57 protein-coding genes and 4 pseudogenes are annotated in these 57,671 nt (G+C 41.1%); 34 read left to right on the top strand and 27 right to left on the bottom strand.

Annotation, left to right across the window (positions count from 1 at the left end; translation table 11 throughout):
- Positions 1-915: 915 nt before the first annotated feature.
- Positions 916-1,605, bottom strand: coding sequence for a Crp/Fnr family transcriptional regulator (locus LC653_RS15815; RefSeq protein WP_229495369.1), 690 nt, complete (start codon positions 1,603-1,605; stop codon positions 916-918).
- A gap of 246 nt (positions 1,606-1,851) precedes the next feature.
- On the opposite strand from LC653_RS15815, the gene LC653_RS15810 reads away from it, so the two are divergent.
- Entirely contained in the window at positions 1,852-2,475 is a 624-nt protein-coding gene (locus LC653_RS15810) for a chemotaxis protein CheB (RefSeq protein ID WP_229495368.1), read from the top strand.
- 22 nt (positions 2,476-2,497) lie between these two features.
- Here the strand turns inward: LC653_RS15810 and LC653_RS48280 are convergent.
- Both LC653_RS48280 and LC653_RS15805 read right to left on the bottom strand, forming a co-directional pair.
- A pseudogene (locus LC653_RS48280) lies at positions 2,498-2,596 on the bottom strand (hypothetical protein); the annotation flags it as partial.
- Between the two features lie 95 nt (positions 2,597-2,691).
- Positions 2,692-2,853 carry a PIN domain-containing protein gene (locus LC653_RS15805; RefSeq protein ID WP_229495367.1) on the bottom strand — a complete coding sequence of 54 codons (162 nt, stop codon included), beginning with the start codon at positions 2,851-2,853 and terminating at the stop codon, positions 2,692-2,694.
- Between the two features lie 1,435 nt (positions 2,854-4,288).
- Here LC653_RS15805 and LC653_RS15800 point away from each other — a divergent pair.
- Both LC653_RS15800 and LC653_RS47330 read left to right on the top strand, forming a co-directional pair.
- Positions 4,289-5,533 (top strand): DUF262 domain-containing protein, encoded by a 1,245-nt coding sequence (locus LC653_RS15800; protein WP_229495366.1) that lies wholly within the window; start codon positions 4,289-4,291, stop codon positions 5,531-5,533.
- Positions 5,534-5,568: 35 nt separating this feature from the next.
- Positions 5,569-5,844, top strand: a complete 276-nt coding sequence (locus LC653_RS47330) for an HNH endonuclease (RefSeq protein ID WP_372478180.1) — start codon at positions 5,569-5,571, stop codon at positions 5,842-5,844.
- Between the two features lie 116 nt (positions 5,845-5,960).
- On the opposite strand, the pseudogene LC653_RS15795 reads toward LC653_RS47330, so the two are convergent.
- The 7 genes and pseudogenes from LC653_RS15795 to LC653_RS15765 form a co-directional block, all read right to left on the bottom strand.
- Positions 5,961-6,188: pseudogene (locus LC653_RS15795) on the bottom strand (hypothetical protein); the annotation flags it as partial.
- Position 6,189: 1 nt separating this feature from the next.
- Positions 6,190-6,585 carry a type II toxin-antitoxin system VapC family toxin gene (locus LC653_RS15790; RefSeq protein ID WP_229495365.1) on the bottom strand — a complete coding sequence of 132 codons (396 nt, stop codon included), beginning with the start codon at positions 6,583-6,585 and terminating at the stop codon, positions 6,190-6,192.
- Positions 6,582-6,782 (bottom strand): hypothetical protein, encoded by a 201-nt coding sequence (locus tag LC653_RS15785; protein ID WP_104905357.1) that lies wholly within the window; start codon positions 6,780-6,782, stop codon positions 6,582-6,584. Before LC653_RS15785 ends, LC653_RS15790 begins: the two co-directional genes overlap by 4 nt.
- Before the next feature lie 163 nt (positions 6,783-6,945).
- Positions 6,946-7,350: a HEPN domain-containing protein gene (locus tag LC653_RS15780; protein WP_229495364.1), complete on the bottom strand. Its 405-nt coding sequence runs from the start codon at positions 7,348-7,350 to the stop codon at positions 6,946-6,948.
- A gap of 20 nt (positions 7,351-7,370) precedes the next feature.
- Positions 7,371-7,718 carry a hypothetical protein gene (locus LC653_RS15775; RefSeq protein ID WP_229495363.1) on the bottom strand — a complete coding sequence of 116 codons (348 nt, stop codon included), beginning with the start codon at positions 7,716-7,718 and terminating at the stop codon, positions 7,371-7,373.
- A gap of 16 nt (positions 7,719-7,734) precedes the next feature.
- Positions 7,735-9,015 (bottom strand): vWA domain-containing protein, encoded by a 1,281-nt coding sequence (locus LC653_RS15770; protein WP_229495362.1) that lies wholly within the window; start codon positions 9,013-9,015, stop codon positions 7,735-7,737.
- A complete protein-coding gene (locus LC653_RS15765; protein ID WP_229495361.1) occupies positions 9,012-10,268 on the bottom strand; it encodes a vWA domain-containing protein in 1,257 nt (418 codons plus the stop codon). Before LC653_RS15765 ends, LC653_RS15770 begins: the two co-directional genes overlap by 4 nt.
- A 238-nt stretch (positions 10,269-10,506) precedes the next feature.
- Here LC653_RS15765 and LC653_RS15760 point away from each other — a divergent pair, with 238 nt between their 5' ends.
- The 3 genes from LC653_RS15760 to LC653_RS15750 all read left to right on the top strand — a co-directional run bounded on the left by LC653_RS15760 (position 10,507) and on the right by LC653_RS15750 (position 13,048).
- A complete protein-coding gene (locus tag LC653_RS15760; RefSeq protein WP_069072491.1) occupies positions 10,507-11,169 on the top strand; it encodes an ATP-dependent Clp protease proteolytic subunit in 663 nt (220 codons plus the stop codon).
- Positions 11,170-11,440: 271 nt separating this feature from the next.
- The gene (locus LC653_RS15755) at positions 11,441-12,052 is read left to right on the top strand and encodes an ATP-dependent Clp protease proteolytic subunit (RefSeq protein WP_229495360.1); all 612 of its coding nucleotides are present in this window, start codon (positions 11,441-11,443) and stop codon (positions 12,050-12,052) included.
- A gap of 372 nt (positions 12,053-12,424) precedes the next feature.
- Entirely contained in the window at positions 12,425-13,048 is a 624-nt protein-coding gene (locus LC653_RS15750) for a J domain-containing protein (RefSeq protein ID WP_229495359.1), read from the top strand.
- A 186-nt stretch (positions 13,049-13,234) separates the two neighbouring features.
- Here the strand turns inward: LC653_RS15750 and LC653_RS15745 are convergent, their stop codons facing one another.
- Complete coding sequence (locus LC653_RS15745) at positions 13,235-14,434, bottom strand: aminotransferase-like domain-containing protein (protein ID WP_229495358.1); 1,200 nt, start codon at positions 14,432-14,434, stop codon at positions 13,235-13,237.
- A gap of 264 nt (positions 14,435-14,698) precedes the next feature.
- On the opposite strand from LC653_RS15745, the gene LC653_RS15740 reads away from it, so the two are divergent.
- From LC653_RS15740 to LC653_RS15730, 3 genes are all read left to right on the top strand, one after another.
- Entirely contained in the window at positions 14,699-15,490 is a 792-nt protein-coding gene (locus LC653_RS15740; RefSeq protein WP_229495357.1) for a basic amino acid ABC transporter substrate-binding protein, read from the top strand.
- Between the two features lie 283 nt (positions 15,491-15,773).
- Positions 15,774-17,756 carry a serine/threonine phosphatase gene (locus tag LC653_RS15735; RefSeq protein ID WP_229495356.1) on the top strand — a complete coding sequence of 661 codons (1,983 nt, stop codon included), beginning with the start codon at positions 15,774-15,776 and terminating at the stop codon, positions 17,754-17,756.
- Positions 17,757-17,896: 140 nt separating this feature from the next.
- Complete coding sequence (locus LC653_RS15730; RefSeq protein WP_229495355.1) at positions 17,897-19,168, top strand: protein kinase domain-containing protein; 1,272 nt, start codon at positions 17,897-17,899, stop codon at positions 19,166-19,168.
- A 93-nt stretch (positions 19,169-19,261) separates the two neighbouring features.
- Here the strand turns inward: LC653_RS15730 and LC653_RS15725 are convergent, their stop codons facing one another.
- The gene (locus LC653_RS15725) at positions 19,262-19,480 is read right to left on the bottom strand and encodes a DUF4327 family protein (RefSeq protein ID WP_012407469.1); all 219 of its coding nucleotides are present in this window, start codon (positions 19,478-19,480) and stop codon (positions 19,262-19,264) included.
- Between the two features lie 887 nt (positions 19,481-20,367).
- Between LC653_RS15725 and LC653_RS15720 the strand changes: the two genes are divergently transcribed.
- The 6 genes from LC653_RS15720 (at position 20,368) to LC653_RS46835 (ending at position 29,051) form a co-directional block, all read left to right on the top strand.
- Positions 20,368-20,763 carry a tetratricopeptide repeat protein gene (locus tag LC653_RS15720; protein WP_229495354.1) on the top strand — a complete coding sequence of 132 codons (396 nt, stop codon included), beginning with the start codon at positions 20,368-20,370 and terminating at the stop codon, positions 20,761-20,763.
- A gap of 135 nt (positions 20,764-20,898) precedes the next feature.
- Positions 20,899-21,846 (top strand): methyltransferase domain-containing protein, encoded by a 948-nt coding sequence (locus LC653_RS15715; protein ID WP_229495353.1) that lies wholly within the window; start codon positions 20,899-20,901, stop codon positions 21,844-21,846.
- A 23-nt stretch (positions 21,847-21,869) separates the two neighbouring features.
- Positions 21,870-22,436, top strand: a complete 567-nt coding sequence (locus LC653_RS15710; RefSeq protein WP_229495352.1) for an acyltransferase — start codon at positions 21,870-21,872, stop codon at positions 22,434-22,436.
- Positions 22,411-23,559 (top strand): DegT/DnrJ/EryC1/StrS family aminotransferase, encoded by a 1,149-nt coding sequence (locus tag LC653_RS15705; protein ID WP_229495351.1) that lies wholly within the window; start codon positions 22,411-22,413, stop codon positions 23,557-23,559. Before LC653_RS15710 ends, LC653_RS15705 begins: the two co-directional genes overlap by 26 nt.
- 3 nt (positions 23,560-23,562) lie before the next feature.
- Positions 23,563-26,190, top strand: a complete 2,628-nt coding sequence (locus tag LC653_RS15700; protein WP_229495350.1) for a glycosyltransferase family 2 protein — start codon at positions 23,563-23,565, stop codon at positions 26,188-26,190.
- Between the two features lie 77 nt (positions 26,191-26,267).
- On the top strand, positions 26,268-29,051 hold the full coding sequence (locus LC653_RS46835) for a glycosyltransferase (protein ID WP_308189092.1): 2,784 nt from the start codon (positions 26,268-26,270) through the stop codon (positions 29,049-29,051).
- Between the two features lie 19 nt (positions 29,052-29,070).
- On the opposite strand, the gene LC653_RS15685 is transcribed toward LC653_RS46835, so the two are convergent.
- The 5 genes and pseudogenes from LC653_RS15685 to LC653_RS15665 form a co-directional block, all read right to left on the bottom strand.
- The gene (locus tag LC653_RS15685) at positions 29,071-29,406 is read right to left on the bottom strand and encodes a XisI protein (RefSeq protein WP_229495349.1); all 336 of its coding nucleotides are present in this window, start codon (positions 29,404-29,406) and stop codon (positions 29,071-29,073) included.
- Positions 29,394-29,812 (bottom strand): annotated as a pseudogene (locus LC653_RS15680) (XisH family protein). Before LC653_RS15680 ends, LC653_RS15685 begins: the two are co-directional and overlap by 13 nt.
- A 325-nt stretch (positions 29,813-30,137) precedes the next feature.
- A complete protein-coding gene (locus tag LC653_RS15675) occupies positions 30,138-32,348 on the bottom strand; it encodes an O-linked N-acetylglucosamine transferase, SPINDLY family protein (protein WP_229495348.1) in 2,211 nt (736 codons plus the stop codon).
- A gap of 114 nt (positions 32,349-32,462) precedes the next feature.
- On the bottom strand, positions 32,463-33,008 hold the full coding sequence (locus LC653_RS15670) for a type IV pilin-like G/H family protein (RefSeq protein WP_229495347.1): 546 nt from the start codon (positions 33,006-33,008) through the stop codon (positions 32,463-32,465).
- A 187-nt stretch (positions 33,009-33,195) separates the two neighbouring features.
- Positions 33,196-33,762, bottom strand: coding sequence for a Uma2 family endonuclease (locus LC653_RS15665; protein ID WP_229495346.1), 567 nt, complete (start codon positions 33,760-33,762; stop codon positions 33,196-33,198).
- 100 nt (positions 33,763-33,862) lie between these two features.
- On the opposite strand from LC653_RS15665, the gene LC653_RS15660 reads away from it, so the two are divergent.
- From LC653_RS15660 to trxB, 3 genes are all read left to right on the top strand, one after another.
- Positions 33,863-34,648, top strand: coding sequence for an Rpn family recombination-promoting nuclease/putative transposase (locus tag LC653_RS15660; protein ID WP_229495345.1), 786 nt, complete (start codon positions 33,863-33,865; stop codon positions 34,646-34,648).
- A gap of 61 nt (positions 34,649-34,709) precedes the next feature.
- Positions 34,710-34,883: a hypothetical protein gene (locus tag LC653_RS15655; RefSeq protein ID WP_229495344.1), complete on the top strand. Its 174-nt coding sequence runs from the start codon at positions 34,710-34,712 to the stop codon at positions 34,881-34,883.
- A gap of 132 nt (positions 34,884-35,015) precedes the next feature.
- The gene (gene trxB / locus LC653_RS15650) at positions 35,016-36,386 is read left to right on the top strand and encodes a thioredoxin-disulfide reductase (RefSeq protein ID WP_229495406.1); all 1,371 of its coding nucleotides are present in this window, start codon (positions 35,016-35,018) and stop codon (positions 36,384-36,386) included.
- Between the two features lie 63 nt (positions 36,387-36,449).
- Here trxB and LC653_RS15645 read toward each other — a convergent pair whose 3' ends face one another.
- Together LC653_RS15645 and LC653_RS15640 are read right to left on the bottom strand one after the other, a co-directional pair.
- Positions 36,450-36,863, bottom strand: a complete 414-nt coding sequence (locus LC653_RS15645) for a putative toxin-antitoxin system toxin component, PIN family (RefSeq protein ID WP_229495343.1) — start codon at positions 36,861-36,863, stop codon at positions 36,450-36,452.
- Positions 36,860-37,099, bottom strand: a complete 240-nt coding sequence (locus LC653_RS15640) for a hypothetical protein (RefSeq protein ID WP_229495342.1) — start codon at positions 37,097-37,099, stop codon at positions 36,860-36,862. Before LC653_RS15640 ends, LC653_RS15645 begins: the two co-directional genes overlap by 4 nt.
- A 227-nt stretch (positions 37,100-37,326) precedes the next feature.
- On the opposite strand from LC653_RS15640, the gene LC653_RS15635 reads away from it, so the two are divergent.
- From LC653_RS15635 to LC653_RS15620, 4 genes are all read left to right on the top strand, one after another.
- Entirely contained in the window at positions 37,327-38,223 is an 897-nt protein-coding gene (locus tag LC653_RS15635) for an ABC transporter permease (protein WP_100901440.1), read from the top strand.
- A 94-nt stretch (positions 38,224-38,317) separates the two neighbouring features.
- Positions 38,318-38,512 carry a hypothetical protein gene (locus LC653_RS15630; protein WP_229495341.1) on the top strand — a complete coding sequence of 65 codons (195 nt, stop codon included), beginning with the start codon at positions 38,318-38,320 and terminating at the stop codon, positions 38,510-38,512.
- A gap of 110 nt (positions 38,513-38,622) precedes the next feature.
- The gene (locus LC653_RS15625; protein WP_229495340.1) at positions 38,623-39,525 is read left to right on the top strand and encodes an ROK family protein; all 903 of its coding nucleotides are present in this window, start codon (positions 38,623-38,625) and stop codon (positions 39,523-39,525) included.
- Positions 39,526-40,164, top strand: a complete 639-nt coding sequence (locus LC653_RS15620) for a type I restriction endonuclease subunit R (protein WP_308189090.1) — start codon at positions 39,526-39,528, stop codon at positions 40,162-40,164.
- 51 nt (positions 40,165-40,215) lie between these two features.
- Here the strand turns inward: LC653_RS15620 and LC653_RS15615 are convergent, their stop codons facing one another.
- Complete coding sequence (locus LC653_RS15615; protein ID WP_118164385.1) at positions 40,216-40,638, bottom strand: hypothetical protein; 423 nt, start codon at positions 40,636-40,638, stop codon at positions 40,216-40,218.
- 94 nt (positions 40,639-40,732) lie between these two features.
- A complete protein-coding gene (pyrG, locus tag LC653_RS15610; RefSeq protein WP_229495339.1) occupies positions 40,733-42,370 on the bottom strand; it encodes a CTP synthase in 1,638 nt (545 codons plus the stop codon).
- An 86-nt stretch (positions 42,371-42,456) separates the two neighbouring features.
- Here pyrG and LC653_RS15605 point away from each other — a divergent pair, with 86 nt between their 5' ends.
- The 4 genes from LC653_RS15605 (at position 42,457) to LC653_RS15590 (ending at position 45,876) form a co-directional block, all read left to right on the top strand.
- On the top strand, positions 42,457-44,328 hold the full coding sequence (locus tag LC653_RS15605) for an N-acetylmuramoyl-L-alanine amidase (RefSeq protein WP_229495338.1): 1,872 nt from the start codon (positions 42,457-42,459) through the stop codon (positions 44,326-44,328).
- A gap of 175 nt (positions 44,329-44,503) precedes the next feature.
- The gene (locus tag LC653_RS15600) at positions 44,504-44,821 is read left to right on the top strand and encodes a helix-turn-helix domain-containing protein (protein WP_229495337.1); all 318 of its coding nucleotides are present in this window, start codon (positions 44,504-44,506) and stop codon (positions 44,819-44,821) included.
- 189 nt (positions 44,822-45,010) lie between these two features.
- Positions 45,011-45,421 carry a hypothetical protein gene (locus LC653_RS15595; RefSeq protein ID WP_229495336.1) on the top strand — a complete coding sequence of 137 codons (411 nt, stop codon included), beginning with the start codon at positions 45,011-45,013 and terminating at the stop codon, positions 45,419-45,421.
- Between the two features lie 11 nt (positions 45,422-45,432).
- Positions 45,433-45,876, top strand: a complete 444-nt coding sequence (locus tag LC653_RS15590; protein ID WP_229495335.1) for a type II toxin-antitoxin system VapC family toxin — start codon at positions 45,433-45,435, stop codon at positions 45,874-45,876.
- A gap of 274 nt (positions 45,877-46,150) precedes the next feature.
- Here the strand turns inward: LC653_RS15590 and LC653_RS15585 are convergent, their stop codons facing one another.
- Entirely contained in the window at positions 46,151-46,738 is a 588-nt protein-coding gene (locus LC653_RS15585; protein WP_229495334.1) for an HNH endonuclease, read from the bottom strand.
- A gap of 431 nt (positions 46,739-47,169) precedes the next feature.
- Between LC653_RS15585 and LC653_RS15580 the strand changes: the two genes are divergently transcribed.
- Both LC653_RS15580 and LC653_RS15575 read left to right on the top strand, forming a co-directional pair.
- Positions 47,170-47,442, top strand: a complete 273-nt coding sequence (locus LC653_RS15580; protein ID WP_229495333.1) for a hypothetical protein — start codon at positions 47,170-47,172, stop codon at positions 47,440-47,442.
- Entirely contained in the window at positions 47,439-47,804 is a 366-nt protein-coding gene (locus LC653_RS15575; RefSeq protein ID WP_229495332.1) for a clan AA aspartic protease, read from the top strand. Before LC653_RS15580 ends, LC653_RS15575 begins: the two co-directional genes overlap by 4 nt.
- A gap of 167 nt (positions 47,805-47,971) precedes the next feature.
- Here LC653_RS15575 and LC653_RS15570 read toward each other — a convergent pair whose 3' ends face one another.
- Positions 47,972-48,772, bottom strand: coding sequence for a Uma2 family endonuclease (locus tag LC653_RS15570; protein ID WP_229495331.1), 801 nt, complete (start codon positions 48,770-48,772; stop codon positions 47,972-47,974).
- Between the two features lie 164 nt (positions 48,773-48,936).
- Between LC653_RS15570 and LC653_RS15565 the strand changes: the two genes are divergently transcribed.
- Positions 48,937-49,314, top strand: a complete 378-nt coding sequence (locus LC653_RS15565) for a hypothetical protein (protein ID WP_229495330.1) — start codon at positions 48,937-48,939, stop codon at positions 49,312-49,314.
- Positions 49,315-49,457: 143 nt separating this feature from the next.
- Here the strand turns inward: LC653_RS15565 and LC653_RS15560 are convergent, their stop codons facing one another.
- On the bottom strand, positions 49,458-49,967 hold the full coding sequence (locus LC653_RS15560; protein ID WP_229495329.1) for a pentapeptide repeat-containing protein: 510 nt from the start codon (positions 49,965-49,967) through the stop codon (positions 49,458-49,460).
- Positions 49,968-50,054: 87 nt separating this feature from the next.
- On the opposite strand from LC653_RS15560, the gene LC653_RS15555 reads away from it, so the two are divergent.
- Complete coding sequence (locus tag LC653_RS15555) at positions 50,055-50,570, top strand: hypothetical protein (RefSeq protein WP_229495328.1); 516 nt, start codon at positions 50,055-50,057, stop codon at positions 50,568-50,570.
- Between the two features lie 85 nt (positions 50,571-50,655).
- The gene (locus tag LC653_RS15550; RefSeq protein ID WP_229495327.1) at positions 50,656-51,174 is read left to right on the top strand and encodes a YraN family protein; all 519 of its coding nucleotides are present in this window, start codon (positions 50,656-50,658) and stop codon (positions 51,172-51,174) included.
- Positions 51,175-51,244: 70 nt separating this feature from the next.
- Here the strand turns inward: LC653_RS15550 and LC653_RS15545 are convergent, their stop codons facing one another.
- On the bottom strand, positions 51,245-51,634 hold the full coding sequence (locus LC653_RS15545; RefSeq protein WP_012412259.1) for a hypothetical protein: 390 nt from the start codon (positions 51,632-51,634) through the stop codon (positions 51,245-51,247).
- Between the two features lie 272 nt (positions 51,635-51,906).
- Between LC653_RS15545 and queA the strand changes: the two genes are divergently transcribed.
- Positions 51,907-53,115 (top strand): tRNA preQ1(34) S-adenosylmethionine ribosyltransferase-isomerase QueA, encoded by a 1,209-nt coding sequence (queA, locus tag LC653_RS15540; protein ID WP_229495326.1) that lies wholly within the window; start codon positions 51,907-51,909, stop codon positions 53,113-53,115.
- Positions 53,057-53,614 (top strand): annotated as a pseudogene (locus LC653_RS15535) (tetratricopeptide repeat protein); the annotation flags it as partial. The gene queA and the pseudogene LC653_RS15535, both read left to right, overlap by 59 nt.
- A 457-nt stretch (positions 53,615-54,071) precedes the next feature.
- Here the strand turns inward: LC653_RS15535 and LC653_RS15530 are convergent.
- Both LC653_RS15530 and LC653_RS15525 read right to left on the bottom strand, forming a co-directional pair.
- Positions 54,072-54,767 (bottom strand): potassium channel family protein, encoded by a 696-nt coding sequence (locus LC653_RS15530; RefSeq protein WP_229495325.1) that lies wholly within the window; start codon positions 54,765-54,767, stop codon positions 54,072-54,074.
- A 198-nt stretch (positions 54,768-54,965) separates the two neighbouring features.
- Complete coding sequence (locus LC653_RS15525) at positions 54,966-56,303, bottom strand: TrkH family potassium uptake protein (RefSeq protein ID WP_229495324.1); 1,338 nt, start codon at positions 56,301-56,303, stop codon at positions 54,966-54,968.
- Positions 56,304-56,542: 239 nt separating this feature from the next.
- Here LC653_RS15525 and LC653_RS15520 point away from each other — a divergent pair, with 239 nt between their 5' ends.
- Positions 56,543-57,385: a methyltransferase domain-containing protein gene (locus tag LC653_RS15520; protein ID WP_229495323.1), complete on the top strand. Its 843-nt coding sequence runs from the start codon at positions 56,543-56,545 to the stop codon at positions 57,383-57,385.
- Positions 57,386-57,671 lie beyond the last annotated feature (286 nt).

Here is a 57,671-nt window from a genome sequence, read left to right as displayed (position 1 = left end):
ATGATGCGCCATAGCCATTGAGAACAATTCGAGAGCAAGCATACAATTGTATCTAAGTCTTTGAGCAAAAATACGCTAAGATACTTACCTTGAAAAAAGATACCACCCCGAAGACCCAAATCCACTACACACAAAGAATAATTTCAAAACACGGTTGATATGTTTTTTTTGCAGTCTCCCCTAACAGGTTTGCTAGCCAGAGCATTGAATTTGGGTTTGAATCGGGTGAGATAATCCGCTTTGACTTTAGTCATGGGTCTATTATCAATCGTAGCTCAATCAGTTTACCCGTTATACATCTTGCACCTCAGTATCGAAACTGAGTAAAAGTGTTACAAGGTCGTGGCTTAATTTTCCCCAATTGCGATCGCTACGCCCGCCGCAGGCATCGTATATTTAACTTAAATCCATATTCAATCAGCAAAAAGGCATATTGCTTTCTCAAAACTTCATATTCAATCAGCAAAAAGGCATATTGCTTTCTCAAAACTTCATATTTAATAAGCAAAAAGGCATATTGCTTTCTCAAAATGACATTTTACTTTCTCAAACCCCAGTTTGCTTTCTCATTTTAGTGTTTTCCGCAAGTAAAAGAAGCTTTTACTTTCTCAAACCCCAGTTTGCTTTCTCATTTTGGTGTTTTCCGCAAGTAAAAAGAGCTTTTACTTTCTCAAACCCCAGTTTGCTTTCTCATTTTGGTGTTTTCCGCAAGTAAAAAGAGCTTTTACTTTCTCAAACCCCAGTTTGCTTGTTTATTTAAGTAATTCACGCATTAATTTTGGTGTATCGTTGAGCCGAAAGCTTGCGATGTCTACGACGGGCTATGACGTTCTCTACGAGACGCACTCGCGTTCGCTATCGGCGTCGCGATCGCTTCACTCAGCAAGAATGTTTTAAAAGATGAAACCAATAACCTTAATTGTTGTTAAGCAAACGCTCAAACTCCGCCCTGACAACTTGGTAACACTCGCAGGTGGTAGCTTCTAAACCTGAGCGGTCAAGGATAGTCATTTGCCCACGAATATACTCGATTAGCCCCGCCTTCTGAAGAATAGAGGCACTAAGGCTAACACTGGAGCGATTCACACCTAGCATTTTGCTGAGAAATTCTTGAGTGAGTGGAAAAGTGCCTGTCTCTACTCGATCGGCAGTCATCAGCAGCCAACGGCACAATCGCTGTTCTATTGAGTGCAGGCGGTTACACGCAGCTGATTGGGCGATTTGATTAAATAGCGCTTGCGTGTATCGTTGGAGCAGATCGTGCAACGGACTAGTTGCGGTGACATGAGTTTTAAATGCATCTACTCTCATCCTCAAACCAGAGCCAGGGACTTGTATAAAACACTCGCCCGGAATCCTATCGGCTCCCAAGAATACTGGAAGACCCACCATTCCTTCATTGCCCACCGTAGCCACTTCGATTGCCGAACCGTCCGTCAAAACGGTGAGCATAGAGGCTACGCCGTAGTTGAGAAAATAGACGTACTCAATTGGTTGGTTACGTAGGTAAAGGTGTTGCTTTAACTCTAGCGGCACAACCTCCATATAAGCAACAAGACGAGAGTATTCTTCAGAAGGTAGAGCAGCTAGAAGTTGGTTTTTCACAAGTGCAGGATTTTTGAAACAGAGATAGCACGAAGCTGTTTAAGCCAGTCTTATCTCTATTAAATAACTGGCAGCAATCAAGAACCTCTAGCAAAAGGTTTATCTATTGTCAATAGTTTATATTTGTTGTCTAAATAACATAGAATAATTATATGTTAGTTAGCTAACATAGCAGAGTAACTTGTCAGACTGCTATAGCACTAATTAGACGATCGCTACTGAGCGCTAAACATTTGCAAAGAAAAAATGGCGTTACAACAACGACACCGAATTCTGTCACACTTCCCCAATATTGCCTATAACATAGTAGCGATCGGAGCTTCTGCGGGCGGGCAAAAACCAATCATCCAAATTTTGTCGGCTTTACCAGCAGATTTCCCGGCGGCGATTATTGTAGTTCAGCACATGAATCCTTTCTACCCTAGTCGTCTGGCACATATCCTCAGCCGCCACACAGCGTTGCGGGTAGAGCAGGCAAAATCAGGGGAGATAATACGTCCAGGGACAGTTTATACTTATGTTCCAGATCGGCACTTAATAGTCGGTGCTAACGGTAAGCTGTCTCTGTTAGAGTCGCCAAAGATGAACTTTGTTCGCCCCTCAGTGGATAAACTATTCATGTCAGTAGGACTTAATTATGGAATGCGGGCAATTGCTGTTGTCCTAAGTGGGTTTGGCAGAGATGGTGCTTTAGGAGTGATGGCAATCAAAAAGTATGGTGGTACGACGATTGCTCAAGATGAAACTACTTCTGAGTACTTCGATATGCCTTCAGCAGCTATTGACACCGGGAAAGTAGATTTCGTTCTGAATCCAGAGGCGATTGCCAAGAGCTTGAGCAGCCTGGTAATGAAGGAATTAGTAGCATAAAGGGTAATTTATTAATTAAATAGGCAGTTTTGGCTGCTGTTTGCAGCATTGTGGCTGCACCAGTGCGATCGCCTTGTTGCAATTTCGCCTCAGCTAACTGGGTTTGGCAATACTTTGCTGAGTTCATCAAGTTTTAGTGTTTTCCGCAAGCAAAATGGCATTCGACTTCCTAAATTGGCTTGTTTGCTGCGGAGCTTTTAGTTGTGAGCGATCGCTTTATATTGAAATAATCTGGATTTCTGTTACTCGATGCATTGGTTTAGTTGGCTTTTCAGTGGTGATCAGTTGATCAGCTTTAATTTGCAGAGCAGCCGCCACATGAAGTGCATCCATCGCAGCTAAACCGTAAGTACAGGCAATTTGAGAAGCATTCTGCATAATTTGCTCTAAGTCAGTTGCCCAGTGGATGACAGCACTAAAAAATGTTTCGTAAAATTCTGCAACGCCCTTGTTGCTGGTTAAAAGTTGCTTTAGGCAAGACTTCTAAGAGGATGTTTTAAAAGTCCTATTGTAGGTATCAAAACGTTCTAGATCCTCCTAAATCCCCCGATAAATTGGGGGACTTTGATTCCGGTTCCCCCCAATTTATCGGGGGGTTAGGGGGGATCAATAAGTGCAAAGATACAGCCAAATACTTTTAAAACATCCTCTAACTGAAACATTGCTACTTGAAGCAAACTCCAGATTTTCATCGTTAAGAATTTGATTCGCTCTGATGCTGACTGACTGAATGCCACAGAAAGCGCTGATCAGTACACCAGAGTCTATGTATGTTTTCTTACGACTCACGGAATCCACCTCGACGTGCAGCAAGTTCAAGTTCAATTTCGTCTTTGCTGAGAAGTTGCAATCCAGAGGCGATCGCATATTTAACTAAAATTCATATTTAATCAGCAAAAAGGCTTATTGCTTTCTCAAAACTTCATATTCAATAAGCAAAAAGGCATATTGCTTTCTCAAAATGACATTTTACTTTCTCAAACCCCAGTTTGCTTTCTCATTTCAGTGTTTTCCGCAAGCAAAAGCAGCTCTTACTTTCTCAAACCCCAGTTTGCTTTCTCATTTTAGTGTTTTCTGCAAGTAAAAGCAGCTCTTACTTTCTCAAACCCCAGTTTGCTTTCTCATTTTGGTGTTTTCCGCAAGTAAAAGCAGCTCTTACTTTCTCAAACCCCAGTTTGCTTGTTTATTTAAGTAATTCACGCATTGATTTTGGTGTATTGTTGAGCCGAAAGCTTGCGATCGCTTCATTCTACAAGAATCTTTTAAAGGCTTACTGGTGTTTCTGCTGGCTCGTTGGTTAAATATTAAAGTTCGCCAAGGTTTTGAAGTCATGAACCAAACAATTGCAAACTAAAGCTGAACACATTACTCAAACTACTACTACTCCATTGTATGAATAAGGTTTTGCGGTAGACAGTACTGTTTACTTTTTTTGCAACCCACTAATTGGAAAGGCAAACATTCAGTAAAACTAGGCAAGAACTTTACTTAACCCTATTTTATTAAACTATCTAAGTGCCACCTGCAAGTTGATTCTTAGTAGGAGTTTCCACCACTTTGAAAACACCAATTGTCACATTACTTCTTACACTAAGGTTTCGACTGTGTTATATTTGAGCCGTGTTTTGCTGCTGGATTAAATTCGGTATCTTTGAAAAGCTAGATGCTGATAACTTTGACTGATGAAGATCAGAGCTTCAGTATACCTAGCAAGATTCATGCCAGATTTCTATAGGTGCAAATGCAACCAATATAGGGACTTCAAAAAAAACAAGTCTTTTTGTGATTTTAACTTTATAAAAAACCTACCAATATGTCAGAGTCTACTCCTTCTGGTGTACCAATAGTTACTAGAAAAACTCGTGCGGAAAGTACAAACGTAGAAACCATTGTTGGGCGTCTTCGCAGTAAACGGTTAATTATCCCTGATTATCAAAGAGATGCCGAACAGTGGAATGCTCGGAAAGAGTCTCTATTTATAGAATCACTATTGAACAACCTCACCATCCCAGCTTTTTTCTTTGCAGATGGTTCAGACGGAGCAATTGAGGTTGTGGATGGACAACAAAGACTAAGCACAATTCTCAAATATTCCAACAATGAGTTCAGTATAAGTTCAGATGAAGGAATTGTTTACCTTAGTCCACAAAGTACCCAGTATGTAGGCAAGAAATTCAATCAGCTTTCACCAAGTTTACAAAACGTTTTCAATGATTATCCTCTGACGATTATTTCTCTTCCTGATAATTTAGAACTCGGAACTAAACTAGAGATATTTCGCCGTATTAATGAAGGAGGAACACCTTTAACTGCACAGGATATCCGACTTTCTTACTATAGTGAATCAAAATCTGTCTATCTTGTACGTCTAGCAGGAATATATGCAAACAATGCATCTGCAAATCGTATGATTGAGTCAGCCGCTAAAAAAGGGGTAGATGATCCTTGGGCAAAAAATATTGAAGCTTCTAATAGTTGGCGAGATTGGTGGGAGGGCAAAGCACTAGCTAAAGGACAGACGCCATCAGAAATGTTTCTCTGGTATCTTATTCTTGTTCATAGAGAAGGACTTAATTCTCTACTTTTAAATGCCAGTTCAATGAAGCATCTTCCAGTCAGTTTTCGTGGAACAACAGAAGAAGCACTGGATATATACTGTGCCCAATTACAATATACTGATCTACATGGTGGTACTGATGTTTTTCCTACTTGTGGAAGGGGTATGGAAGAAGACTTTGATCACTTTGCTAAATGGATTGGATTTATCCTCAATTATGGCTTGGCTGGAATTAGTGTAGATAAGTACAAACAGACAGCATTAATGATTGCTGCCGCTGTTGAGCTAAAAGTTCCTTTGGATAAATTAAGTTATGATGCTTGGGACGCGATCGCACAGTTTCTAAAAGCACCACGTACTGCTGGTGAACAATGGCTTAAGGATCTGGGTGGATATCCAGAGCAAAAAGGTCGTTGGGGTGGTAGAAAAGGTCAGAAGGCTCAATGTGATATGGCTGTAACGCTTTTATCACGTATTATTGAACGCTATAAGTACAGATGAGATAAGCTATCAGTTCTGCTAAATGCCAAGTGTTCATGACTTCTTTGCCACCCAATCTTACTCCATGTGATCCACACGCTCCTGTTTTTCCAAGAAATTGGAAAGAGTCGTACTTTCGTAGAAATTATGACTTTAACAAAGGTGGATATGTTTGTTTAGACTGTAAAAAGATTTTTTCTGGTATATCTGGGTTTCAAAAGTTACACGGTGATCACATTATTCCACGGTCTAGAGGAGGTTTAACTGTATGGGAAAACTTAACCTTGCGGTGTGGCCCATGTAACTTGTTAAAAAGCAACAAGCTATTTTAGGCATATCGCTCTAGTTACTCTATTTAGGGTGTTGCTCGATTGAGGGATGAAATATTTTTTCTCCCTTTACGTCTTGGTGCGAAACTTTCATACCGTTAATCAGCAACGCTGGATTACTATTCCTGTAAAACAGTCTTTGATACAATCCTAGTTTTCTTGAGGTCTGCTTCAGAAAGTTCTTCTCCAGCTTGCAGGCGAGTGGCGGAAGTTTGCAACACTGTCGCTGCACCTTTATCTCCAATTTGTAAAGCAGTTTTAGCTGCTGTTTGTAGCATCGTGGCTGCACCAGTGCGATCGCCTTGTTGCAATTTCGCCTCAGCTAACTGGGTTTGGCAATACTTCGCTTTACCGGAGGTCGGGAATTACCTGAATCAGTCCAGTCTGGAAGGCTTTGTCGTAGGTGATTATAGGTAAACTTTCGAGTTCAGCCTGAGCCATGATCATGCGATCAAAGGGATCTCGATGGGCAATCGGTAGGCTTCCTGCTCTAAGCGCATGGGTTGTGGTGATGGCAAGTTCAATAAATTTAGCCTGATGCAATATCTGTAAATATTGCTCAACGAGTTGTTTGGCTTCGGGTAGTTTACCCATGCGGTATTTAGTGGCAATTTCCCAAGCAGAAGCACTACTGACAATAATCCGATGATCTGGGTTGCGAATGATGTCTCGGCAGTCAGTGTGGAGTTTTGGGTCGTCAAAGAGCCACCACAGCAGGATATGGGTGTCGATGAGGTAGCTCATTCCCATTGCTGGAGTTCATCTTCTGGTAGTGGTTCAAAGAAAGCATCGCCGAGTTGTCCTTTCAATAAACCAGGGGTGCGGGGTTGTGTACGTTCTTGACTTAAACCTAGTCGAAAGTAGTGAATTAGGTCATAAAGTTCTGCTAGTTTGTCTTCAGGGATGTCTTGCAATTCTTGGACAATCTTTTGGATCAGCATAAGTCAAACTCTTCGGTGGTTGTTAATCAATAAGTTTGGCGAGGGTTTCAACTTCGTTCATTATGGCTCACCCTCTAGGGAGAGTGTCAGAACAAATAATAGCAATATGATGAATACCAGTAATTTTCATAAATACTATGCAGTTATTTTTTAATAAAAGCTTCTATGGTTTTTGACTACTAGTCAATTTATTTAATAATTCAATAACCTTATTAGCATCCTTCAAAGTTTGCTTTGCCTTAGGAATGAGAAGATTAGAAGCTATATAATCTTCATAATCAACTTCATTCCTCAATCCACGTAGACGAGATAAACATTGTCCTAAATATCTTCTATCTGCATTTTTACTACTTTCTAACTCTTTGATTACGTATTCATGTATACCAATCTTATCAGTCTTTAAATTACTGTATCCTTCAATATCACGTAAGTAGTTTCTAACTAAGCAAAAAGCTGAATAATACGCTCTACTGATAGAAGAGCGTATCTTTGCTTCATTGATCGATGAACTATTTGTCTGTCCTAAGGAATTAGTTACTTCATCAAATAGAGTTTGTGCAAGTTCCAAATAACTTGACCAGTCGAATTTCATTCAAATTCCAAATTGATACAAAGATTTACAGCAACTTCTAATGAAGCTTCTATCCACCATTTTTGATCGAACTCGTCTAGTTTATTTAAAGCTTCATCAATAGATTCTGGGCTGGTATAGATAGAAAGTACTAGTTTCTCCCATTGAGGAGATTCAGGATCAACAGACAACTTTAATCGTAACTTCTCGGATGTAAAATACTTTCTGATTTCTAGGTGAGCCTTGAGTAATACATCTACCAGGTTTGGATGCTTTCGCAAGAAATTTAGTATATCAACAATGTTTTCTATAGTGTAGAATTTGGAGATTTTGTTGAAGTAATGAGATATATCAGTAGTTTTCATAAAACTTATGAATTATCTATTCCTGTAAAACGGTCTTTGATACAATTCTAGTTTTCTTGAGGTCTGCTTCAGAAAGTTCTTCTCCAGCTTGCAGGCGAGTGGCTGAGGTTTGCAACACTGTTGCTGCCCCTTTATCTCCTATTTGTAAAGCAGTTTTAGCTGCTGTTTGTAGCATTGTGGCTGCACCAGTGCGATCGCCTTGTTGCAATTTCGCCTCGGCTAACTGGGTTTGCCGATACTTCGCTAATGCTAAAATAGACTGCTGCACTTGGGGATTAGAATTTGGTTGATACGCCCGCATTACATCTGCATACACTAACACGAGGGGCGAAAGTAAACCTTGTTCGTTAACCAACGGGTCATCATAACGAATTTGCAGGTGAGCGATCGCTTGTTTACCTTCTGGCAATTGTCCCAGATAAATGTTCGCCAAAACTACCCGTTCTACATCTTGCATCAAATCTCCCAAACGTACAGCAAAGCTACCATCAGCTTCCGGTTCTACTGGTAACTCAATTGTGTCTGGGGCAACTTGGGCAATGGGTTTCAATTCTGCTAATCGGACATTGGGCACTAGAGATAACAGCAAGTAGGCATTAGTTAGCCCAATCGATTGAATCCGCCCAAACAATCGGCTAAACTGCTCCACAGCTTGTTCAGGATGTTCGATATGGGCTAAAGTCCCACCACCAACATCGGCAATTTTTTCTAGCAAATCCTGATTCCAGCTATTACCAAATCCGAAAGTATTGATAGTCAGGTTCAGCTTGGCAGCCTTTTGTGCAAGTTGAACACACCGTTTGTTGTCATCTCGCCCAATATCCCACTTCCAAATCCGCAAACCGCTATCACCATGCCCATCTGTAAGCAGAAACGCTTGGGAAACAGCGCCTCTTGTCCCCTTCATCAGTTCTGTAATTCCCAGTTCCAAACCCTCAGCGATCGCAGTGCCGCCGCTAGCGCTGAGTTTGCTTTTAATTTGAGATTTGATGCTTTCGAGGTCTTTGATCGCTTGGTTAGGGATAATGACTTCCGCAGAACCGGAAAAAGCCACAACTGAGATGCGATCGCCTACTTTCAACCGATCTATTAATCCTTCCACAGCCTGGATCACCGTTTTAATTGGTTGTCCATGCATGGAACCACTTCTATCCAAAATCAAGCAGAGATTAAGGGGGAGATTTTGGTCAAACTCATCAGCGATTGCAAAAATGGTCATTGCTAGTTGACGTTGGCTACAAGTTTTAGCCACATCAACATTATTGTCATTTAACGCCGAGAGCAATTTAACTTTCATTGCGGAGGGGTATCTTGCAAAACTGTTTTAGAGACAATCCGGGTTTTCTTGCGATCGCTTTCGGATAAATCTCCACCAGATTGCAGCTGGGTAGCAGAAGTTTGCAACACCGTCGCCGCCCCAGTATCTCCCATTTGCAAGGCAGTTTTAGCAGCCGTTTGTAACATTGTCGCTGCACCAGAGCGATCGCCTTGTTGCAATTTTGTTTCGGCTAGCTGGGTTTGGCGATACTTCGCTAATGCCAAAATAGAGTGTTGCACCTGGGGATTTGGGTCTGCTTGGTAATTTTTGACTACATGGGCATAAACGGGGATATTTGGTGTAACTAAACCTACTTTGTTGGCGGCTGGGTCATCGTAGCGGACTTGCACATTAGCGATCGCTTGTTCACCTGTTGGCAATTGTCCCAAATAAATATTAGCTAAGATTACCCGTTCTGCATCTTTCATTAAATCTCCCAACCGCACAGCGAAACGTCCATCAGCTTCTTGTTGCAGTGGTAACTCAATTGTGTCTGGGGAAACTTGGGCGACAGGTTTAAGTTCTGCTAGCCGGACATTGGGCATGAGGGAGAATAACAGATAAGCATTAGTCAATCCCACGGTTTGAATACGGCTAAACAGGCGATTAAACTCTTCCACTGCCTGTTCGGGTTTTTGAATATAAGATAAAGTACCTAAGCCAGCATCAGCAATTTTTTCTAAAACATCTTGGTTCCAATTGTCACCAAATCCCAAAGTGTTTAAAGTCAAATTATAGCTAGCAGCCAATTGAGCGAATTTTAAACAGCGATTATTATCACCGTGTTCATTTTCACCGTCGGTTAATAAAAAAGCTTGGGAAACAGTATCTTTTTTGCCCTTTGCCAACTCTTCAATGCCTAAGCGCAGTCCTTCGTCAATCGCAGTTCCACCATCGGCGGCGAGGCGATTAATTTGCTGTTTGATTTTCTCTGGATCTTCGACACTTTGATTGGGTACTAAGACTTTGGCACGGTGATCAAAAACTACAACACTGAGGCGATCGCCAGGATTGAGTCTATCTACCAGACGATTCGCGGCTTTTTTGACCGTTTCTAGCGATCGCCCACTCATCGAACCACTATGATCGAGAATTAAGCATAAATTCAGAGGTACATGGCGGTCTTGATTTTCTGCGATCGCTGAAATCGAAATTCCCAACTGACGTTGACTGTTCAGTTGATTTGCGTCCAAATTACCATCATTCAAGGCAGGCTGCAAATTAACCTTCATAACTCAAAGTCCCTATTCAGGATATACATATTAAAAAATAACTTCAAAGCAACACTTTAACTCTACGGAAAACCTATCCAACATAAATACACTAATATAATCAGAATATCTTAGAAGCCAAGCATTGGCAGATGCGAAGCCGCCTTTAGCATTAGGGAGAAATCCGCACCTTAAGTCAGGCTGGCATCGCGCTAGGATGTATTACAGTTAACGGCATAGTTTCAGGCGATCAGTTGCTATGGACATTTCCCCAATTAAGGCTGTTCAAGCCCCATATTACGGCGATAACTTCTACCGGACACCACCGCCAGATTTACCTTCCCTCTTATTGAAGGAGCGAATTGTCTATATTGGGATGCCTCTGGTGCCTGCTGTCACGGAATTAATCGTGGCCGAATTGCTGTTTTTGCAATCCGACGACCCCGAAAAACCGATTAAAATCTATATCAATTCCACCGGCACTTCCGGTTACAGTGGCGAACCCATTGGCTTTGAAACCGAAGCCTTCGCCATCTTTGACACCATGAAATATATCAAACCTCCTATCCACACCATCTGCGTCGGTTCCGCGATGGGTATGGCAGCGATGCTACTCAGTGCCGGTACAAAAGGTTGCCGCGCTAGTTTGCCTCACTCCTCGATTATCCTGCATCAGCCCAAGAGCTACGCCCAAGGTCAAGCAACGGATATTCAAATTCGCGCCAGGGAAGTTTTGGTAAATAAAGGAGCGTTAGTTGATATCTTACATCGCACCACCGGACAGCCTCCAGAAAAAATTACTAAAGACATGGATCGGCTGTTATATTTAACACCCTATGAAGCAAAGGAATACGGGCTGATTGACCGAGTTTTTGAGAAAGAAGAACTCGCAAATCCCCCACTCCCTGCCAGTGTCCTTTAACAGTTATCAGTTAAGAATTTTTTGTCAATTGGGAGTCAGAGTCCCCCACTTCTAACAAGTGGTGTGAGGAGTGTCTCTTTCAAATAAGAGCACTGAAACCGTGATCACTGATAACTGTTGACTGTTCACTGATTTAATTTGTCATTCGTCCTTTGTCCTTTGTCCTTTGTTAATAACCAAAAATTATTAATGACCAATGACCAATGACCAATGACCAATGACCAATGACCAATGACCAATGACTAATGACTAATTAAAAACGGAGTAAGTTATGCCTATAGGCGTTCCTAAAGTTCCTTACCGGATGCCCGGAGGACAATATACAGATTGGATTAGCATCTACGATCGCCTTTACCGGGAACGGATTATATTCTTAGGGCGAGATATTGATGATGAAATTGCCAATCAGATTATTGCTGTAATGCTGTATCTGGACTCAGATGATCCAGGTAAAGATATTTATATATACATCAATTCTCCTGGTGGGATGGTTACATCTGGCATGGCTATTTTTGACACCATGCAACATATCAAATCAGATGTAGTGACGATTTGCGTGGGTTTAGCTGCTTCAATGGGGTCTTTCCTGCTAGCGGCTGGCACCAAAGGCAAACGGCTAGCATTGCCTCACTCACGGATTATGATTCACCAACCTTCAGGTGGCACCCGTGGACAAGCAACCGATATCGAAATTGAAGCTAAAGAGATTCTGCGGATTCGTCACCAGCTCAATGGCATTTATGCCGATAAAACCGGTCAGACTATAGAAAAGATTGAAAAAGATATGGATCGCGACTTTTTCATGTCTGCCGAAGAAGCAAAACAATACGGTTTAATTGACCGTGTGATTGAAGAACGAACCTCGGTAATAACAGGGGAATAGGGAGTAGGGAGTAGGGGGATGAGGAAGCAGGGGGAGCAGGGGGAGCAGGGGGAGCAGGGGGAGCAGGGGAAGAATTGTAACTCCTAACTCCTGTACAGACGCGATTAATCGCGTCTCCACTCCTAATTCCTGTACAGACCCGATTAATCGCGTCTCCACTCCTAATTCCTGTACAGACCCGATTAATCGCGTCTCTACTCCTAACTCTTGTACAGACGCGATTAATCGCGTCTCCACTCCCCACTCCCTTCCCCAAACAAACTGTCAACATTGAACTTAAAAATAGCAAATTAGCCCTTATTATTAATAGTTTAGGCGTGAAGCATATAGCTGATAGCCTCTTGCTGGATATTCGATAGCTCATAGCTCAAGATGGATCTTGGAGATTGCTACCGTTTACTAGGTTTGAGATCGGGAGCTTCTTTTGCTGACATCAAAGCGTCTTACCGACGATTGGCGCAGCAATATCATCCCGATATCAACCCAGATGACAACAAAGCCAAAGATAAGTTTATTGCGTTGACAGAGGCGTACAAACTCCTGCTGACGGTGGTACTGCCAGAGGAGGCTGTGGCACATTCAACTCAGGTGTCAACATCTGGGCGTGATGATGCTAAGGCAACGTATAGGCAGAAAACACCAGTAACAACGGTGACAAGCCAAGAACCAGGGAAACCAAAGCCGCCTAATGTATTGGAAATAGAAGAACGGCTGAAGTGGAAGACTTATGAGCAATTGCAGCGATTTTTGCAAGAAAGACGATTTCCGCAAGCGATCGCCCTGGCGGAAGCTTTAGCAGATCGTTTGTCAACAGATGCAGAAGTTCGCCAATGGCTAGCGATCGCCTATCAAATTTGGGGACGGGCGCTAATTTCCCAAAACCAGCTACTCAAAGCCAGAATTTATCTCAAAAAAGCTCTGAAGACAGACCCCCATAATAAAAGTCTCTGGTATGAAGTGCAGCGCGATTTCCAACGCTTAGAACAAATTTTTTAAATATTGACAAAATTTATTAAAAATCAAAATCTCGTTTCCAGGTTCTAAAAAGGAAATGGTCTTCATTGGCCTGCTGCCACTGATACGGGAGCCGGGAGCCTCCCAAAGAGCATTCCCAGTCTGAGACTGGGAACAAGGTACGAATTACGAATTACGAATTACGAATTACGAATTACGAATTACGAATTACCGCCATTCGCGCAACACTGCTCCTAATGTAGCGATTCCCTCAACAATCTTCTGAGTTGGCTGAAAGCTAAAAGCTAACCTGATAGCATCATCCCCTTCTCCATTGGTGTAGCAGCGAGTCCCTGGCAGAAAAGTTATGCCGTGTTCACTGGCAGCCATTAGGAGTGCTTTGGCGCTAATGTCTGAGGGCAATTTACACCAAACGAAGAAGCCGCCATCGGGACGCTTTGCAACTATATCACTGGGAAACTCGTGAGCGATCGCTTCTAACAACAAATTGCACTTATGCTTGTAGCAGGCAATTAACTCCTGAATGTGATTATCTAGTTTGCCTGTGGCACAATAGCGGGCCACCACATGACTGACAAATGGCCCTACAGGCCCCTCACTTTTGAACATTGCTAGCCGCTCAATAATCGCTGGATCGCCACAAGCCCATCCCAACCTTATACCAGGCGCAATAATTTTCGAGAAGGTACTTACATATAATACCCACCCCTCCTTGTCGAGGGTTGCCAGGGAGGGCACAGTTTCTCCTTGGAAGCGCAAATCGCTATAAGCATCGTCTTCTACCACCAGCACCCCATATTCAGCCGCTAATGCTACCAGTTTTTTACGGCGAAATAACGGCATAGTAGTGCCAGTGGGATTGTGAAAGGTGGGGATGGTGTAAATAAACCGGGGCCGGATGCCCTGCTTCTTCAAGTCGCTCAATGTTACTTCTAGGGCATCTACATCCATGCCCAACTCATCCACAGGAATACTAATTATGCGTGCGCCAGCTTGGACAAATCTAACAACTACTCCCAGGAAGGTTGGCCCTTCCACAATTACCACATCACCAGGTTCGACAAACACATCTGGTAGCAAGCCCAGAATCTGACCAGAACCATAGCCAATGATGAGGCGATCGCGATCGGTAGTGATTCCTTTAGCCTGCAAGCGGAGGATAATTTGCTCGTATAGTTGAGCTGAAGGTGGGCCGTAATTGAGAGCGATCGGAGCCTCTTCTGCCAGCACAGCAGCACTTGCAGCAGCCAAGTGAGCGTGAGGAAAGAGAATTGGGTCAGCTAGACCGTAGGTAAAGCTGACAGTGGCGATTTTGGTTAACTCTGTACTATAAGTTGGTGGTGCGATATTTCTAGCTCGTTCGGCGAACAAATCAGCAATTCGGTAAGCAGGGGTAGTAGCAGCCATAAGAAGTTCAAAATTGGAAGTCAGAATAGAGAACACACAAAAAGGCAATTAGCGAAAAGTCAGATCGCAGGAAGCTTTTGAGCTGTTAGCGATAGTGAAGAACGAGCATCCGCATAAGCATCACTTTTCAAGAAAGTGGGGGTCTTAAACTTTCATTAGTCACCCAGAATTCATGGTGGATTCTGGCTGCTGACGGATGTATTCTTCCTTATAACATGATGACAAGTATCGTGAATATTGACTGATAGAACGGAATTACTGACAGTGAAATTAATTAACCTCAAGTGGCACCAGCTAATTCTAAGCTTAGGCTGTCTACTACTGATTATTGCCTGTAAAAATTTCTATCCCACTACTAACCCAGATGCTAAACTTCTCAAGGTTGCCACAGACCCTACGTTTATCCCTTTTGAAATCCAAAGGGCTAGCGGTAACTTGGAAGGTTTTGATATTGATTTGATGAATGCGATCGCTAAAGTAGCAGGTTTTGCAGTCCAGTTTGAAAGTCTGCCCTTTGATGGCATGATCTCGACTTTGCAAGCTAAAAGAGTCGATGCAGCAATTAGCGGAATCACGATTACCGCCGAACGCTTGAAAACAATTGCTTTTTCACGACCTTATTTTAAAGCTGGACTAGCGATCGCTGTCCGCGAAGACAATCAAAATATTAAAGACTTCAATAGTCTCAAAGGTAAAAAAATCGCTGTACAAATTGGTTCCACTGGGGCAGATTTTGCCAAAACCATTCCCAACGCCAAAATTAGTACTTTTAATTCTGGACCAGAATTTTTCCAAGACTTGCTCAATGGCAATGTTGATGCTGTCGTTAGCGATGCTTTCGCAACTTTGTATGCGATTAAAAATGGCAAACTCCAAGGCATCAGAGTTGTTGCCGATCTGCTTACTGAAGAATACTACGGGATTGCTACACCTAAAGACTCCCCCCATCTGGATGCAATTAACAAAGGTATAGCGACTTTGTTATCCAATGGCACTTACAAGCAAATTTATCAAAAATGGTTTAACGTTGACCCTCCGCAATTGCCAGATTCTTGACAATAGAGCATTGAGTATTGGGCATTGGGCATTGCTTCTTTCTCCCTTATCCCCTCATCTTCCCCACTCCCCACTCCCCACTCCCCACTCCCCCATTTATAAGCAATTACCTGCCAATATATTAAATATTCATCTAATATGCGTCACAATTAATACTGCCACCAAAATTCATTGATAAACTACAATCTCTTGTAGGTCTACTGTAGTCAGGGACAGCCAATTGTGGCACCTTGGATCTTAGTGGCTAGAAGCACCTTGGAACGGGAATAAAGGAACTTCCACTATGCTGATTTGCCCTCAGTGTAAATTTGAAAACCCCAATAGCAATAAATTTTGTCAAAGCTGTGGCACGTCCCTGACCCACAAGGTCTGTCCTGAATGCAGTACCGATGATGTACCTGTGAATGCACTACGTTGTCATAACTGTGGCACAGAATGTGGAACAGTGTTTTGGGCAATTATTGCTCAGGAAACGACTGCGAAAGCTTTGGGAGTAGAGAAAGATGAAGGAGATGTGGGAGTAGAGGGAGATGAGAGAGCAATATCTTCATCATCTCCTCTATCCGTTAGTTCTCAGATTGCATTAGACTCCCAAAAGCGCTATCAATTGTTAGATCCGCTACCTGCTCAAACGGAAACTGCCACCATTACTGATGTAGGTGTGAGAGTTCTAGACTGCCAGCCGTATCAAATATCACCCATTGAGGCAATACTAACAAGTCAGCAATCAGATTTGCTAACGCCATCAGTGGAAGCAAGTAGAATTCCTCACCTTGCTAAACTTTATATTGCTTTACAATACCAAGGTCAGCCGGGGATACCGCCGATTCACGATGCATGGCAGCAGGAAAATATGCAGGTAGTCATAATCGAAGACCGCTCACATTGGCAGCTTTTACTCGATTTATGGCAAGAAGAAACAACAAGTTCGTTAAAAATTTTACACTGGTGTTATGAAATGACCCAACTTTGGGCATTATTGGAACCAGTAGGTTGTCGTCAAAGCCTTTTAGATTTGTCGAATTTGCGATTGGATGAAGACCAAACGCTGGCGCTACAAAGGTTGTATGTGGAATCATCCAATTCTTTGCCTGTCACCGAGTCGCCAGAAGATGCCGAAGCCGAAACATCTGCTATTCCAGAGCAACCGTTAACCATTCAAGCTTTGGGCCGGGTTTGGCAAGCGCTATTTAGGCAGTCTCAACGCACTCAATTTGGCTCTGTAGTCCAGATGTTGGGGGATTTAGAGCTAGGTAAGATTCAGACGATCGCACAATTGCGATCGCGTTTGGAGGAAATCTCTCTTGAACTGGAAGCACTAGGAACTGCAACTTTACCCCCAATAAAGGAGAAAAATACTGCTGTGCCAATTATCCCGCAATCAGATGAGCCGGAAGATATCATTAGCAAAAGTGATGATATGCCAACTGTTGTGCTGGCGATGCAGTTAAGTAGCTTAGAAGATGCAGGACGCACAGATGTGGGGCGTCAACGTCATCATAACGAAGACTACTTTGGCATTGAAACCAAAATTCAAAAGCTGGAGTTGCCCAAAAGTCGAATCCTGCAAGGGCATGGTTTGTATATTCTCTGTGATGGTATGGGTGGACACGCTGGCGGCGAAATAGCCAGTGAGTTAGGAGTCAACACCCTACGGCAATACTTTCAAGAACACTGGATTACCAACCAACTGCCAACGGAAGATAGCATTCGTGAGGCAGTGTTTTTAGCGAATGAGGCGATTTACAAGCTCAATCAACAAGATGCCCGTTCTGGAGTTGGGCGCATGGGTACAACTCTGGTAATGCTGTTAATTCAAGACACTCAAGCAGCAGTTGCTCATGTGGGAGATAGCCGTCTCTATCGCTTGACGCGTAAGCGGGGACTAGAACAAGTCACAGTAGATCACGAAGTTGGGCAACGGGAAATTACGCGCGGAGTAGAAACAAGCATAGCTTACGCCCGCCCGGATGCCTACCAACTCACCCAAGCTTTGGGGCCTCGTGACGAAAACTCGATTAATCCCGATGTGGGCTTTTTTGAAATCAATGAAGATACTCTTCTGCTGTTGGTATCGGACGGTCTATCAGATAATGATTTAATAGAAACCCATTGGCAGACTCACTTAGAACCCTTACTTAGTTCTGGCGCTAACTTAGAACGGGGCGTTACAGACTTAATTGATTTGGCGAACCAACACAATGGTCACGACAATATTACTGGTATACTTGTTCGGGCAAAAGTACGCCCAAATTTGGAAAGTTAAAAAAATGGGGAGTGGGGAATGGGGAATTGGGAATGGGGAATGAGGACTGGGGAATGATTTTCCTAATACCTAATCCCTAATCCCTAATCCCTACTCCCTACTCCCCACTCCCCACTCCCTCTTAACTTGTAGGTTGTATTGTGGTTAGTCTGACTCTGTTAGAACCGCAACAGAAAACGCCCCTCCAGCAGTGGTGCTTTGAGAACTCTTCCATAATTCGGATTGGTCGAGCGGCAGATAATCATGTTGTTTTAACTGATAGTTTAGTTTCGCGGCATCATCTAGAACTTAGACAAGTAGATTCTGCTGACAATGGCGGTGGTTGGCGGCTGATTAGTCAGGGTACTAATGGGACTTTTCTCAACGGTGTCCTTGTGATTCAGAGTCCGTTACCGGATAATTCCCTGTTGCAACTGGCACAGGGAGGCCCAATACTGCAATTCCAAATTCAGGATGTAACAGTACTAGAAACTGGTGTGCGATCGCAACAAATGCAAGAAACAGAAGAAAACGCCGTTGCAACACTCCATTCAGCCCAAGGTAGATACACTTGCACCCATGAAGGCAATTCCCCAAACAATCTGTTTTGCATCCACTGCGGCCAACCTCTCTCAGTACAACAGAAAATTCGCCATTATCAGGTGTTGCGAACTCTCGGACAAGGAGGTATGGGTACTACTTATCTCGCTTGGGATGCGGCTGGTCAAGTTGCGGGTATGCCACAATTGCTGGTGTTGAAGCAAATGAATGCTGATATGGTAAAAATTGCCAAAGCTCAAGAATTATTTAAGCGAGAGGCGTATACTCTCAAATCCCTTAACCATCCGGGAATTCCCAAGTATTACGACTTCTTTGTAGAAGGCGGGAAAAAATACTTGGCAATGGAACTAATCCACGGACAAGATTTAGAGAGACGTGTTTATACCACTGGCCCAGTTACGCCAAGCCAAGCGATCGCTTGGATGATCCAAACCTGCGATATTTTAGAATATCTTCATAGCCAAGAGCCTCCACTGATTCACCGCGATATAAAACCCGCTAACCTGATGGTGCGAAGTTCACTAAATCGCATAGTGGTGCTAGATTTTGGCGCTGTTAAGGAAATTGGCACAGCCCCCGGTACTCGTATTGGTGCAGAAGGTTACTGCGCTCCTGAACAAGAACGAGGACAACCTTTAACTCAATCAGATTTGTATGCAATTGGGCCAACGCTGATTTTTCTGCTCACAGGCGAAAACCCTTTCAAGTATTACCGCCAACGAGGGCGAAACTTCAGGTTTGATGTGGCAAAAGTTCCCACTATTAGTTCCCAATTAAGAGATGTAATTGATCGCGTTACAGAACCATTGCCACGCGATCGCCACCAGACTGCCAAGGAATTAGCTGCGGCCTTAGCTGCTTGCCAAGTTTAGAGAGTGGGGAGTTGCAAGTGGGGAATCGGAAGTGGTGAATATTAAAAATTCCTATTCCCTATTCCCTATTCCCTACTCCCTACTCCCTATTCCCTATTCCTCATCCCAAGTTTCTACAGCTAGCAATTCACTAACTGGGTCTTGCATACTAAAGCCAAAGTCAAGCAGTTCCTGTTTCCAGTGCTGCCATTCATTACCGTAGAGCAAAGCGATTTTCCAGATGCTATCGCTTGGCTTGATAATGTTCGATTCTATGAGTGATTGCACGTTGCGCTGCAATTTCACCATTGGGTGAATCACTTGCTGAGTCATAACCTCGATTGAATTCAGATTTTGTTGGTAAATACTTAATTAAAACTGCTTACCATTCTGCAATTGTTGCCGGATCGTAGAGTGGTGTAATTTTGGTAAAGCTAGTCTTAACTTTTTAACTATACCATAACAAACTCTACTAAATTACTGGTAAATTCGCTTTTGTACGGTAATTACCACCACAAAACTCTAAATTCACCAAGCAGTCCTTAAACTTTTTGCAGAAGCTGGGCAGAGGTTCAGGGAATAAGGATTAAGGGATAAAGGGGTAAGGGATGCTTTTGTTTCCCCTTTTCCCTTTAACCTTTGGCCGTCTTCTTTTTCCTTGTAACCTTTAACCACGAGAGTGCAACAGTACCTTTTGTAAGATATCTATTGTGGACGCCGAGCAAAATAATTAGTCGTCTGGGAGGTTGCACTATGTAGTGTGACTGAGGACGACTGGGAAAATTTTATTTGTTTTAATCACGAAAAATATGTGTGCTTGTTGAAGAACTATAGGACACGGGCTAGTTTGAAAGTTTTTGACTGACAGGTAAATTTGCAATTAAGTAGAAATATCTACTGTTCCTCTTTATTTAAACGTTATTTACAATATCGCAAACATCTGACTTTAGGCTGAATCATCGTAAATCTTTATATAATCTTAATTTTTCGTCCAGTGAATAAAACTTGGAGGGTTTTGCTTTGAAGGATAGGAGCGATCGCATGGCAAAATTGTCGATATAGCATAAGCTCACCATAAAGTTTTCTTGTCTCCAGAGTCAGCATTTGAAGTTTGTGTAAAAAATTTCTAGCGAAGATGTTAGTTTCTGTTGGGCAGATGGGTATCCTCAGAACGGGAGGGTTGCTGATACCTAAGCATTTAGCACAGCAATAATTAATACATGCCTGGTTCAGGGGAAGAATATTTAATTTCCCGCAAAAAGCAGATTGAGCGGCGACAAAAGATTTTAACGATAGTGTCGATGTTCTCGTTTTTTGGTTCTACGGTGTTTGCAGTCATTCCGGCAATCCAACAGGCTAGTCAACCTAAGCCAGCAACTGCGTCTCCTTCTGCTGAGTCAGTATTGCAGCAACAAGCACGGGGTTATGAGCTAGTTTTACAACGGGAACCAGAAAACCAACTTGCTTTAGAGAAACTGTCTATAGTGCGGTTGCACTTGAAAGATGCTAAGGGTGCGATGACACTTTTGGAGAAGTTAGTGAAGTTGCACCCTGATCGGCAAGATTACAAAGTTGTATTAGAGCAGATTAAGAAGCAAGATAACCCAAAGGATTAAGAGCGGCGCTCAATAAAAACAAGCATACTTTTTTGCCCTGCAAGATAAAAGATAACTAATCAATTAGACAAATTACTCTTTTTAAGATTCACAGATTTTGGCTTAAAAACTAACAGGTTGGCTAATTCATCTAAAATGAAAATTGAAGAATTAAATTGGCAAAAGCAAGCCCAAGAATTTCTATTAAAGGGACAATATGATCAGATTGTAAGCTTTTATGAACAGGCCATACAAACTGAGCCTGACAATATAATACATTACTGCTACTTAGGACTAGCCTACCTTCTACAGGATCGGCCAGAAGAAGCCCAAGCAACCTGGGTTTTGGCAACTATGGCTCAGGAAGATCCTGAAGAAGCGGAATGGACAGAAAAATTGATTGAAATTCTAGATAAAGAAGCTCAAAGGCAAGCAACTTTGACTAACTTTCAAAAAAGTTGGATAATTCGTCAACAAATCCAGGAAATAGATCCTAGTTTTGTCTTTGACACTAATCTTGAATGCTACCAAAATAAGACAAATATATTAGATCAGCTTATTCAACCATATAAGCTTAATTTTGGTTGTGGAAAAGTCAAATTTGATGGCTGGCTCAATATAGACATAGACACAACACTAAACACAGTTGACCTAATATGGGATGTTAGTAATAGACTGCCTTTTAAAGATAACTCTTGCCAGATTATCTATCACGAACATATGCTAGAACATTTGCCTGTGGAACAAGGTATATTTTTTCTTCATGAGTGTTATCGTGTACTTCAAGTTGGAGGCGTTTTACGTGTAGCTATGCCATCTCTTGATGTATTGCTTAAAAAAGCAACCTCTGAGAATTGGCGAGACCAAGACTGGCTTAGATGGCCAGAATATCAGTTCATTCAAACACGAGCTGAAATGATTAATATTGCCTTTCGATGGTGGGGACATCAGTATCTATATGACAGTGAAGAATTACATCGCCGATTACATGAGGCTGGATTTATCTATGTGAAAGATGTTGAATGGGGTTGTAGTGACACGAAAGAACTTAGAAATCGAGAAACTCGAAATGATTCTTTATTGATATGTGAAGCACGAAAATAAATCGAAATGTCATGGAAAATATTATGCAAATATCTTTTGATAAGTATAGGATTGCAGGTGTTAAAACCTTCAAGTATACAAAGATAATAGGTTTAGAAAATATCGAGTTTGGTAGCAATATAATAATTGACGATTTTGTGTTTATATATGCTAAAAAAACTATTAAAATAGGTAGTTATGTACATATTGCATCTTTCGCTTCAATAACGGGAGGTGAGTGTTTTACAATGGAGGATTTTTCAGGTATATCTTCTGGTGTAAGAATTTTTACTGGCTCAGATGATTTTCAAGAATGGGGTTTTGGCAATCCTACAATTGATGAAAAATACAGAAATACTAAAAGAGAATCTGTACAGATAGGAAAATTTTGTGTAATTGGTGCAAATAGCGTTATTTTACCAGGCGTTACTGTTGGCGAAGGGGCTACAGTTGGTGCAGGCTCAGTTGTCACAAAAAACCTAGATGCTTGGGGGATATATGTTGGTAATCGCAAAATAGGAGAAAGAGATAGAATAGGTGTTTTGAATAACTACGAAAAATTTCTACAGGAAAATTTAAATAATAATGCAAATCATAACTATTCAAAATGAACCTTTTGATCAACCAATTTATGTAACGCGACCAATTCTGCCAAGTTTAGATAGAATTACTGAAAAATTACAAGAGATATGGGATAGCAAATGGTTAACTAATAATGGGCCACAGCATTCTTTACTTGAAAGTAAACTAGTAAATATGCTGAATGTTCCATATCTTTCGTTATTCAATAATGGAACAATAGCACTCATAACAGCTTGTCAAAGCTTACGTCTTGCGGGTGAAGTTATAACCACTCCTTTCACTTTTCCAGCAAGTCCTCATGTATTGACATGGAATAATATCAAACCCATATTTTGTGATATTGATCCAGTCACTATGAATATTGATGCCAATAAAGTTGAATCAATGATTACACCCCAAACATCTGCAATTTTGGGCGTACATGTGTATGGAACACCGTGCAATGTTATCAAAATTCAAGAAATAGCTGATAAATATGGTTTAAAGGTAATTTATGATGCTGCACATGCATTTAACGTTGAAATTGATGGTGTAGGAATTGGGAATTTTGGCGATATATCAATGATGAGCTTTCATGCTACTAAACTATTTCATACTGTTGAAGGTGGCGCTTTAATGTTTAAAGATCCAAACCTAAAAACCAGAATCGATTTCTTAAAGAATTTTGGTATTAAAAATGAAGAAGAAGTAGTAATGCCTGGAATAAATGGAAAAATGAACGAAATTCAGGCAGCTATTGGTCTAGTTGTACTTAATTATATAGAAGACGAAAGGAATAAAAGGAAAGCATTGATTAGTAAATATAAAGAATGTTTAGAATATGTGCCAGGAATTAAACTGTTACCAGAAAACTCTAATTGCACCAATAGCTATCAATATTTTGTTATTAGGATTGAACAGGAAATATTTGGATGTTCACGAAACTACGTCCATGAAAAATTTAAAGAATACAATATTTTTACTAGAAAATATTTTTACCCTTTGTGTAGTGACTATCCATGTTATAAACAGCTCCCATCAGCAAGCAGTGTCAACTTGCCAGTAGCGAATGCAATTTCTCAACAAGTTTTATCATTACCATTGTATGGTGAGTTAAGTACTTATGAAGTAGAAAAAATTTGTAATATTTTACTAGAAATTCGAGGAAAATAGATTATGCCAAGAGTTACAGTTATTATTCCATCTTATAACCACGAAAAATTTGTAGGTGAAGCAATTCAAAGTGTTTTAGATCAAACATATCAAGATTTTGAACTAGTTATTACAGATGATGGTTCTACGGATAAAACTGTGGAGATTATTAAAAGTTTTACAGATTCCCGAATTAGGCTATTTTGTTTTGAACGAAATCAGGGTGCTTGTGTAGCTGCTAATAAGTGTGTTAGCGAAGCTAAAGGTGAATTTATAGCAATGTTAAGTTCTGATGATATTTTTGCTCCTGAAAAACTAGAGAAACAGGTTAATTTTTTAGATAAAAATCCAGAGATTGGCGCTGTTTTTGGATTCGCAGAGATTATAGACGAATATGGTAATGAATTTCAGGATGAAAACCACTTTTATAAGCATATTTTTATACAGCCTAATAGAACAAGATTTGAGTGGCTCAATTATTTTTTTTTCAGGTTAAATTGTTTATGTCATCCCAGCGTTTTGATTAGAAAAAAATGTTATGACCATATTGGTAGCTATGATGAACGCTTTGCTCAACTGCCAGATTTAGATTTCTGGATACGTCTTTGTATGAATTATGAAATTTATATAATTCCAGAAAATCTTATAAAATTCCGTGTTCTTCAAAATGAGACGAATGCTAGCGGTGATAAACCTACTAAACACATCCGTCAATCTTTAGAAATTACTCAAATTCTGAAAAATTATTTAAAAATAGAAGTTAATAACAACTTCCTAAAAATATTTCCAGATATTTTAATAGATATTACTTCTCTGGAAACAGAATTAGCATCTTTTTATGTTGCTATGTTAGCACTACAGGTTGGGAATCCTGCTTATAAATTTTTTGCAATTGATACACTTTATCAAATTTTTACCAATAAAAATATTGTTATTAGAATTAAAGAAAAGTATTCTTTTGACTTTCCAAATCTAGTTATGCTGACTGGAGAGCAAGATGTATTTAGCATTATCAGTATGGATAAGTTGCAACATACTTTACAACAAGCTCAATCTAATAAATTGCAGCAAACTAAAATAAAACTTAAAGACGCGAAACTATATACTAATGATACTGAATTTATAAAAAATGACTTAGTGAATGAGGATATTGAATATCCATTAATAAAACCTGCTAATGAAGAAAATAATAGACCGTTCTGGTCTGTAATGATTCCTGCATATAACAATACAAAATATTTAGAACAGACTCTAAAAAGTGTACTAGAGCAAGCACCAACATCAGAGCTAATGCAAATCGAGGTTGTTGATGATTGTTCTACCCAAGGTGATGTAGAGAAAATTGTTCAGTTGGTAGGTAAAGGCAGGGTTAATTTTTATCGACAACCTAAAAATTTAGGCTTCATTGGTAATTGGAATGCCTGTATACAACGTGCGCGTGGTTATTGGGTTCATATATTACACCAAGATGATATAGTCATGCCTGGGTTTTATAATCGTTTACAAGCAAGTTTAGAAAAAGAAACTAGCACTGGAGCAGCATTTTGCCGCCACAGTTATATAGATAAAAATAGTAATTGGCTATTTTTGTCTCTGCTAGAAAGGGAGACATCCGGTATCCTTTCTAACTGGCTAGAATTAATCGCTACAATGCAACGCGTTCAATTTCCCGCTATTGTAGTCAGACGCAGCACCTATGAAAAATTAGGGGGATTTTGTCCAGAAGCAGGTTCTGCTGCTGATTGGGAGATGTGGAAACGAATTGCCGTACATTACCCAATTTGGTATGAACCTCAAATTTTGGCATGTTTCCGTTTACATTCTGCTTCAGAGTCCTCTAGATTGAACCTAACTGGCACAAATATTGCTGATACGCGTAAGGCTATAGACATTTCCCAAATCTACTTACCTGAAAAAATTGCTGCTGGTTTATCTGCAAAAGCTAGGGAGTATTATGCATTCGATGCTTTGAGTAGAGCAAGGCAGATGCTAGATAATCAGGATATAGCTGCTGCTATTGCTCTAATTCGAGAAGGGCTAAAATGCAGTAATTCTCCTCAAATAATGGCTTCACTAGCGTCTTTATTAACCACATCTGAAGCTAATCCTTTACTACATTTATTTGGTTCATTTTTACTGTCTACTGAAAAACAGCAGATTGCAGCTTCCGTTATTGCTGATGTTTTAGATAAAGAGGAAGATGATTTCTCTGAAAAATTTAATTTAAAAGATATTAACTTAGTTATTTTTCCAGACTGGCAGCAGCCAGAAGAATTACTATACGAAGAGTTGACCAATATCATTAAAATGATTGTTACTTGTCAGAACAGAGATAAAATCTCTTTGTTAATAGATAATAGTAATATTTCTGATGAGGATGCTAATTTTATTATATCTGATGTAATTTGGACATTATTGCAAACAGAAGATTTAGAAAATATAGAAGAACCTAAAATTTCACTTATTGGTAATTTAAGTGAAAGAGAATGGAAATATCTTTTGCCAAATCTTCAAGCTCGTATTAGCGTGAAAGAAGAAAACAAAAAAGCTTTTTGTCAAGTAGGAGTAGAAAACCTAAGCTATTTAGACTTGCAAGACCTAGAAAACTGGCTCATAAATAAAGCTAATAAATTAGCTCAGAATAAATTGTAATTATCATTATTCAATTACTCTAAATAGTAGTGTATCTGTAATCTTTAGTATAAGAGAAGCGGATAAGTTCGTTAGAAATGAATGAAAAGCTCAAAATTGTAATTAAATTATCATCAATTTATACAAAATTTATGCGCTACAAAGCTCTTATCTTTTTCCCCCACAATCCTTATCCTGGTAAAACAGGCGCACATCAAAGATGCCTGTCGATGCTCAAGGGGTTAAAAGAATTAGGTTACGATGTCACTCTGTTTGGTTCCAATCTAATCACTGATAACCCGTGGCAAATTGATATAATTCAAGATTTACAGATTGACCTTGATATCAATGTAGAAGTATATCAAGGTACAGAGGCAGATTGGCAATTCATGTCCTCAGTAAGTGCAAATATTGAAGGGACGAACTGGGACTTTTACACACCCCCAGGTTTATGTCAAAGGTTTCGTGAAATGTTCAGGCAGCTAGCACCTGATGTGGTCGTGATTAATTATGCATTTTGGGCAAAACTAGCTATTGGAGACGAGTTTAAGTCAGCAGTCAGGATAATAGAAACTCACGATTTGCTCACACTCAGTAATCAAATGAGGCAAGCATTAGGACAATATTTAAGAACTCCTCCATATACCTCAGATGAGATAGATTCTGAACTTGTGGATGAGGATTTCTTTTCTAAATTACATCTGAACGCTACTCCTGACGAATACTTGATATATGACCAGTACGATTATACGATCGCGATCGCCCCTAGAGAGCAACAGTTGATTAGGGAACATACTTGCCAAACAAGAGTTGAGTATGTTCCTATGACTTTTATTACGGAGAATGTCGATAATACTTATACTAATGCGCCCCTGTTAGCAATCGGGCCTAACCCTTTTAATATTCAAGGATATTTATATTTCACAACAAAAGTGCTGCCTCTCGTATTACATCAATTGCCAGAATTTTGCTTAAAAGTTGTAGGTTCTAGCTGCCAGCATTTAATTCCAGTTGAAAGTACTGAATTATTAGGTTTCATTCCTGACCTCAAGCCACTTTATACTGAAAGTCGGTTTGCAGTATGTCCACTTATAGGCGGCACTGGTCAGCAAGTCAAAATTGTTGAAGCAATGGCGCATGGTCTACCTGTGATTACTTTACGAAATGTGGCTGAAAGTTCACCTATAGAACATGGCGTTAATGGCTTCATTGCCGATAATGCTGAAGAGTTTGCAGCATACACAATTCAGTTATTCAACAATCCTGATTTATGTCGCCAAATTGGACAAGTTGCACGGCAAACAATCGCAACTAATTTTTCTAGCCAAACATTAGTAGAAAAATTGAATTTTTTACTACCTGAAAATCTCAAAAATCTTCAGAAAGTCACTCAAAAGTTATCTTTTAAAATAGTTGTTGATGCTGTCTTCTTCCAACTATACCAAACTGGTATTTCTCGTGTTTGGAAATCTTTATTAGAAGAATGGGCTAATAATGGTTTTGCAAAGCATATTGTTGTGCTTGACCGTGCTGGAACTGCTCCCAAAATTCCTGGTATTAGGTATCGTAATTTACTACCCTATGACTATAATGACACTCTTGCTGATAAGGAAATACTACAGCAAGTGTGTGATGAAGAAGGTGCAAACTTGTTTATCTCTTCTTACTATACTATCCCCACTACAACGCCTTCTGTATTCATGGCATATGACATGATTCCAGAAGTTATGGGATGGGATATGAATAATCCTATGTGGCAAGAAAAACATCATGGTATCGAATACGCATCTGCCTACATCGCAATTTCTCAACATACAGCACACGACTTAGTAAAATATTTTACTGATATAATTATAGAGTCTATTACTGTTGCTCATTGTGGAGTTAAAAGTACTTTTTCACCATGTAAACTTCAAGAAGTTAATGCTTTTAAGTCAAAATACAGTATTACAAAACCATACTTTATTTTAGTTGGTGTTGGAAGTGCCTATAAAAATAGTATTTTGTTCTTCCAAGCTCTTTCAAAACTTGCCAGTAGCTATGGATTTGATATTGTTTGTACAGGTAGTGGTGGTTTATTAGCACCTGAGTTTAGAGCTTACACATCTGGTAGTATTGTTTATATGCTGCAACTCAGTGATGAAGAGTTAGCAATAGCTTACTCTGGTGCTGTGGCACTGGTTTATCCTTCTAAATATGAAGGTTTTGGTATGCCTGTTATTGAAGCAATGGCTTGTGGTTGTCCAGTTATCACTTGTCCTAATGCTTCAATTCCAGAAGTGGCGGGAGAAGCAGCAATATATGTTGATCACAGTAATATAGATGAACTTACAAATGCACTTTGCGATGTGCAAAAGCCTAATATTCGCAACTCATTAATTACTGCGGGTTTGGCACAGGCGAGAAAGTTTTCATGGTCAAAAATGGCGCAAACTGTAAGTTCTGCTTTGATTAATGCTACTCTTCTGTCTTTAAATCTCAAAGAAATGAATTTAATTATTTTTCCTGATTGGTCACAACCAGAAGATTTAATCGGTTTAGAATTACAACGAGTGATGAGGGCACTAACAACTCATATTAGTAGCGAGAAAACTACCCTACTGATCAATACTGGTAACATTGGTGGCGAGGATGCCGAACTATTTTTGTCTAGTGTGGCTATGAATCTTTTAGTGGAAGAAGATTTAGATGTTACTGAAGGGTTAGAAATTTCCCTGGTGGGAAAATTGGCTGATATTCAGTGGGAAGCTTTGCTACCTAGCATTCATGCTCGAATTATTTTGCAACACGAAGATCAACAAGCAATAACACAAGTGCAAGCAGAAAAGCTGCCATCTCGTCAACTTGATAGCTTGAGTAATCAACTATATGTGCTGCAATAAAATTGCTCGACAGCTTGCCCTAACCCACTGCATATTCTGTAATTTTTCTCATGAAAGGAGACTGAAATCCTAACACAATGTCCTTTTTAGGAACTCCCATCGCAACCAAATTTGCTGCAATATCATCTTCTGTACCATTCCATTGAAGCCAAATCTTTTCACCCTTAATATCAATATGGATGATGCAACTATGTACCCAATCTTGTCCTTCCCAGCCTACATGGACTACTTGGTAATGGTCACGTTCTATATCAAAAATATTCTCAACGTCTATATTACCGTAAGCGCGTTTTTGCTCACTATACTCCTGTAATATCTGCTGTACAATCTGGCGATAGTGGGCTAGTTTATCCATTTAAAAATTACCTCTTGCTCTACATCATAAATAATCATTTTGAGTTGATTCTCTTCAATCATAGCTTGGGGAAAATCAAGTTAAAAAAATGTCTTATAAGTTGTCAAAGGTACTCCTAAATACAAAATACGCTCTGACTGTCGTCGCCTTAATGCGCCCCTATAGTTGATAAACTGTCCCAATGCTGTATGAAATTCTGAGATTGCAGATGATTTCTCCAAAAAACTTTTAACTTCAACAGCAATTTTTTCTCCTTGCCGTTCTGCCGCAATCAGTTTTTCAGCAGCTAAATCAATAGATACATTCACACCACCCACACTAATTGAGAGGGGTCATGATTAATCTGCCAACTATCCTTCTGCAAAGCTTTTTTGACAACTTCATGAAAGACATCTTTAGCAGACATATTTATCCACAATTGTATTTATTATTTTTATATTACCTCTTAAGCCTGCCATACAACATAGGCAAGCACCTCATAGATATAGGTTTCCTTAAAATTAGAATAATCTGTGGTTTATTTAGCTGAAAATTACTGTAATAGGTTGTTTGAAAAGTATCAAGTTGTATACAGATCCCCCCTAATCCCCCTTAAAAAAGGGGGCAAAAACCCTCAAAGTCCCCCTTTTAAGGGGGATTTAGGAGGATCTACAAGTCTTTGATACATCACCAACAACTTTTAAAACATCGTCTTAGAGGTTATTTTGAACGCTCAAGCGCTCACTACGAGCTTATTTTCCGTCAATATACCTTTGCCACATCTGCTGGTAAGCCTTCTCCATCTCACGAGTAAACTGCTTACCATTCCACAGGGGTGCTGTTTGTCGAGATGCTTTCAGTTTCAAAGCCACCTGCTGGCGTAAAGCTTCATCTTTCCCCAAGCGCACGCCCCACTCTATATATTCTTCATCTGTCCAAGCAATACCTTCTGCCACACCTACATTCATCATCATGGTGTAACTATTACGAGCCGCAAATTGCTGTCCAACTCTGGTTACTAAGGGGATGCCCATCCAGAGTGTTTCTAGGGTTGTCGTAGCTCCGTTGTAGGGAAAAGTATCTAATACAACATCAGCAATAGTTAAATTTGCTCTATGGACAGCCTCAGAGGTATCTAACGGCACAAAACGCAGACGTGAACACTCTACACCTTCTTCTTCTGCTAGCTGCATAAAAAATTTCTGTACAGCTTCAGAATCGGCTAATCCTTTAATCAAGAAATAGCTATTGGGAACTTCTTTGATAATTTTCATTTGCGATCGCGCTGTATCAGGGTGGCGCTTAAATCCTCTCTGAGCGCTGAGATAGACGACAGCATCATTAGGAATATCTAAAGAATCCCGCCGTAAAGTTGGTACACCCACCTCAAAACCATCTACTGCTATATAAGTTTGGGGCAATCTCCAGATTTTTTCTGTATAATATCCCTGAGCAGATTCTGGCAAAACATAAGGGTCAGCAATAAAGTAATCAACTGCTGGTATTCCCGAAGCATCCCAACCCAACCATGTTACTTGCACAGGTGCAGGTTTTAGCGCCATGATTTCACAAGTTACATCTAGAGTGATGCTATCCAAATCTATTAAGATATCAATTTCATCTTGGTAAATTTTTTCAGCGATATCTTCACTATAGATTCCACCTTTATAAGCTTTAGTGAATTGCTGACTATACCATTCTTGTAGCGGATCGTTTATCTGTTTATAATTTACAAAATAGCCATAAACATCAAATTTTTCATGGTTATGATGCTGAATCAACCACCGCGCCAACCAGCCCACTGAATGTCTAGATAAACAATGGGATAGGTATCCAATTTTTCTTGGCTTATTTATTTTTTGTGAATTACGTTGTTTATACTGCTGTATTACTTCACTGGCATACTCTTGTACATTAAGTTGACAAAGTTGTGCCACTTGATTTTGAATTTGTCTATTTTTATAAGGATCATCTTGTAAGTATGGTGCAAAATAGTTGGCATTAAATAGACGAAGAACCCTAGTTGCTACAATATTTGTAGGTTGTTCTGCTATTAAAGATTTAAGTAAATGTTCTTGCTGCTGCAAAACTCCACAAGCTTCCTGCCAATAACCAGGAGCATCCATTAATCCTCGTTGCAGCAGATGTGTTGCAAATATTTGATCGAGTAATGTAGTAGATAAGGAATAGCATAACTTAGCTGTTTCTATACCTTGATTATAATCACCAGCCTTAAGATAAAAAGCAGTCAAATGCCGCAAAATCTCCAAATTTTTAGGCTCCAGGTTTAAACCTAGCTGAATTAGGTGCGATGCAATTTGTGGCTCCCACATTGACTGAGCGATTTTAACTGTAGCTGGAATTAAAATATTAATAAAAGATTTAGGTTCACAAACATGAGCTAAACAAGCTTTTGCAAACTCCAAAATGGAGGGATGCAAAGGAGCATAATTGAGAATATTCTCAAACACTTGTAATAATAGTTGAACATCTACATTTACTTCTGACTGAAGCAACTCAATCACGTCTAGAGAATTTAATTCATCACCTGTAAATGTTTCCAGTTGGATAGCTAGCTCAATTAAATACAATAGATTGTTAACATCTATGGGATTTATTTCCCGGATATGTTGACGAATTGCCCAAGCAACTGAATAATCTGCTAGTGTCTCCCTGCGTTCAGCCTCAGTTTGCAGAACCTGTAACAATTCAACTGTCCATTGTTCAACTTGGTGGGCTTCTCCTTCAGCGATACCCAGCATCCAAATCATCTGCGCTTCTGCTTCTTGCTCCTGCAAGAGCAACATTAATCCTAAATTCCAGTAGTGCATTTTCACTTCTGGTTCTGCTTCAATAGCTTGCTCATAACAACTAGTAGCATGACTGTAGTTACCTTTGATAAAATATTGTTGGGCTTGCTGTTCAAAAAGGGTAATATTAGTATGAATTTGTACAGAAGTCATAGCCAAGAATCCCAGAAGAGTATTATTAGGTGAATTTAAAACAAAATCAAAGTGGGTAGTTTACACTACCCACTCCATTACATGTTCAATCAAAGTTGATACAACTAAGCATTTTTATTTAGATTTCAGTTGTTCGTAGCCTGTCGGACAATCCGGTTCTACTGGGGTTGTAGAAGTAAATGCTGCGTTTTGTTTTGTACCAACGCCAACATTAGTAGACTCACACAAAACTGCCAAAGTAGTTGCTTCACTAGTAGATTGTTGAGTGGATAAAGCCACAACACCTACATAAGATTTCAGTGGTGCTTTCAGAGAGATACCATTGTTAGCAACGCCATTGTTACTGGTCGCACTGCCAATTTCGTATTTATAGTTCTCGGTTTGGCTTCTAATACCCATCCCTAATTTATTCAAGTCAGTGGTAAATTCACCATTTTCTAGGAAATATGCTTGTTGAGCGCGGTTCATAGAACCAGAGTATTGTTTAGCTTCTGACTGCTTACCTTTGTTAGCTTGATTCAAGAAAGAAGGTAGTGCGATCGCAGACAAAATACCGATAATAATAATTACTACTAATAACTCAATAAGTGTGAAACCTTCGTTTTCCTTCTTTTTGCCGATGATGTGTTGGAGAAACTTTGCTTTTAATTCGGTTTTCATAAGTGTTTTCCCTGGTGTAGGATGTGGTTGTGTGTTCTAGATATAACTTACCCAACTGCGATCGCTTTCCTATCACCTTGAGAAAAAAAGTTTGGGGGAATGCGGTTACACAATCCAAAATCCTTGCATTCAAAAGCCCCTGGTGTATACCAGGGGCTAGATTCTCAATTTTGTTTGTGAGAGTGCTTTATTCAAACTCAGGTGGCCACAGTTCTGATATCGCCATTTCCCAACCTGGTAGCAAGTCCGGTAATGTAAGTGTGTCTCCATTTTCCAACACCACTGGAGCTTGGTTTAATCGGTAAACCGTTACTGTCAATTTATCAGGGTCAATCAATATGCCGACTATAGACCCAAGTTGCAAAAATAGCTGAATCTTCTCTTCAAGCGGTTTGATTCTGTCGCTTTTAGATTTAATCTCAACCATCAGGTCTGGAACTAACTCTACAAAGTCGCGCTTGGTCTTCTTTAGCCGATCCGCCCGAACAAAAGACACGTCACGCGATCGCAGGTTTCTTTTTTCCAAATCGTCTTCTTCTATACTCGGCAAGATAAACCCAGCGCTAGAACCAGTTACACGTCCTAGCTTGCGCGACATAACCCAGATATTTAAGAAGGTAATTAGACGAGTACCAATTTCCTCTGACTCGTAATCTGATGGCGAAGAAACTATGATTTTTCCCTCTACCAGTTCCATCTGCCATTCTGGATGCTCAGTGTGTAACTGCTCTAAATCGGTGATGGTGAGGAACATAATACACCAAATAACGCTTTTATTTATATCATACCTACGAAAGCTACAATGTATTGTATTGAAAGAAAAACGCCTGCATAGTTTGCCATTCGTAGCATTAATGAAAACAGATGTAATTTTTTATGAACTTATTAAGGAACTACCACAGATATTTTTTGAACTTATTGACAAACCTGATACTAATCCTAATATCTACACATTTATTGCGCCTGAAATCAAACAACAATCATTTCGTCTAGATGGCTTATTTGCTACTATCAAGGGATTTGAAAACGAACCTTTATACTTTGTTGAATTACAAACCTACAAAGATGAAGACTTTTACGAGCGACTTTTTGGGGAAATTTTTGTTTACTTCCGTCAATATAAACCCGCAAACTCAGACTGGTACGCAATTGTTATCTACGATCGCCGCATTCATGAAACCCCACCTCACCCGCGCTATCAGGCTTTAGTAGAACAACATCTACGCTGCATTTATCTGAATGAACTTTCGACTAGTACTGAAGATTCATTGGCGATAGGAATTGCCAAACTATTTGTAGAATCACCTACAAAAGCTACTTCCTTAGCTCAACAGCTAATTACTCAGGCACGAGAAGACTTTCCCGATGAAAATCTTCAAAAGAAAGTGCTAGCATTTATCCAAGCAATTGTATTTTATAAGTTTCCCAATCTTACTTTAGAGGAAATTGAAGCCATGCTTGATTTAGATGCATTCAAAAATACTCGATTGTACGAGAGTATCGTGGCAAAGACAGAACCAGAAACCAAGCTGAAATTAGCCCCAAAATGTGTTGAGAAAGGTATGAGCATTCAAGAAATAGCTGAATTTCTAGAGCTAGACGTTGAAATTATCAAGAAATATCTGCAAGAACAGTCTTAGTGATTAAGAATAATGTAACTTATGCAACTGGCACATACATATATTAGGAGCAATTGAAACCATGTTTGATTTAGATGAATTTACAATTACTCGATTGTACAAGAACATCTGGGAAAAGAGTAGATTGAAATTAGCCCCAAAACTTAGAGATCGAGGTATGAGTGTTCAAGAAATGGCAGAATTGCTAGAAATAGATATTGAAGTTATCAGGAAATATCTGCGAGAAAACTTTTAGCGGTTAAGAGTATCTTTGGCAAGTGTTGAGCGCATAGTACCGTAGGCATTTGGCGATCGCTTACCATCGGCGTAGCCAATCACAGTTTGTTATGCTATATTAAACGTAGTCGTTATGAGTTCGTATATTTTCATGGCTAACACAACTGTAGAAAACTTGGTAATTATCGGTTCTGGCCCAGCAGGGTACACAGCAGCTATTTATGCCGGACGCGCTAACCTGAAACCAGTTGTATTTGAAGGTTTCCAAGCCGGGGGATTACCTGGTGGGCAACTAATGACAACGACGGAAGTTGAGAACTTTCCAGGGTTTCCCCAAGGGATTACCGGGCCGGAACTGATGGATCAGATGAAGGCTCAGGCGGAGCGCTGGGGGGCTGAACTATATACTGAAGATGTTATATCAGTTGACTTGAGTCAGCGTCCATTTACAGTGCGATCGCAAGAGAGGGAAATAAAAACCAACAGCATCGTCATTGCTACGGGTGCAACAGCAAAGCGTTTAGGTTTACCCAACGAACATGAATTTTGGAGTCGAGGTATTTCCGCTTGTGCAATTTGCGATGGTGCAACACCGATTTTTCACGGCGCAGAATTGGCTGTGATTGGTGCTGGCGACTCGGCGGCGGAAGAGTCAATTTACCTCACCAAGTATGGTTCCAAGGTAAATATGTTGGTACGCACCGATAAAATGCGGGCTTCTAAAGCTATGCAAGACCGCGTTTTGAACAACCCGAAAATCCAAGTGCATTGGAACACAGAAGCCGTGGATATCTTCGGTAATGGTCACATGGAAGGGGTGAAAGTCCGCAATACCAAAACTGGTGAAGAGAGCAAACTGCACGCCAAGGGTTTATTTTACGCCGTTGGTCACACTCCCAACACGTCTCTATTTAAAGGTCAGTTAGAACTGGATGAGGTAGGTTACGTTGTCACCAAGCATGGTTCTGTAGAAACCAGTATAGAGGGCGTTTTTGCTGCTGGCGACGTGCAAGATCATGAGTTTCGGCAAGCAATTACGGCTGCGGGTACTGGTTGTATGGCGGCGATGTTGGCAGAACGTTGGTTGTCATCCAGTGGCTTGATTCAAGAATTCCATCAACAGCCAGAAACAGCAGTTAATGAATTAGAACATCAGCCAGCCAAAAAGACTGAAGCCGAGGAAGAAGCTGGATTTAAATTGGATGCGACACGCCATGAGGGAGGTTATGCCTTACGGAAATTGTTCCATGAAAGCGATCGCTTACTCCTTGTTAAATACGTCTCTCCTGGTTGCGGCCCTTGCCATACCCTGAAACCAATTTTAAATAAAGTGGTGGATGAATTTGACAGCAAAATTCACTTCGTAGAAATTGACATCGACAAAGACCGAGATATTGCTGAAAATGCAGGTGTGACAGGAACACCAACGGTTCAATTGTTCAAAAATAAGGAACTGGTGAAGGAAGTTAAAGGTGTGAAGCAAAAGAGCGAATACCGCCAGTTGATTGAAAGTAATCTGTAAGAGAATGGGGAGTGGGGAATGGGGAATAGTAAAAAATCATTGACAGTTACTAATTTTCAATACTCACCCCCCGACATCGCAAACTAACCTGTTAAATAAAGATACAGAAATAATCGTTGTATTGACCAAAGTTTGCGCCTGATTAAAATCAGAATCACCCGTAATCAAGAAATCTGCTTCTGCTGCCATAGCACAAGCTAAAAACTTTGCATCTTTTCTATCTCTGGGAAAATCAACTTCAAAATTGACATCAATTAGCGTTAGAAATGTATCGATAATTTCAAACCATTCACCTCTCACCTCATCTGTCAACTTAAATTTGCTTCGGCTTAAGACTTCTTTATATTCCACAATAATTTCTTCAGAAGCTATCCATTGCCAATCTGGATTATCAAAAATAAACTGAATAACATCTCTTGGTACTCTACCCTTAAGGACAGCAGAAACTAAAACATTCGTGTCAACAACAACTTTCATTCCCCGCGTTGGTAAGCTTCAATTTCTGCTGAGATTTCTGCTTCTGTAATATCTTGTACTCCCGGAAGCGACTGTGTTTTATCAAATAAATCTCTCAGTTTTTTACTAATTTCTGCTCTTGGATTATCCTCAGCTAAGATAATTATTTCTACTCTTTGTCCTACCTGAAAAGGTAAATCAGATAATATTACTTGACTTGGATCTGTAATAGTGATGTATTTTTTGTAAGCGTTCATAATTCCTCCATTAACTTGGTCTTTCTCTACTTGGGATAATTAAACTTTGTGGTGACAACGGCTGGTAATTTATTTCTAGCAAAAATAAGGCATAATCTCACCTCTAACTCAGTCTAGCTTTGTATCCACCGCGAAACAGTTGGACTTTTATTCACGATGTTTACGCAATCCCCTATCTGATATGTAAAATAGTCAGCGTATCAAGCTTTGCTCCAGGCGATCGCTTTATGGCCATTACAAAACGGCGACTACCGACATTTTTACAGTTTGGCAACAGTCTCAATCTTTCGCAAAAACTCATGCTCATCGGGTTAGCCATTACCCTATTTTTCATCTTCCTGGCATTTTTCGCTCCCGTATTCCAGGCTTGGGGATGGCTGCAAAACCCTAAAGATTTTCTTTCTAATCCAATTCACGAGCCACCCTCAGCTAAACATTGGTTTGGTACTAGTCGTCTGGGCTATGATGTGTTCTCCCGCACGCTGTTCGGCGCTCAAGCTGCTTTGCAGGTGGTGATTTTGGCAACAGCGCTGAGTATGATTATCGGTGTACCTTTGGGGATGCTGAGTGGTTATCTCGGCGGTAAATTGGATAAAGTGTTGCTGTTTATTATGGATAGCATCTACACTCTACCGGGACTACTGCTGTCTGTGACACTGGCGTTTGTGGTGGGGCGTGGGATATTAAATGCAGCGATCGCTATTAGCATTGCCTACATCCCTCAATATTACCGCGTTGTTCGCAACCACACTGTGAGTGTGAAAACTGAAGTATTCATCGAAGCTGCTCAAGCAATGGGCGCTTCTACTTGGGTTGTGCTTTCTCGTTATCTGTTTTTCAACGTCATTCAAAGCGTACCCGTTCTATTCACACTCAACGCTGCTGATGCGATTTTGGTGTTGGGCGGTTTGGGTTTTTTGGGGCTAGGACTCCCCGAAGAAGTGGCAGAATGGGGACATGATTTAAAACAAGCCTTAGAAGCTCTACCTACTGGCATTTGGTGGACTACACTTTTCCCTGGTTTAACCATGACATTCATGGTGGTAGGGTTATCACTACTTGGTGAGGGGTTAAATGAATTTGTCAATCCCCGATTACGAAGAGAAAATAGAATCCGAAAGTAGTCATTAGTCATTAGTCATTGGTCATTAGTTTTAGACAAAGGACAAAAGACAAAGGACAAATGACAAATGACAAATAAACAATAGAGAGATTTGTATGAAAGATAATCTAACGTTAATTGCTGCCGCTACTGGCGGGTTTATCCTTTCCGTTGCTCTTGCTGGTATCTTAAGAGGTGCGCCAATTACAGCTTGGCAAGAGCAATTGAGTGTTCGTACTATGACTGTTGCTAATTTACGACTCGCACCCAATAGGACAGAAAATTTAGAATATTTTCGTGCCAAATCCTAAAACCCTGACGAATTGTTGATTTTGAACTGGAGAATAGGGAATAGGGAATGGGTAATAACTGTTCACCAATTACCAATGCCCAATGCCCAATGACAAATGACAAATGACAAATGACAAATGACAAAATTCAAGTAATTGGCATTGATGTGGGGGGAACGGCAATTAAGCTGGGGCGTTTTGCAGCTGATGGTACTTGTCTCTTATCTTTGACTGTGGCATCTCCCCAGCCGACGACACCGGAGGCGGTGCTGGCGGTGATCGTAGATGCGATCGCTCAAATTGATCCAGATAATCAAGCTGTTGCTATTGGTGTTGGGACTCCTGGCCCATCCGATGCAGCAGGACGCATTGCCAAAATCGCCATTAACTTACCTGGATGGGTCGATGTGCCTTTAGCAGATTGGTTAGAAATTAAAACTGGTAAACCTACTGCGATCGCTAATGATGCTAATTGCGCTCTTTTGGGAGAAGCTTGGCTGGGAGCCGGTCGCCATTTTCAAAATCTGATTCTGCTAACTTTAGGTACTGGGGTTGGTGGCGCAATTATCCTAGATGGCAAACTCTTTGTTGGACATCAAGGAGCCGCCGGGGAATTAGGTTTAATTTCATTAAATCCTGATGGCCCAATTTGTAATAGTGGCAATCAAGGCTCTTTGGAACAATATGCTTGTGCTACTGCGATTCGCCGTCGCACTCTCAAGGAACCTGTCGAATTGGGTTTTCTTGCCCAACAAGGAGACATCGCAGCATTGACTTTTTGGCAAGAATATGGTAGATATTTGGGAATTGGTTTGACGAGTTTGATTTATGTACTCACACCGCAAGCGATCGTCATTGGTGGTGGTATAAGTGGCAGCTTTGAATTTTTCTTACCAGCAGTGAAGGCAGAAATTGAGAAGCGAGTTCAGCCTTTATCAAGGGTGGGTTTACAAATATTGCCAGCCGAGTTAGGTAATTTTGCAGGGATAGTGGGTGCAGCAAAATTGGCATGGCAACACTATTCGGAATTTTAAATGATGGTTCAAACAATCCCAGCTAGAGATATCAGTCTTTACGAATTAGAAGAAAAATTTGGTTTACAACTTGCCACAGACACCAACTTTTTTCCAGAGTGGACAGAAAATTTACTAACTCTGACTGATGCCCAAAAGCAAGCGATCGCGCGAGTCAAAAGCAACTATTTAAACTTGAGTAAGCACCGTCTAATGTCAGAAGAGGCGGTAAAGATGGTAGTGCTGTCTCCTTTACTCGATTTAGCTGGGTTTTATCAACTTCCTTTTGAGATTGAAACCGAGACTTCTGTTGAGATTTCTGCTGAAGACGAGAGTTTTATCGTTAAAGGAAATATTGATGTTCTTGTCATCCAAAAACGTTTTTGGGTACTTGTCATCGAATCTAAAAGCAGTAAATTTGATGTGATGACAGCTCTACCTCAAGCACTAGCTTATATGCTTAATCGTCCAAATCCTGCACAACCGACTTTTGGTTTACTAATCAACGGTAGGGAATTTGTTTTTGTCAAATTGATTCAACAAGAACATCCTTGGTATGCACGATCTTATGCGCTATCAATTGAACGTGATTTAGAACTACACCAAGTACTCAGTGTATTGAAGCGCCTTGGAGAATTAATCGTAATTCGTAATTCGTAATTCGTAATTCGTAATTCGTAATTCGTAATTCGTAATTCGTAATTCGTAATACTAAGACAAAGAATATCCAGTTGCTTTCTTAACGTATTTCACAACTTTTTCATAAGATTCAGGATTACTCACAGGGTTGATGATGATGGGAATAGTCCCATCTGGCAACCAAAAAGTTATCCTGCCATTCGGTTCATGACAAAAAGAACTGATGCAGTTGAGATTAATTACATATTCGTTTTTATCGTAATAGATTTTTACCCAGTGGGCATGATCTAATTCCAATCCAGTCACACATTCTAAATAATCGAGGATCTTTTGATAATCTTCCAAGCTACTTTGCGGGTTAATCACTATCGGAATGGCACTATCGGGTAACCAAAAAGTAACCCTGCCATTGAGTTCATAACAAAAAGCATGGACACGTTCAAAATTCACTACATATTCTCTCCTTTCGTAAAGGATTTTCACCCAGTACGCCACAACATCTCCCCAAGTCCGAAATTTACGAATGATGCACCCTGTATATCCAAATCTACTGAAGCCTTAAGTTAATGTTGCAATTAATTATGAATTGTTATGACACCTCCAATGGTGTTGGTGTACCTAAAGTTGAAAGAGAAAGAGCGATCGCTGCTTGAATAAATCCTTTAAATAAAGGATGAGGGCTACTGGGGCGCGATTGAAATTCTGGATGAAATTGGCAAGCAAGAAAGAATGGGTGCTTGGGTAATTCCACAATTTCAACTAAACGTCCATCGGGAGAAGTACCACTGATCACATAGCCAGACTTTAATAACAAATCGCGGTAAACATTGTTGAACTCATACCGATGTCGATGTCGTTCATAAATCACATCTTCTTGATAAAGCTTGAAAGCCAGTGTATCAGGAAGAACACGACAAGGATATAGCCCTAAGCGCATTGTACCCCCTAAATCGACTACTTCCTGCTGTCCTGGCAATAAATTAATTACCGGATCATATGTATGAGGGTCAAATTCAGCACTATTAGCACCTGTTAATCCCCCTACGTGCCGGGCCCATTCAATCACAGAACATTGCATACCCAGGCATAAACCCAAAAAGGGAATTTGGCGATCGCGGGCGTATTTAATGGCGGCAATTTTGCCATCCACCCCCCGAACCCCAAAACCTCCTGGCACAACTATGCCATCGACACCCTCAAGATAAGTTTCGGGCGCTTGGGTTTCCAAATCTTCTGAATTCACCCAACGCAGGCGCAGTTTACCATAAGTGGAAATTGCCGCATGGTTTAATGCTTCCACTACAGATAGGTATGCATCACTTAACTGCACATATTTACCGACAATGGCAATTTCTAGCTCATGCTTGGGACTATGTAACCGTTGTACCAAGGTTTGCCACTGCGTCAAATTTGGTTTGCGCTGTTCCATTTGCAGCAAGTTCAGCACTTGTTCTGCCATTCCTTCCCGTTCTAGATTCAGGGGTACTTCATAGATACTTTTGGCATCTTGAGAAGTAATGACGCATTCTTCGGGCACATCGCAAGATCCAGACAATTTCTGCTTTAATCCCTTGGGTAAGGGGCGATCGCTCCGACAAACTAAAATATCTGGTTGAATGCCAATGGATCTCAGTTCCTTAACGGAATGCTGTGTTGGCTTAGTTTTCATCTCACCCGCAGAAGCAATCCACGGTACCAGAGTTACGTGCATATACAGCACATTCTGGCGTCCTACCTCTTTACGGAACTGGCGAATTGCTTCTAAAAACGGTAGTGATTCAATATCTCCCACCGTACCGCCGATTTCTGTAATTACTACAGATGGGTTTGTACTTTTAGCAACTCGCAGAATCCGCTCTTTTATTTCATTAGTAATATGAGGAATAACCTGTACTGTGCCGCCATTGTAGTCTCCGCGCCGCTCTTTATTGATAACTGCCTGGTAAATCGAGCCAGTAGTAACACAGTTCAAGCGCGACATTGAGGTATCGGTGAAGCGTTCATAATGCCCCAAGTCCAAATCTGTCTCCGCACCATCCTGGGTAACGAATACTTCCCCATGCTGAAAGGGACTCATTGTGCCAGGATCGATATTGATATAAGGGTCGAGTTTGAGAATCGACACGGAATATTCGCGCGACTTGAGCAAACGCCCTAGACTTGCTGCTACAATGCCCTTACCAATACTGGAAACTACGCCCCCAGTTACAAAAATAAACTTAGTCATACTAGTTTGAATTTCTAACAACTTCTAAAAATACATCCCGTCATTGTGCCACAGTTGTTGTGGTGTAATCTTCTGTGATTGAGCTTGTGAAAAACCTCTTAGGATTAGTAATATTAGGCTGTATTCTCACCTCCTCCGTAGCATTGGCAAAGCCATCTCTTATAGTCGTTTTTCCCGAAACAAGCTACCAGACGAGTGCCCAAAAAATCTTCTTTTTGGGGACTGCACCACCAGATGGTCAGGTTTTGATCAATAGTAAGCCAATTACCCGCAGCAAAGCTGGTCATTTTTCGCCTAGTTTCCCCTTGCAGTTGGGGGAGAATCTTTTTACTGTGCGTCACAACAATCAAGAACTCCAGATTAAAGTGACAAGGCTTACTACTGGCCCTGAGCTACCACAAGGGTTAGCCTTTGCTAAAGATTCCCTGACTCCGGCAGTTGACATTGCTAGACTACCCGGAGAGCTAATCTGTTTTAGTGCGTTAGCGTTCGCGCAGCGTTCCGTAGGAAAGCTTCCCGAAGGGGTCGCACCCCCTAACGCTAGCGTATCTGTCAACTTGGCTAATCAAACTATTGCCCTTTTACCCCAACCTCAACAGGCACAACTACCAAGTAATTTGGCAGCTTTGACAGGGCAAAATCAGCCTTATGCCCAGTCTAGCGTAGGCAAGTATGAGGGTTGCACTAAATTGCAGCAACCTGCTCCTAATTCCCAAACCCTAATTTACGGTAATAACATCATCTCCGGTAGTGTTGTTCCAAACTCAAATAAAGAGGTAGATTTGGGACAACCTCAGTTTCAACTGAGGCTCAATGGCAAGACGATAACTCAACCAGGGACTGGCAAAATTCAAATCCTCTCACCCACACAGTTGCCAGTTGTTGAGGTAACGGCAGACGCAGGTGTTGCTCGCACTGGCCCAAGCACCGATTATTCTCGACTTACACCACTGCCCAAAGGCACACGCGCAACAGTAACAGGTAGGGAAGGTGAATGGTTGCGCCTAAACTATGGGGCTTGGATTAATAGTAAAGAAACGCGCATTTTACCTGGTGCAGTTCCGCCACAGACAATAATTCGCAGTGTCGGATACCGTCAACTCCCTGGTGCGACAGAGATAGTTTTCCCCTTACAAGTTCCCGTACCTGTGAGCGTGCAACAAAGTGAGGGTGCTTTCGCTCTCACTCTCTACAATACCACTGCCCAAACGGACATTATTCGCCTGGATGATGACCCCCTAATTTATCGCCTAGATTGGCAACAGGAGGCTCCAGAACAAGTAAAATACACCTTTAACCTCAAAAAAGCTCAACAGTGGGGATATAAGCTGAGATACGACGGTACAACCCTGGTTTTGGCTTTGCGTCATCCGCCGAAAATTGGGAACTCAAGACGCAAGCCTTTAGCTAATCTCAAGATTGTACTAGATTCTGGGCATGGCGGTAAAGAATCTGGTGCCAGTGGGCCAACTGGATATTTAGAAAAAGATGTGAATTTGGTGGTGTCGAAGTTGCTGCGGGATGAGTTGGTGAAGCGAGGAGCAACAGTGGTGATGACGCGGGAGGATGATAAGGAGGTTTCATTAGCAGAACGTCAGGCAATTATCAGTCAAGAAGAACCTGCGATCGCTATTTCGATACACCACAACTCCTTACCCGATGATGGCGATGCCGAAAAGACTAAGGGATTCGGCACTTTTTGGTATCAACCCCAAGCCCATAACCTGGCAATATTTTTACAGAACTATGTAGTCAAAAAACTCAGCAGACCTTATTATGGCGTGTTTTGGAACAACCTAGCGCTGACACGTCCGGCGGCTGCGCCATCAGTGTTGCTGGAATTGGGTTTTATGAGCAATCCCGATGAATTTGAGCAGATAGTGAACCCAAAGGAACAGAAGAAAACGGCAAATGCGATCGCTCAGGGAATTACTGAGTGGTTTAGGAGTGTGAGATAAATTTGGAGGCACAACACTAGTTCCTGATTGTATTTGGTGGAGTGCGATAGGTCATGATTACTAAAGAAGAAAGAAGAAAAAGCATTAAAAAAGCTGGCATCAGTGCTGTTCTCTTACACGCTAGAGGATCTCGAAAAAGCCAAGCTGGAAGATGAATTGATGGAGGTAATTTGCAATGGCGAAGAAGAAATCAGCGATTCTTGAAGCCGTTCACGAAACGGCTACGGGGCTACACAAGGCTGAACTGATGGATCAGACTACATTGCGTGAATTCGACTGTCTGTGCTTGTCTAAGATTGAACCGTTAGAACCTGAGCAAATTAAGCAAATACGCGAATCATCTCATGTCAGTCAGGCAGTATTTGCTGCGATTTTAAATACAAGTCTATCAACGGTTCAAAAGTGGGAAATCGGTCAGAAGCGTCCCAGTGGCACCGCTCTTAAGCTGTTGCACCTAGTTAAGAAACGGGGATTGAATACCCTGATTGATTAAGGGTTATTTTTGAGGAAAGTGACACTATGAAAATTAGTTATGACCAAGAAAGTTTTGAAACATTAATCGTTCTGCTAAATTTGCGATCGCCTATCTCTAATCGTAATAGGATGTAATGGGTTATGCTCTGGATTTGGCACTGTATCAATCGAGTAAAATGAAAGTTCAGTCGTTCCCGCGAGGTGTCCGATGACTATACTTGAGCGCCGCCGTCAACTTCAACAACAAATTGCTCAACTTCCAGATGACCAACTGACTCAGATTGAGCAATATATAGCATTTCTTGATTTTCAGAAAACAGTTCTATCTCAATCAGAAGTGACCAAATCACCTTCTACTGGAGCTTCGATTCTGGCATCTTTAGAGCAAGCACACACTCCGCCCGATTCTCCTCTGGAGGATGAGACTTTAGTACAACCACCTGAAGATTTTGCTGCTAAGATCGCTGAAATAAAACAACGTGGCGATCGTTCTCAATCTGTGATTCGACGAGGTTCTACAGGTGAAGACTTGCTCAAATTTGCTGGTAATTGGCATGGAGACGACCTAGAGGAGTGCCTAGCATTTCTTGATGCAACCCGCTCAAAAGCGAAGTTTTAAGCCAATAATTTATGTATTTGCTTGATACCAATCACTGTAGTTATCTCATTAACAACAATCCTCAAGTTGTCGCAACTGCTCAAAGCTATGCTCAAGATCCTTTTGGGATTAGCATCATTAGCTATGGTGAGTTGCTCTACATGACGGAAAAATCAGAGCGTCGAGAGATGAACTTACAAGTGGTTCAAGCATTCCTGACAGAGATTGATATCTATCTGATCAACAAAGAAATAGCAGAGATATACAGTCAACTGAAGAACCGCATTTTTCGTCAATTTGCCCCAAAAGAAAAAAACAAACGCCGCAGTACCCGCATTCAGGATCTTGGTTTTGATGATAATGATTTATGGATCGCCACAACAGCAATTTATCATAATATTACTCTCGTCTCTGCTGACAGCGACTTCACTAGGATTCAGCAAGTTTACAGCTTTTCAGTCGAATCCTGGATTTAATTGCTTTACCTAGTATGCTGAACTAATAAATTAAGTGCCAATTTAATAAACATCGCTCTTTTTTAGCTAGTGACTGCTCAATGTTGTGATCGGTTTTTGTTCAAGCTTTTTGACTTTTATAGTATACAAAGAATGTTTTACGGCGATCGCTAACCAAAGTAAGAAAACTAGCTAAGAAACGGCGGCTGTCTAAAGGCTGTCAATCGCTTTTGGTAAAGGTTTAACGTAACCACGACCACGAAACTTCCTTGCTCGGTCGAGGCAGCGATCGCTTTTATTGCGATGGCAGTCCTCTATCGTGTTCTGCATCATGGCATCTTTTACACAAAGTTATTAAGTCCTCTCGGAACCATATTTCATCTCCTCTGTGTCTATACGTTTTATGATGCACTTGTAATTTACTTTTTGCCTTACAGTGCTGACAAGTATGTTTGTCCCGATCCAGTATTAACCTTTGTATAAGCTTCCAATAGTCACTCTTCAGAAAATCTTTGTATTCACATACTTTCAGGTGTTCTCTGGGTAGCTCGGCTATTATATTCCCCACAAAGTTGTCAAGAACACTCCAATTATTGACTAGAGTAAATTTATATTCTGGATCTCTAAAAAATCTAACAAATATAAGTCCATCTTCTCGCAATACATATAAAACCTCTAGAAAAAGTTCTCTCCCCCATTCAAGTCCCTGTTCGAGTTCTTGACTCACATACACCGAATACTGTCCCAATGTGAAGACCCTACCAAGACCATAAAAACTGTGTCTTTTTGCTGTTACCAGTGAATATATATAATTCTTGGCTGTTTCCAAGTCATCGTTATACAACCTTGGTAATTCGTCGCCCTCAAGATTTTCTGCAAACATATTAAAATTTCCTTGCAATATCCCCCTGTTCTATAGAGCGATCACCATTTTTGTACCCTGTTTAGTAACTAGGAATAACGGACGGTGAGTTTACACCATGCCAGCGTAATATTTTTTAAGTTTTTTTATCTGAGTAGTATCACTATTTATTTTGACTTTTATCATTAAATTCCTCTCTCCAGCCGCGACCGAGTAAGAAGGGCGAACAGCATTGGCTCTCAAAAGCCTTGTGATTACTTGCCTATGGTAACTAAAGTAAGAAATTTTGTGCGGGAGTTTCTTACTTTCGGGTTTTTCAAAACATTTTTCTCTGCTACTTTGAGGCGATCGCTCTCCTACCTCCCACAGAATCAAGTATTGCTCTCTAACCTCTGTAGCTTCTGCTCTACAATGAAGTGAAGAATCTAGCAGCTTAAACAGGGGATTTATTTATGTCCCACCCTACGCTCAGTAGCCAAGAAGTCGCCCGACGTGGAAAGGAACTCTATCAAAGAAGTATCCGTGCCAAAGTTGAGACAGAAGAGAACATTGGCAAAATTATCTCGATTAATGTTGAAACAGGAGATTACGAAATCGGTGATGATTTAGTCGAAACGAGTCTTCGATTACGATCCAAGCAAACCGATGCAGCACTTTGGGGAGAAAGAATTGGTTTTGATGCGGTTTATGCAGTTGGTGGTACATTGCTCAGGACAGCACAGTGATACACGGGACTGTAGTTGGACTTCAGGCAAGAATGAGTCTGATTATTCTTCCAAGAGAACGTTCAGGTGTAGAAATCGAATGTGTTATTGATACAGGGTTTGAAGGATTCTTAACCTTGCCGCCTTCTGTCATTGCTGCTCTTGGCTTGCCCTACCTCATCAACATCAACGCAAACCTCGCTAACAATTCCAGTGTGGAAACCGATGTTTATTTGGCAACAGTTGTATGGAATGGTGTGGAGCGTAATATTGCAGCTCTAGCAATGGGTCGTCCACTCATTGGAACTGCGCTGCTTGAAGATTATCATCTCAGTATAGATTTTTGTGAGGGTGGTACGGTTCTGGTGGATGAAATTCTATAACCTATGCAGAAGATAGCAAAAACAGCCCTCAAGTTCTTGAAAGGTGCGTTGGCGTAGCCCGTCGTAGACATCGCTGATTTGCCTACTACTGAAAAGCTGGTTGAAGTCTGTGGTAAGCTTTTGCCTGTAATTACTAAGTTTTTCGGCTTGCCATAACTTAGTAAATATTACTCTACATCTGGGTCGATACCCATTGCCCTGAGCCGTTCTGCTAATTGTGCAGCTTTTCGTTCTGCTTGCTCGGCCCTTTGTTCTGCTTGCTCGGCTCTTTGCCTTTGCAACTCGGCTTCTTCTTTACCAATCAGTAACAGATTTCCCTCTAAATCCCACCAGCGCAACCAAAATTGCTCAGGATTATTCAAGTAGTTTCCCTTCCATAACCCTAATTCTACTCCTAAAGGAGGAATTAGGTAGTGGCCTCGCTCATTCGGCTGCATCTTGTGGTAGGAAAAATCTACCAGGTGATAAACTTCCAGTTTGTCATTACTAATTTCATAAATGGCATAGTAGGGAATTCGGATTATTCGCTCATATACCCAGAATTTACCTGGTTTTGCGCCTTCCCGACTACCAGTTAGAGGTAAAGGAGTGACATCTCGTTCTTCATCGCCATTACCACTAGCTAGTTCTATGGCAATCAATGGCGGTATGTATTCCCGCCACAAAACATAGGAGCGGCGATTTTTGCCATCTAGCCTTGGTGGTACACCAGGGACATAAAACCAATCCGGTGCTGCTGCTCCTTTTTCCGGCGGTTCAGTCTCTCGCCAGTAAATACCACAATCTTGACCAATGCAATACTGTCCATCTGGATGTAAGCGTTGCAAAACCTGAACAATTGAGTCTGTGAGAATGATGGTTTGGGGATGCTCTTGAAAATTTTTTACAAACGTACCATCAGACTCTGGTAGTTGAGTGTGATCGGGAAACTGGGGCGGTATGGCAACATCAGCAAGTGTTTCACTCATACTTTGACAAGTATTGCAGCTATTTATTTAGTGCTTTACGCTTCCCATAAGGTATTACTAACTAGTATAACACCTTGCTCCGTCTTGATTTCAGTGCTTTTACAGTGCCAGAACCGCTTTGATTGCGGGTAGAAATATATGAAATCTTGATATTTTTAAAGCGTATGTGTTTTAAGATAAGCGGCATGGTGGGAGCGATCGCTATTTTATTGAGCAGTGGCAGTGTATTCGCTCAAGATGTAGAAAGATATATTACTGTAGGGCATGATAAATTGGGAAACAGCGTAGCTCTGGACACGGAAACTATTAAGGGCACGACATACAAGCTTTACGGTATCTACGGAGATGGCATTTTCGAGACTACCTTCGATGCATCTTGCACAGAATCGCGGCTTTTTCGCAATCGCATTGCGATTTACGGGCCAGAAGGACAGCTACTTGAAGAGGATAAGGAAAAAGGAGAAATCCCTTTTGTAGCAAGTTCTTCACCAGGCAAAGGAATGAAAATTGTTTGTCAAAAGATTGGTGTTAGTGGTTGGTAGTTGCTCAATATTTTATGAGTAGGGAATGGGGAGTAGGGAATGGGGAATGGGGGGAAGAGGAGCAGGGGGAGCAGGGAAAGCAAGAGTAGAATAACCAATGCCCAATGCCCAATGCCCAATTCCCAATATACAGCTAGAAAATACTAAGGACAAAACAACGTGTCACGCGTATCTCGTCCTGTAATGGGATTAGTTCCTTTGGCAAGTTTGCACAATTTTTTTTGCTCATCGGAACGCAGCAGCGTATCGGTAAAATCTGCCCCATCAATGATTGCGCCATCAAATCTGGCGTTAGCAGCAAAAGCACCCTCCAACAGTGCATTTGTCAAATTTGCTCTAACTAAACGAGCTGAGTCTAAAGTAGCATTTCTCAAGTCAGCTCCCTCCAAATTCACAGACTCCAAATTTGCTGCAAAGAAACTGACACCGTTCAAATTAGCATGGCTGAAGTTGCTCTGGCGAAGATTAGCTTTGGTAAAGCTGGAATCTGTTAAATCACGTCCTGAGAAATCAGCGTCAACCAAAATTTCTTTATTATATTCAAGTGCCAAAGCTGTTGGAACAAAACCGGCGGTTGCGGTGATGCCAACTATTCCCCACAGCAATAAGCTGAGTATGGTTGCCCAAATTCGGGCGCTTAACTTAGAATTCATGCGATTTTTAGCCAATGGCGAACCCTCCTCTATCTCATTATCCTTGAGTCAGAGATGTTAGCGCAAAAATCCTTTAAAAATATTTTGATGAATACTATTTCAAGTTCATCCGACGATTTGAACATTGCCTTCGCACGACTTCAGGCTATTCAGTGGGATACGCTGGGAATGGGGGAGAAAGACGAAAGACTTACAGAACTGATGTTAGAATTTCTGTCGCGGGTAAGGCAATGGGCAAAGTTTTTGCAGAGCGAACAGAAGCATATTTTTCAAAATCTAGCTCTCCAGATTCGCCCTGACATTGAACTCCCGTCTCCCCTAATGCAATGGCTGGACGAGTTATACAACAGCGACCGGATATCAGTCAGGCGTGGCAGTGTCTATGTTGTGCTAGGGGTACGTAATTACTTATTTTGGTGTCGTCTACGGGAATTTGATGCAGTCCCGGCGAATGGTCTTCCTGACCCTTATGAACCGTTCATCACCTTTCTGGAATGCGGTGGTGGCATATATGTCGAGCATCACTCTTTTATGGATATTTACCCCAATTATGTTCACTTCATTTTGACTATTGGGAATTCCACGCCAGGAAGGGAAGAATAAACACATCATGGAAGGATGATTTCGGGTAACTGCTAGAAACTCTTATTTCCTGTTGAATTAAATAACCGAGAATACTAAAGTTTATATGCATTGTCCAGATATTGGTGAATTAGGAGAAGACCTAGTAGCCCAATGGTTGCAATCTACAGGTTGGATAATTCTCCATCGTCGCTTTTCTAGCCGTTGGGGAGAAATCGATATAATTGCTGAATATCATGGAGTAACTGGAAAAGAGCAGGGGAGCAGGGGAGAATACCCCACTCCCCACTCCCCACTCCCCACTCCCCACTCATTATTGGCATTTGTGGAAGTCAAAACTCGCAGTTCAGGTAGTTGGGATGCAGGGGGAAGAAGCGCAATCACCCCACAAAAGCAAGCAAAAATCTGGCGCACAGCTGGAATGTTTTTAGCCCAGTACCCTGAGAAGGCAGATTATTCTTGTCGATTTGATGTTGCTATTGTCTACTGTCAAAGGATATCAAAAAATCTGACTGTGGTTATAGCAACCCAGGAAGCTCTAGCTACTTCATCAGCTGCCGGATACAAGTTTAAGCTGCAAGAATACATTCTGGCAGCTTTCGACTCTTCAATTGATAATGGTTAATCGGTAATTGATAAAATATTTTGATTACCAATGACCAATAATTTTGTAGTGGCGTTAAAACCAAATAGGATTACGCCAAAGTTTCTGGACAGTAGCCTAAGCCCCGGACAAATTGTTGCCGGAATGCCTCGATTTCATCTCTCTCTGGGCTACCATGAGAAACGATCGCAACCTGATACCGACGCATCACGTCCACAGGGCATTGTCCGGCTTCCAAACTCCAAAGTGCCATTTGCACCCTCATTGGCGGCTCATAGCTAATTCCTAATTCATTTAGAAAAGCCCGAAAGTCGCCATCTTCTTGGGGCGAGACTTGACCTTTGAGTTTGATCCTAACCACCCAGCCATCAATTTGATGAATTACGGTGACGAAAGAAACTGGTGTCTGGGGTCTAGCGTGCAGGTGTTGAACGACCCTCAGGGTTAGACTGGCATTTGCCAGGTAGTACAAGTATTCCATGTTTGTTGGTGCTTGGGATCAAAGCCAATCCTACATATCTATATTCGTCAATCAGTGCCTGTTCCCGGTAGGGTAAAAGCCCCCGTTTTTAGATGGGGAGGTTTACCCAATTTTTATGTTAATTTTTCCGTGTTACCTAATAGTACCCATCTTATAGTCAAGTGATGAAACTGAACGAAGATCCCTTAAAGTTCCTTTAGAAGGGAAAGCTCAAACAAGCTTTTTTAAGAGAGTATAAATACTAAATAAACCAAAAACTAGTAGAAGCCAATTTGAAAGATACCTCTCGCCCACAAGAAAAAGATTTTGAATTAGATTGCTCGGTAGCTAGCTATGACTACGAACTACCTCCAGAATTCATTGCTCAAAACCCAGCAGTTCCTAGAGATAGCTCGCGGTTACTCGTGGTTGATTCTCCGACTACAGGCATCGAAACAGCACCCTTGCACCACATTTTCCATGATTTGCCTGCACTGCTGCGCTCTGGTGATTTGTTGGTTATGAACAATACAAGAGTCATTCCAGCGCGACTTTATGGCCATAAATCCACTGGTGGTAAAATCCAGGTGTTGCTCTTAGAAGAACGGCAGTACAACTGTTGGTTAGCTTTAGTTAAGCCAGGAAAAAGCTTCAAACAGGGAACGAAGATTATTTTTGATGTCAGGCAATTAGGGATTGGGGATTCGGAAGATTCCTACCCAGTAAAGAGTCCCCAACTCACGGCTACGGTTCTAGAAACAGACGCAGCAACCGGGGGGCGTTTGTTGCAATTTGATGTGCCAGAGGGAAAATCTTTGGTGCAACTGTTAGAGGTATTTGGTGAAATCCCGCTACCACCGTATATCACTACCTCGTCAGCTGCTGATGAGCAGTATCAGACAGTTTATGCCAAACAACCAGGAGCGATCGCAGCTCCGACGGCAGGATTACACTTTACCCCAGAATTATTACAAAAGTTGCGCGATCGCAATATAAATCAAGCTTTTATAACGCTGCACGTTGGTGTAGGTACATTTCGCCCTGTGGAAGTGGAGGATGTAACTACCCACCAGATGCACGAAGAATGGATTGAAGTCCCCGCCGCTACAGTAGAGCAAATCCGCGCCACTAAAGCAGCTGGCGGTCGAATTATCGCTGTGGGAACAACGGCAGTACGGGCTTTAGAAGGGGCGGCTCAATCTGGGAATTTACAACCATTTTGCCAGAAAACAGACCTGTTTATTTATCCCGGCTACCAATGGCGGGTGGTGGATGGTTTAATTACTAATTTTCACCTGCCGCGTTCTAGTTTGCTGATGTTGGTAAGTGCGCTAATTGGCAGACAACGGTTATTGAATATATACAACGAAGCGATCGCTTTTGGATATCGCTTTTATTCATTCGGCGATGCAATGCTAATTTTGCCGTCAGCTGTGGGAGTTTATTATAGCTTATCGCCAGAGTCTTATGATAGATTCCACAAGGGTAGCAGCACTGTATAATCTGGGTTTGGCGCTGTATGAACAAGGACAGCTTGAGGATGCGATCGCAGCATACCAAAAAGCAATTAATTTAGATAGCAGCAACGCCAACGTTTATTTTAACTTAGCGATCGCCTTGCAACAACAAGGTCAAATAGAGCCTGCGATCGGCACTTATCGCCAAGCCTTGTTGCTAGATCCTAAAAATGCCACAGCCTACAACAATATGGCAAATTTGCTAGCAATTCATGGTCAAGCTTCTGAGGCTATTTCTGTTTATCGGCAAGCTATTCGCCTAAATCCTAAAAATGCCTCAGCTTACTATAACTTGGGAGTCAGTTTATATAATCAGGGCGACATCAAGAAAGCTAGTAGAGTCTTGAACCGTGCCCATAACGAGTATCGTGAGCAAGGGAACATTGAACAAGCTGAGAAAATTGAACAGCTAATGCAGCAAATTTCCCAGAAAAGTAGTCAAACAGCTACTCCTCCTCAGAGTTCAGCTACTACAAGTAATTAGGACTTACGCATTGACAAGAAATACCAAATATGGATTAAGGTTAAAAACCATATCTTTCGTAAGGGCACAGCAAAGCTTAGCCCCTACAGCATCGTCTATTTACGATCGCAGGATAATTAAGAAAAGCCTGAAAACTTCCTCAAGATAGGTAATGCACATCACGATGCATTTGTACAGTGCGTAAGTCCTAGTAATTTAATACAAACACTTAAGCGACAAATGCCAAATCAACCAGAAACTTCAGCCGATCCTGGTAATGTGCCTGTCTCAGTTGAATTCCAGCCTACTTCAACAAGTCCCGGGCAATAAAAAACTCAGAGTTAGGAATAAAAGAAGAAGTCATCCGCCAGTCGTCAGAATTCAGAATCAATTCTGGCGACTGGCGCTTTTATTTTCTTTGATAGTTAATAACTCTAACTCCTAACTCCTAACTCCTAACTCTCAACTCCTAACTTTTTTAAATCGGCAAACGATTGATATCTTTGTTGCAACCAATAACTACCATTGCTGAACCACGCTCTAAACGCTTGGTGGGGTCAGGATTAATTATAAATTTACCATCCTGGCTCACTGCTAGCAAATTTAAACCGTAGCGGTTACGAAGTTGAAGCTCAGTGATTGTTTTGCCGTGAAATTCATCAGGCACAATCAACTCTACAATACTGTTATCTGGGTCTAGGTCAAACCGATCTAAGATTGCTGGTTTGGTAAGTGTACGCGCTAAGGCACAACCTGCTTCATACTCAGGAAAAACAACATGATCTGCTCCTACTCGCTGCAACAGTTTACGGTGAACTTCACTAGAAGCTTTGGCAACGACGTGGGGTACACCAGACTCTTTCACATTTAGGGTAGTTATGATGCTTTCTTGAACGTAGTTGCCAATCGCTACAATTACAGTATCAAATTCAAAAATTCCAGCTTCTTTGAGTGCAGCTGGTTCTGTAGAGTCTAGTTGCAAAGCATGACCAACTATTCCCTCAGTTAATGCTTCTGAAACTCGTTTTTCATCAATATCTGTTGCCAGCACTTGATAACCAAAATTGTGCAGTGTGGAACAGACAGACCTACCAAAGCGACCTAACCCAATTACAGCAAATTGCTGGTTATCTTTACGTAAACTGCGAAAAAAACTTAATGATGACAGATTCACCTTTGTTATCCTTATTATGACTCCCTGTATTTAGGGCAAAAAACGCTCATACCGCTTGAATTAAAAATTTATTTTTTGCCTTTCAATGTATATTTTATCAGTTTATTTGTTAGTCATTAGTCATTAGTCATTAGTCATTAGTCAGTTGTCAAGAATTATTCTCCTCTCCACTTCCTGATCCTTACTCCCTCTTCCTAACTATCCCACGAGTAAATTTTCTTCAGGATAGTGAATTCTGGTGGGGCGGGGGTCTCCTAGTATAGAGGACATCAGTAGTAAAACACCTACTCTTCCAACGTACATAGTGACAATTAAGATGAGCTTTGCTGTTGTAGAGATAGTTCCTGTAATCCCTGTAGAAAGCCCTACAGTAGCGAAGGCTGATACCACTTCAAACAAAATTTTAATAAAATCTAATGTTGGATCTGTGAGGCTTATTAAAATCGTAGCTAAAATCACGGTCGCTACTGAACCCACCAACACACCCACAGCTTTTAAAATTAAAGATATTGCTATCTTGCGATCATATAATAAAACTTCTTCTTTACCCTGGAGGATAGCTTTAGTACAACTGGTCAGGACTCTCAAGGTTGTTGTTTTCATGCCTCCTCCCGTACCACCTGGACTTGCACCAAGAAACATTAATGCAATCGTAATAAATAGACCAGCAGTGGTCATTTTGCCAATATCAATGGTGTTAAAACCAGCAGTTCTGGGAGTAACTGATTGAAACCAAGCTACTAATATTTGGTCGCGTAAATTTAGAGAACCAAATGTTTCCGGGTTTCTGATTTCTATACAGAAGAAAGCAACAAATCCTGTTAACAATAATATAACAGTTGTGCTGGTTGCAACTTTAAAGTCTAGAGAAAATATTTGCATTTTAATAGATTTTTGTAAAATGCGATCGCGCAACCAAAGGTACATTTCCAAAATTACTTGATAGCCAATTCCCCCAAAGATAATTAGTATTGTAATGGTGAAGACTACTAAGAAGGATGACTGATACCCAATTAAGTTATCTTTAAATAAACTAAAACCAGCATTATTCCAAGCATTGATACTATGAAAAATTGCTAACCAAAGTCCCTTACTCCATCCATACTCAGGAACGAAAGCTGGTAGAAGTAAAAATACACCTGTAATTTCAAAAATTAAAGTGGTGGCAATAATTGAACGGATTACTTGGGCGCTACCACTCATCCCCGGTCGGTCTAAAGCTTGTTGAATGGCTATTTTTTGCCGCATATCAAACCTACGACCAATGAGCAAAATCAGAAATGTGGTAGTTGTCATGTAGCCCAAACCGCCAATCTGAGCTAATAGCGCAATAAACAACTGACCCCAAAAGGAAAAATAAGTACCAGGATCAACTACTGATAAACCTGTGACACAAACTGCGGATGTGGATGTGAATAGCGCCACAATCAGATCATTCCAAGTACTATTGCTAGTCGAGAAAGGCATCATCAACAGAATAGTACCTACAGCGATGACAGCTAAAAAACCCAAACAAATTGTGCGAGCAACAGTCATAATTAATTGAAAATTTCAAATTAAAAAACTCAATCATGCTAGGCATCTCGGAAACATCCGGTATGCAAATGAGAGCAAAGGCAGCTTATTAAGGGAAAATCAGTAAATTTCTCCAGAGAAGAGAAACCGGAGTTTATTATCCCTGCAAACCAAAAGACCCTATTTTAATTAAAAACACACATGGTAGCCTATCTGTATGTTTTTTTTTAATTCGGCTTTGTCTTAACACAGCTTTTTTCATGAGCGCAACACTTTACCAGCAAATTCAGCAATTTTACGATGCTTCCTCTGGTCTGTGGGAACAGATTTGGGGCGAACACATGCACCACGGCTATTACGGTGCTGATGGTATCCAGAAAAAAGAACGCCGTCAGGCTCAAATTGATTTAATCGAAGAACTGCTGAATTGGGCAGGGGTACAAGCAGCTGACAACATCCTAGATTTGGGTTGTGGCATCGGCGGCAGTTCTTTATACCTTGCACAAAAGTTTAATGCTAAGGCTACAGGGATTACACTGAGTCCTGTACAAGCCGCCAGAGCAACGGAACGCGCAATGGAAGCTAATTTGAGCCTAAGAACACAGTTCCAAGTCGCAAATGCTCAAGCAATGCCCTTTGCTGACGATTCTTTTGACTTGGTTTGGTCGCTAGAAAGCGGTGAACACATGCCAGATAAAACCAAGTTTCTTCAAGAGTGCTATCGAGTATTGAAGCCTGGTGGCAAGTTAATTATGGTGACTTGGTGTCATCGACCAACTGATGAGTCTCCACTAACGGCGGATGAGGAAAAGCATTTACAAGATATTTATCGGGTGTATTGTTTGCCTTATGTGATTTCTTTGCCAGAGTACGAAGCGATCGCACATCAACTACCATTACATAATATCCGCACCGCCGATTGGTCAACTGCTGTTGCCCCCTTTTGGAACGTGGTGATTGATTCGGCATTCACTCCCCAAGCGTTTTGGGGCTTACTAAATGCTGGTTGGACTACTATCCAAGGGGCATTATCATTGGGATTAATGCGTCGCGGTTATCAGCGTGGGTTAATTCGGTTTGGCTTATTGTGCGGCAATAAGTAAGGACGCACGGTTGCCCTAAGTATGTCGGCGTAAATAATTATCATTGGGATAAGGCAGGGGGCAGGGAGCGGGGAGCAGGGGGCAGGGGGAAAAAGGGTTTAAAGTACAGCAGATTGCAACAGGCGTGAGGTACAGATAATCGTAGGGGCACAACATGTTCATTGGTGTCAACTTAAGCAAAAAGGATGCAAAAGATATAATCTAAGAACATCTGGTTTGATGTTCTTAGTGATACATCATGAGTAAAAAACGTCCAGCGCGACTCGGCAACCCAGACCTGCGTCCA

This window comes from Nostoc mirabile CHAB5784 (assembly GCF_020829645.1).
GTDB lineage: Bacteria > Cyanobacteriota > Cyanobacteriia > Cyanobacteriales > Nostocaceae > Nostoc > Nostoc mirabile.
Note: the sequence above shows the minus strand (reverse complement) of the source record. Positions and strands in the feature narration are given on the sequence as shown.

Excerpts from the sequence above, each read along its gene's own strand:
- LC653_RS15755 (WP_229495360.1), top strand. The coding sequence starts at position 11,441 with ATGCCTATAGGCGTTCCTAAAGTTCCTTACCGGATGCCCGGAGGACAA.
- LC653_RS15595 (WP_229495336.1), top strand. The coding sequence starts at position 45,011 with ATGACTATACTTGAGCGCCGCCGTCAACTTCAACAACAAATTGCTCAA.
- LC653_RS15560 (WP_229495329.1), bottom strand. The coding sequence starts at position 49,967 with ATGAATTCTAAGTTAAGCGCCCGAATTTGGGCAACCATACTCAGCTTA.
- LC653_RS15760 (WP_069072491.1), top strand. The coding sequence starts at position 10,507 with ATGGACATTTCCCCAATTAAGGCTGTTCAAGCCCCATATTACGGCGAT.
- LC653_RS15790 (WP_229495365.1), bottom strand. The coding sequence starts at position 6,585 with ATGAGCTACCTCATCGACACCCATATCCTGCTGTGGTGGCTCTTTGAC.
- LC653_RS15750 (WP_229495359.1), top strand. The coding sequence starts at position 12,425 with ATGGATCTTGGAGATTGCTACCGTTTACTAGGTTTGAGATCGGGAGCT.
- LC653_RS15715 (WP_229495353.1), top strand. The coding sequence starts at position 20,899 with ATGAAAATTGAAGAATTAAATTGGCAAAAGCAAGCCCAAGAATTTCTA.
- LC653_RS15570 (WP_229495331.1), bottom strand. The coding sequence starts at position 48,772 with ATGAGTGAAACACTTGCTGATGTTGCCATACCGCCCCAGTTTCCCGAT.
- LC653_RS15725 (WP_012407469.1), bottom strand. The coding sequence starts at position 19,480 with ATGACTCAGCAAGTGATTCACCCAATGGTGAAATTGCAGCGCAACGTG.
- LC653_RS15700 (WP_229495350.1), top strand. The coding sequence starts at position 23,563 with ATGCCAAGAGTTACAGTTATTATTCCATCTTATAACCACGAAAAATTT.
- LC653_RS15765 (WP_229495361.1), bottom strand. The coding sequence starts at position 10,268 with ATGAAGGTTAATTTGCAGCCTGCCTTGAATGATGGTAATTTGGACGCA.
- LC653_RS15720 (WP_229495354.1), top strand. The coding sequence starts at position 20,368 with ATGCCTGGTTCAGGGGAAGAATATTTAATTTCCCGCAAAAAGCAGATT.
- LC653_RS15525 (WP_229495324.1), bottom strand. The coding sequence starts at position 56,303 with ATGACTGTTGCTCGCACAATTTGTTTGGGTTTTTTAGCTGTCATCGCT.
- LC653_RS15545 (WP_012412259.1), bottom strand. The coding sequence starts at position 51,634 with ATGGAATACTTGTACTACCTGGCAAATGCCAGTCTAACCCTGAGGGTC.
- LC653_RS47330 (WP_372478180.1), top strand. The coding sequence starts at position 5,569 with ATGACTTCTTTGCCACCCAATCTTACTCCATGTGATCCACACGCTCCT.
- LC653_RS15585 (WP_229495334.1), bottom strand. The coding sequence starts at position 46,738 with ATGTTTGCAGAAAATCTTGAGGGCGACGAATTACCAAGGTTGTATAAC.
- LC653_RS15600 (WP_229495337.1), top strand. The coding sequence starts at position 44,504 with ATGGCGAAGAAGAAATCAGCGATTCTTGAAGCCGTTCACGAAACGGCT.
- LC653_RS15555 (WP_229495328.1), top strand. The coding sequence starts at position 50,055 with ATGAATACTATTTCAAGTTCATCCGACGATTTGAACATTGCCTTCGCA.
- LC653_RS15590 (WP_229495335.1), top strand. The coding sequence starts at position 45,433 with ATGTATTTGCTTGATACCAATCACTGTAGTTATCTCATTAACAACAAT.
- LC653_RS15665 (WP_229495346.1), bottom strand. The coding sequence starts at position 33,762 with ATGTTCCTCACCATCACCGATTTAGAGCAGTTACACACTGAGCATCCA.
- LC653_RS15660 (WP_229495345.1), top strand. The coding sequence starts at position 33,863 with ATGAAAACAGATGTAATTTTTTATGAACTTATTAAGGAACTACCACAG.
- LC653_RS15635 (WP_100901440.1), top strand. The coding sequence starts at position 37,327 with ATGGCCATTACAAAACGGCGACTACCGACATTTTTACAGTTTGGCAAC.
- LC653_RS15710 (WP_229495352.1), top strand. The coding sequence starts at position 21,870 with ATGCAAATATCTTTTGATAAGTATAGGATTGCAGGTGTTAAAACCTTC.
- LC653_RS15810 (WP_229495368.1), top strand. The coding sequence starts at position 1,852 with ATGGCGTTACAACAACGACACCGAATTCTGTCACACTTCCCCAATATT.
- LC653_RS15580 (WP_229495333.1), top strand. The coding sequence starts at position 47,170 with ATGTCCCACCCTACGCTCAGTAGCCAAGAAGTCGCCCGACGTGGAAAG.
- pyrG (WP_229495339.1), bottom strand. The coding sequence starts at position 42,370 with ATGACTAAGTTTATTTTTGTAACTGGGGGCGTAGTTTCCAGTATTGGT.
- trxB (WP_229495406.1), top strand. The coding sequence starts at position 35,016 with ATGGCTAACACAACTGTAGAAAACTTGGTAATTATCGGTTCTGGCCCA.
- LC653_RS15745 (WP_229495358.1), bottom strand. The coding sequence starts at position 14,434 with ATGGCTGCTACTACCCCTGCTTACCGAATTGCTGATTTGTTCGCCGAA.
- LC653_RS15675 (WP_229495348.1), bottom strand. The coding sequence starts at position 32,348 with ATGACTTCTGTACAAATTCATACTAATATTACCCTTTTTGAACAGCAA.
- LC653_RS15630 (WP_229495341.1), top strand. The coding sequence starts at position 38,318 with ATGAAAGATAATCTAACGTTAATTGCTGCCGCTACTGGCGGGTTTATC.
- LC653_RS15640 (WP_229495342.1), bottom strand. The coding sequence starts at position 37,099 with ATGAACGCTTACAAAAAATACATCACTATTACAGATCCAAGTCAAGTA.
- LC653_RS15550 (WP_229495327.1), top strand. The coding sequence starts at position 50,656 with ATGCATTGTCCAGATATTGGTGAATTAGGAGAAGACCTAGTAGCCCAA.
- LC653_RS15565 (WP_229495330.1), top strand. The coding sequence starts at position 48,937 with ATGTGTTTTAAGATAAGCGGCATGGTGGGAGCGATCGCTATTTTATTG.
- LC653_RS15805 (WP_229495367.1), bottom strand. The coding sequence starts at position 2,853 with ATGCAGAATGCTTCTCAAATTGCCTGTACTTACGGTTTAGCTGCGATG.
- LC653_RS15705 (WP_229495351.1), top strand. The coding sequence starts at position 22,411 with ATGCAAATCATAACTATTCAAAATGAACCTTTTGATCAACCAATTTAT.
- LC653_RS15625 (WP_229495340.1), top strand. The coding sequence starts at position 38,623 with ATGACAAATGACAAAATTCAAGTAATTGGCATTGATGTGGGGGGAACG.
- LC653_RS15770 (WP_229495362.1), bottom strand. The coding sequence starts at position 9,015 with ATGAAAGTTAAATTGCTCTCGGCGTTAAATGACAATAATGTTGATGTG.
- LC653_RS15655 (WP_229495344.1), top strand. The coding sequence starts at position 34,710 with ATGTTTGATTTAGATGAATTTACAATTACTCGATTGTACAAGAACATC.
- LC653_RS46835 (WP_308189092.1), top strand. The coding sequence starts at position 26,268 with ATGAATGAAAAGCTCAAAATTGTAATTAAATTATCATCAATTTATACA.
- LC653_RS15735 (WP_229495356.1), top strand. The coding sequence starts at position 15,774 with ATGCTGATTTGCCCTCAGTGTAAATTTGAAAACCCCAATAGCAATAAA.
- LC653_RS15785 (WP_104905357.1), bottom strand. The coding sequence starts at position 6,782 with ATGCTGATCCAAAAGATTGTCCAAGAATTGCAAGACATCCCTGAAGAC.
- LC653_RS15620 (WP_308189090.1), top strand. The coding sequence starts at position 39,526 with ATGATGGTTCAAACAATCCCAGCTAGAGATATCAGTCTTTACGAATTA.
- LC653_RS15645 (WP_229495343.1), bottom strand. The coding sequence starts at position 36,863 with ATGAAAGTTGTTGTTGACACGAATGTTTTAGTTTCTGCTGTCCTTAAG.
- LC653_RS15670 (WP_229495347.1), bottom strand. The coding sequence starts at position 33,008 with ATGAAAACCGAATTAAAAGCAAAGTTTCTCCAACACATCATCGGCAAA.
- LC653_RS15520 (WP_229495323.1), top strand. The coding sequence starts at position 56,543 with ATGAGCGCAACACTTTACCAGCAAATTCAGCAATTTTACGATGCTTCC.
- LC653_RS15685 (WP_229495349.1), bottom strand. The coding sequence starts at position 29,406 with ATGGATAAACTAGCCCACTATCGCCAGATTGTACAGCAGATATTACAG.
- LC653_RS15775 (WP_229495363.1), bottom strand. The coding sequence starts at position 7,718 with ATGAAAACTACTGATATATCTCATTACTTCAACAAAATCTCCAAATTC.
- LC653_RS15800 (WP_229495366.1), top strand. The coding sequence starts at position 4,289 with ATGTCAGAGTCTACTCCTTCTGGTGTACCAATAGTTACTAGAAAAACT.